The following is a 57671-nucleotide window of genomic DNA, read 5'->3' as shown; positions in this document are numbered from 1 at the left end:
TGGGTGGCGAATGGAGTACCACAACGAATACATTCGAACGGGGCCTCCTCATTCAGGGTTTGACGGCTCTGACGGGCCGCCGCATCGAAATTAATCTGTGGTGTCAGGCTGATCACCTTCTCCGGACAGGCCGACTCACACAGGCCGCACTGCACACAGGCTTGCTCGACAAAATAGAGCGCCGGCTTCTCACCACCGTCGGTCAGCGCCTGGGTAGGACAGGTCGACACACAGGAGAGACACAGGGTGCAGTTGTCGGTATTAACACTCACCTTGCCGTAAGGAATATTGCTCTTGCTCAGACAGGCATCGGTAGAGGCCGCCTGGCTGTTGAGGTGATCGATCGCCGCGTAGAGGGTCTCACGCTTGGTGGTGGCGGCAAATTCGCCCGGCACAATCATGGGCCAGCTGGCGCTAGGTTCGATCAGTGCGGCCAGCTCGGCAATCTGACTGGCCTCAATCACGCTCACACGCTGGGGCTGACCCATCTCGTCGAGGATCTCGTTGGCCAGCTTGAGCTCGCCGTTGAGCATCTGGGTCAGGGTCGGCGCCGTGGCCTCTGTGTTGAGCACCAAGATCTGGCGTGCGCCCCAGGCCAGGGCCGCCATCCAGTGATCCATGCTGGCGACCGTGATCTCCTCCAGCTCCACCGGCAATATGGTACCCGGCAGCTCATCGGTGATAAGTGAGGCACCCAGGCTGGCATCGTGGAACAGGATCACAGGGGCGGTCTGCGCCGCGCTGCGAAAACGTGTGACCAGCTTGTTCAGGTAAGAGTGCAGCGCCTGTGGCGTTGGCAGGTCATAGCTGATGGCACCGGTTGGACAGGCATTGGTACAGCTGCCCGCACCATGACAGAGGTAAGGGTCGATCTCTATCTTATGGTCAACACTGGCGATGGCATCGGCGGGACAGAAGTTGAGGCAGCGGTTACAGCCATCGATGCCGTTTCTGTGGTGGGCACAGATGTCGCTGTTCACCTTGACGTAGCGCGGCTTGTCGAACTCGCCGATCAGCTCGGGCAGCTGGGCGATCGCATCCATCAACTTGGCCTCATCCTGGCCCACGTAGAAGTAACCCGGTGGCAGCATCTCGAGGTTGATACAGGGAGACTGGCTCAGGTCGAGGATCAGGTCGAAATGGGCCTTGCGAATGGCCACCAGGCTGAGATCGGCGGTGCCGTCGTCATGCTCAACCTTCACCTGGAACTGACCCAGGAAACCTTTGATCTCGATGAGCTTGTTATAGTAGCTCTCGACATCTTCGGCGGCGTTCATCACCTTCTCCAGGTGATCTTCATCCTGGCTGGTGATCGACTCGTTGGCCAGAATGGCGCGTTGACCCATGTTAGCCAGCTTGTCGGCCGCCAGGCGTGCCAAGTCTTCCGGGCCAATGATCAACACATTGCCCTCTGTGGTGTAACTCACTGTGGGTGGGATCAGGTTTTGCAGAATTTGTGTCTGTCCCAACACTTGCTGGCGCACCTGTTTCAGGTGGGCCAAATTGTCGCTCGTCTCTAAATGCATGCTCACATTGCGTTCCTAAGCAGTATTTGGCTGCTGTATCAGCCGGGTGGCTGTTGTGCTCTAACGGCATGCGCTTGTTGCGCCAGCTTCACCCTGAGTTCAACGATTATCTAACTCGTTGTTAATTGTCGTTAATACAGCAATTCACGTACCAAATTTATGGATTTAAAAGCACTCTAAACTTACCTTAAACAACAGGTGGCTTGGTTGATGCCTGTAATTCTGGTTCATTTTGGGACACCTCCTCGGATGCCCTGTCCAAATTGTCCTCGACCTGTGGCGCGGCGTTTTTCTGCTGGGCCAACTGGGTTTCCACCGTCTCGACGTCGGCCTCGGCCGCCTCCTCCTCCTTGGTCAGATGCCTGAAGACCTTCTTGGCTAACTCGGCCGATACCTCGGCGGTCAACTTGGGCTGATCTGTGTAGTCCAGGGCGTATTCCAGCAGGCCATCGATCTCGTTGTAGTGTGGCTGCTTCCACAGCGCCCTCAGGGCCGCCGTCTTGGCCTCTGGATCGACATTGTCGGCCATGAAACTGGCGAAGCTGCCGCCCACCTCAATCTTTTCGGGATCCGGCAGGTCCTCGGCGGTCAGAACCTTCGTCTCTTCTGGGGCAACCTGGGCCGTGGACTCGGCAGCATCCGCACCTTCGGCCTCAGCCGAGTGTTCTACTGGCGTTTCCTGGGCCTGTTCGGCCAGACGCGCCGCCTCTTCCTCGGCCTGCACCTGTTGGCGACGCTGAGTCCAGCGTGCGAAGAGTCCGCTTGGCTTATCACTCATCAGGACACCAGCCCTCGATCCGGATTGGTACTCGGCCCCTCGTTCTTACGACGATTGACATGCTTGCGCCTATGGGCACAGATCTCCACCTCGCCGTGACGGGTGATGAAGGCCTCGATCCAACAGGCGATCGCCTTGGGCATGGGGAAATTCAACACAGGGGTATCCCCCTCAAGACAGCCGGCTGCGACATTTTGGTCGGCCGAGATATAGGCTGGCACCCAGGTGCCATCTTCCAATTCGTCACACACCACGTAGAGCATGGCGTTGTCCATATCCAGATTGATGCGATAGCTGCCGCGCTCATCTTTGTAGAGCTCTAGCATCACTATGTGGGCCCCGGCAGGCGCGGGCTGAGTGGCGGGAACTATCTGATCTAACTCCCAGCTTTCAGCGGTCCAGCGCCCCATCTGTTTCTCCACCTTTTTCAGTGAGACATACATGGGCCATTGACTTTCGGTATGTTGCATTGCGTCTCCGTTTTGCCTAGCAGGCCGGCGTATTGCAGATTCGCCGGGCATTGGGTTAGCGATATACAGTCCGAAGCAATTTACATGCCATCGCTTGAGCGGGAATTGTTTGAACTGGATCATCAAATCCCTAACAAGCGTAGGACAATTTGTCCTAAAAGCCATTTTGGTCGGGACATAAAAGGGCGACCGCAAACAAAGTCGGCGCCTGGATCACGCATTTACACTCAAAATCCTTGTATGGGAACGATAATTGCTATGCTGAATGGGCCCCAACGCAATAAGACGAGAGCAATGACAAGTTACAGACACCCCACACTGGTCAAGACCCAGGCCGATGCCCCCCTCACCATGGCCGTCAAAGCCATCAACGAGCAGGGCGAAGTGGTCGACAAATATATCGCCTGTGAACGTCCCCTCACCCTCTACCTAAACTGGCGTCCCATAGTGACCCTGATGACACTCGGTGCCCGTCCCGAGGCGTTGGCACTGGGCTACCTGAAGAATCAGGGCTTTATCAGCGACGTCAAGCAACTCGAGTCTGTGATCGTGGATTGGGGGGTTAACTCGGCGGCGGTGATCACCAAGGAGTCGACCGCGCATCTGGAGGAGAAGCTGGCCGAGAAGACGGTCACCACGGGCTGTGGCCAGGGCACAGTCTATGGCGGCTTCATGGATGGCGTGGAGGATATTCGCCTGCCGACACCGCGGCTGAAGCAGAGCATGCTCTACAGCCTGCTGAACAACATCAGCGCCTACAACGAGACCTACAAGAATGCCGGAGCCGTGCATGGCTGCGGCCTGTGTGAGGGCGAGCAGATCATCGGCTTCGTCGAAGATGTCGGTCGTCACAACGCGGTAGACACACTCGCCGGTGAGATGTGGCTCAATCAACAGGGCGGTGGCAACAAGCTGTTCTACACCACGGGACGCCTCACCTCGGAGATGGTGATCAAGGTGGCCAAGATGGGCATTCCCGTACTGCTCTCTCGTAGTGGCGCCACCCAGATGGGGCTGGAGCTGGCCCAGAAGCTGGGGATCACCATGATCGCCCGCGCCAAGGGTCGCCACTTCCTCGTCTACCATGGCGCGGAGAATATCGAATTCGATGCCACGCCCCCCAAACGCAACCTAGGATAACGGCAGAAGTTTAAAGGACTATCCATGACTGAACCCAGCGAACTCGTCTACATGAGCGCCAAACAGGTCGCGGAGTATCTCGATCTCAACGAGAAGAAGGTCTACTCCATGGCCAACGACCGCATATTGCCCGCCACCAAGGTGACGGGTAAATGGTTGTTCCCCAAGATCTTGATCGACCGTTGGGTCATGGACTCCTGCCATAGCGGCATGCTGTCTGATCGCATGCATATCACGGGCAGCGACGATCCCCTGCTCTCCATGTTAGTGGCCCGCCTCATGTCTAAGATAGGCAAGAGCGACCTGATCAGCTATAGCTCAACCGGCTCTCGCATGGGGTTGGATCTCCTGTCGCGCGGCTACGCCGACGTCTGCACCCTGCACTGGGGCAATGTGGAAGAGCGCAACATTCGCCACCCCGCGCTGCTCAAGGGCTATCCCAATCACCAGCAGTGGGTAATGGTACACGGCTACACCCGCCAACAGGGGTTGATGATGCGCAGCGAGATGCACCACAGGTGCCAGGAAGAGGATAAGGTGGTCGGCCTCCCCTGGCGCTGGGTGGGACGCCAGGCCGGCGCCGGTAGTCAGCAACATCTGGAACATTGGCTGATCAAGCAGGGCGCCAGCATAGAGCAGCTCAATCCCCAGATCACCGCCTACAGCGAACGGGAGCTGGCGGGCTTCATCGCCCGTAACGAGGCCGATATCGGCTTCGGTTGCCAGTCTGTGGCACTGGAGAGCGGCCTGAGCTTCGTTCCCCTGGTCACCGAGTCCTTCGACTTCGTAATGCCTCAGGGGATCTACTTCCGCCGTCAGCTCCAGGCGCTGTTCGAAATGCTCGCAAGCACCCAGACTCGCCAGTTGGCGGCACAGCTTGGCGGCTATGATCTCAGCCAGTGTGGCCAGATGCTGTGGACGGCCCACTAAGGTGAAATCTTTTAGCTTCATTGCCTTACAAAGCCGGACCTATGGGGTAGTATGTAAATAATCCCCAATTTCAAATAACCGACAGGCAAGCAGATGGAAGCAGAGTTAAACGAGATCCAAAACTTCTTAGCCCAATATCCCCCGTTTAACGCCCTGCCCGACGAGGTGGTTTCCATGGTGTGTCATCATGTGGAGATCGCCTACTATCGCAAAGACACGCCCATCATCCACTTCGGCGACCAGATCCACGATCTCTACATGGTCCGCAGCGGCGTGGTGGAGGTCTATCGCCGCAAGGGGGAACTCTATAACCGCCTGGACAGCGGCGATCTCTTCGGCCAGATGGGGCTATTGACCAACAACAAGGTACGCTTTCCGGTCAAGGCGATTGAGGACACCTTGGTCTACTGCATCCCTGAGGCAATCTTCCAAGAACTCTATGATCAACACGATACCTTTGCCGACTTCGTCGAGGTGGAAGACAGCGCCCGTCTGCGCCAGACGGTATCGAACTCCAGCGACCAGAATGACCTCACCACCTCAAAGGTAAAGACCCTGCTCACTCGCGACGCCCCGGTTATTCATAAGAATGAAAGCATACAGCAGGCCGCTATCATGATGGCTCAGGAGAATGTCTCTTCCCTGCTAGTGATCGACCCCGACGTCTTGGACGATGATGAATCCGATAGTTCCCCGCTGATGGGCATCATCACAGACAGGGATCTCTGCACCCGGGTCGTCGCCGAGGGCATAGATCCCGCCACAGAACTATCAAGCATAGTTAGCGCCGAGGTGGTCACCCTAGATCATAACGCCTATGTCTACGAGGCCATGCTGACTATGCTGCGCTACAACGTGCATCACCTGCCGGTGTTCAAGGGACGCAAACCCATAGGCATCATAGAAGCCACAGATATCGTCCGCTACGAGTCGCAAAACTCCCTGCTGTTGGTCAGCAGCATCTTCCAGCAGCAAACCCTGGAGGATCTGGCCACCCTTTCCGCTCAGGTCAAAGACAGCTTCGTACGCCTGGTGAACGAAGATGCTAACTCCCACATGGTCGGCAGTGCCATGTCGGTGATCGGCCGCAGCTTCAAGCAGCGTATTCTCGAACTGGCAGAAGAAAAACTGGGGCCTCCGCCCATCCCCTACTGCTTCCTGGCACTGGGCTCCATGGGGCGCGACGAGCAGCTTATCGTCACGGATCAGGACAACGCCATTATTCTGGATGATAGCTTCGATAAGGCAAAACACGATGAGTACTTCAGCCAGCTGGCCAGCTTCGTCTGCGACGGCTTAGATCTCTGCGGATACAGCTACTGCACGGGAGATATCATGGCCACCAATCCAATGTGGCGCATGACGCGCAAGGAGTGGGAGGAGTGCTTCGCCGACTGGATAGACGACCCCAATCCCAAAGCCTTGCTCAACGCCTCCATATTCTTCGATCTCGATGGCGTCTATGGCCGACTCAAGTGGGCCGAGCAGCTCAACGGTTTCATCGTCCGTCGGGCGCGTAAGAACAACCGTTTCCTGGCATGTCTCGCCCGCAATGCCCTGAATCGCACCCCACCGCTGGGGTTCTTCAAAGACTTTGTGATGGAGAAAGATGGTCGCCACAACAATTCTATCAACCTCAAACGCCGTGGCACGGCGCCCCTGGCGGATCTCATCAGGGTACACGCCTTGGCGGTTGGCTCCCGAGCCCGCAACTCCTTCGAGCGCCTGGATGACATCATTGATGCCAACATATTGCCCAAGGGGCGTGCCCAGGATCTGCGCGATGCCATGGAGTTCATCTCCATGGTACGCATACGTCATCAGGCCTTCGACGTAGAACAGGGCATAGACCCAGACAACAACATAGAGCCCGAGCATCTATCGGATTTCGAGCGCCGTAACCTCAAGGATGCGTTTCAGATCTTGAGTAATGCCCAGAACTTCCTCAAGTTCCGCTACAACGCCAGTAACCAGTTTAAGTGAGCCTAAGATGCTGAAGAAGCTACTGTCACCGCCGAGCATCGACTGGCCGGGTAAATTCGACCAGAGGCTCAAGACCACCGAGAACCAAGGTTTACGCCAGTACTACCTGGGCGGCCTGCCAGATCCCGACACGCCGCTGGCGGAGGTCGAGCTGCTGGCCATGGACTTCGAGACCACGGGCCTGAATGTCGACAAGGACGATATCGTCAGCATAGGCACAGTGCCCTTCAATCTAAACCGCATCTTTCTCAACCGTGCCCAGCACTGGACGGTCAGACCCAGAGAACAGCTGGCCGAAGAGTCAGTGATCATTCACGGCATCACACACAGTGACATACTGGACGCGCCGGACCTTTCTGCCATCTTCGAGCAGGTGCTACAACAGATGGCAGGCAAGATCATTGTGGTGCACTATCAGCACATAGAGCGGCAGTTCCTGGAACGTGCATTGATCCGCCGTATCCATCAGGGCATAGAGTTCCCCGTCATAGACACTATGGCACTGGAATCTGAGATACAGAGGCAGCAGTACGGCGGTCTATTGCAACGTCTCAAGGGAAAGAAGCCCAGTTCGGTGCGATTGGGTCAGAGTCGCTCAAGATATGGCCTGCCCAGCTATCCCCCCCACAACGCACTGACCGACGCCATCGCCACCGCCGAGCTGCTACAGGCACAGATCGCCCATCACTTCGACCCAAGCCGTCCGATAAAAGAATTCTGGTGTTAGTACTTATGCCAGCGCCCATATTAACGCTGACAATAAAAAAGGAGGCCTATGGCCTCCTTTTTTCTTAACTATCGCCGCATTAGAAGCGCTCGGTACGCATCCCCTTCAGCAGGCTGACACACATCAGCAGCAGTATCACGGTAAAGGGCAGCGCGGTCGATATGGCACCGGCCTGCAATGCCTGAATCGCCTCGGTACCACCAATCCACAGCAATGCCATGGCTATCGCGCCTTCAAGCAGCGCCCAGAACACCCTTTGCGGTACAGGCGCGTCTATCTTGCCACCGGCTGTGATGCTGTCGATCACCAGAGAGCCAGAGTCTGACGAGGTGATGAAGAACACCAAAACCAGTATCACGGCGATGATTGAGAGCAGAGTACCCATAGGCAGCACGTCAAACATCTGGAACATGGCCAGCGGCACATCGGTCAAGCCTTTCTCGCCCAACTCACCCACCTTGTTGACCACCTGATCGATCGCCATGCCACCAAATACCGACATCCAGATCAGGGTGACGGCAGTCGGCACCAGCAGCACTGCGGTGATGAACTCACGTACCGTACGGCCCTTAGAAACCCTGGCGATAAACATGCCCACGAATGGCGACCAGGAGATCCACCAGGCCCAATAGAATACGGTCCAACCCTGGAACCAGGCCTCATCGCCTCGGCCATGGGGGTTACTCAAGGGAATAATGTTCTCCACATAGGCCATCAGGGTAGTTGGAACGCTGCCCAGGCTGACGGCGTAGCCGATCATAGCCACCAAGATCAGCAGCAGGAAGGCGACGATCATGTTGACATTACTGATCACCTTAACACCACCGTCTATACCGCGCACCACAGACACTACGGCCAGCAGGGTCACACCGACAATCACTATCATCTGCAGTCCCAGGCCGGCATCGATACCAAACACATGGTGGATACCACTAGCGGCCTGCTGAGCCCCGAGCCCTAACGAGGTCGCCAGACCAAACAGGGTCGCCAACACGGCCAGGATATCGACAATATGTCCAGCCCAACCCCAGGCTCTGTCACCCAACAAGGGGTAGAAGATGGAGCGGATAGAGAGGGGCATTCCCTTGTTATATGCAAAGAAGGCCAAGGATAGGGCCACTACACCATAGATGGCCCAGGGATGTAGGCCCCAGTGGAACATGGTGGCACCTAACGCCAACTTGGCCGCCTCCGGCGTGTTAGGCTCGACCCCTAGAGGCGTCTCATACCAGCCAGTAAAGTAGGCCACCGGCTCGGCCACGCTCCAGAACATCAGGCCAATCCCCATACCTGCGGCAAATAGCATGGAAAGCCAAGAAAGGAAGGAATAATCCGCCGTCGCCTCGTTGCCCCCCAAGCGTATCTTACCGTAGGGCGACAGGATCAGACCCAGGCAGAAAATCACGAAAATATTCCCCGACCAGATAAACAACCAGTCGAAGGCGCCAATAATCTTCCACTTGATACCGTCGAGCACAGACTTGGCCGTCTCGGCATCGGTCAACAGGGTCGCCAACAAAAAGGCCGCAATTAGCCCGGCACTCACCCCAAACACGGGGTTATGTACATCGAACCCCCACTTCTGCACATTGTCCTGACCGATTGTATAGTCGGTGCTTTCAATGCTGTATTTATCAATACCTTTCGTCATCGATTCTCTCCGTAAAGACTCAAAGAATCGCCACCAGGCAATCATTTAGATTTGATTAAAATGATTTGAACTCATAGCAATACAATAAAAATATCCGCCCCTATTGTAACGCCATCGACGCCTACGTCCAATATTTAACCCAATTTTAACCATTTAGCGACTTTTTAACCCTAAAAATCCCGTTATAAATGGATGCCATGGGGATTTTTACCAACGGCAATATAATTTGAACACAAACAATAAATGAATAAAGCGAGTGGAAATAATTCCAGTCGCCTAGATTCCCAAAAAGCCAACAGGCTCCCCTCTGTCCCTAAAAGCACTTGAATCCGCCGAGTCGCGAAAGCTACTATCGACATCATCAGGACGCCATAAGAAGATTAGATGCAAAAAAACATACTCATCACGGGCGTAGGCAAACGCATCGGCCTCTATCTGGCAGAGGCCTTTCTCGCCCGCGGACACAAGGTTATCGGCACCTATCGCAGCCACTACCCCAGCATAGAGGCATTAAAGGCGCTGGGCGCCGATCTCTATCCCTGTGACTTTAACGCGCCAACCCAACTGCAGAAGCTGATTCAAACCCTAGTACAGAATTACCAGCACCTGGATGCGGTGATCCACAATGCCTCACTCTGGCTGAGTGATGACAGCCCTCTAGGACCAGAGCAGCTAATGACGCAGATGATGCAGGTACATGTCTCTGCCCCCTACCAACTTAATCTTGCCCTGGCCCCGCTGCTGCAACGCCAGGAAACCATGACAGACATAATCCATCTCACCGACTATGTGGCACACAGGGGCAGCAAGAAACATATCGCCTATGCCGCCAGCAAGGCCGCGCTGGAAAACATGACCCTCTCCTTCGCCGCCAAGCTGGCCCCACAGGTGAAGGTCAACGCCATCGCGCCGGCGCTGATCTGCTTCAACGAGCATGACGATGCGGCCTATCGCGAGAAGGCCATGGCCAAGTCGGTACTTGCCAGAGAGGGCGGCGAAACAGAGGTGCTAGAGGCGATCGACTACCTGATGCAGAGCCAGTATGTAACGGGGCGTTCCCTGGCGCTGGATGGCGGCAGACACCTGAAATAAGTCCGAGACCAGACACCTATTGCCGGTCGGCATCATAAGGGGAACTGTGGGGGCACAAAAAAGCGAGGCATTTGCCTCGCTTCTTACGTTCACGACTGAGTATTCAGCGGCTTTGGTAGTAAACACTCACACACCGCAGACCGGGCATGAACTCTGCTTAGGTAGCTTCATCTCTCGAAATTCCATGGTCATGGCATCTATCATCAGGATGCGGCCGCTGAGAGTCTTGCCCATCTTGGCCAGCACCTTGATCGCCTCCACCGCCTGCAGGCAACCTATCATACCCACCACGGGTGCCAGAATGCCCGACTCGACACAGGTTAGCTGTTGGTCGCCAAACAGCTTGCTGTAGCAGTGATAACAGGGGCTCTGCTCGCCATAGTCGAATACGGTAACCGTGCCCTCCATGCGGATAGCGGCGGCCGACACCAGCGGCACCTTATGCGTGAAACAGGCCTGGTTGAGCTGTTCACGCACCACTATGTTGTCGGTACAGTCCATCACCAGATCATGCTCTGCCACCAGCGCCAGGATCTGCTCGTCATCGAGCACGGCATTGATGGTCTCGACCCTGAGGTGGGGATTGAGCTGCATCAGCGATGCCTTAGCCGACTCCACCTTGGGCTGGCCGATAGTGGCATCATGGTGCAGCACCTGCCGCTGCAGGTTAGACAGCTCGACGGTATCGAAATCCACCAGGGTCAGCTGACCCACTCCGGCAACCGCCAGATATTGGGTGGAGGCGCAGCCTAGGCCGCCGGCACCTATTACCAGCACCTTGGCCTGCTTGAGTCGCTCCTGGCCTTCGAAATCCATCGCCTTGATGGAGATATGGCGGCTATAGCGCAATATCTCGGCGTCAGAGAGGATCTCCTCTTGGGTATTATGCTCCATCCAACGCCCCTAGAGTGCCAACACTGAGTTGAAGGGCTCCACTGTCACCAGGCTACCGTCCGGCGTATCTCCCTGCTCCTGAGCCAGTATGATGAAGCAGTTGGCCAGACTCATGGAAGTGAGCATACCAGAGCCCTGACCGCCGGTGACACTCACCTCGGTCTCACCCTGGGCATTTTGACTCAGCACGCCACGTTGATACTCGACGCGACCAGGGAACTTGCGCAGGTTGCCCTTTAGCTTGGCCCGCAACAGGAGCGGCTTCACCTGTGGCAACCCTTGCATCTTGTTGAGCAGCGGCCACACCAACTTGTAGAAGGTCACCATGGAGGAAACGGGATTACCCGGCAGGCCACAGAAGACGGCATCGCCGATACGGCCGAAGGCGAAGGGCTTGCCCGGCTTGATAGCAAGCTTCCAGAAGGTGATCTCACCCTCCTCGTCGAGGATCTGCTTGGTAAAGTCGGCATCACCCACAGAGACGCCACCCGAGGTGATCACCATATCGGCATTGGCCGACGCATTGCGAAACGCGGCGCGGATCGCCTCAGGGTCGTCTTCAATCACCCCAAGGTCTATCCACTCGACGTTGGCGCGACTCAACAGGCCCTGAATACTGTAGCGATTAGAGTCATAGATCTGACCCGGTGCCAGCTCGCTGCCCACTGGGCGTAGCTCGTCACCGGTAGAAAAGAAGGCCACCTTCACCTGACGAGTCACCCGCACCTGGCTGGCACCTATGGTGGCCAAAACGCCCATCTCGGCGGCGCCAATCTGAGTGCCGGCGCAGAGCACCTTGCCCCCCATCTTCACCTCTTCACCGCGACGACGCACGTTGGCGCCTAACGCCTTGGGCGCCTCGATCACTATGTTGTCGCCGTCGACCTCGACCTTCTCCTGCATCTGCACTGTGTCATAACCCGGCGGCACTGGCGCCCCCGTCATGATACGCACACAGGTATTGGCACCGGCCTCGCCCTCGAAGGGATGCCCGGCAAAGGACTGACCTATGAGGGTGAAACGATTGCCCTGGGTCAGGTCCTCGAAACGGAAGGCGTAGCCGTCCATCGCCGAGTTATCGAAGGGAGGCAGGTCTATGCTCGACGCCAGATCCTCGGCCAGCACGCGTCCCAAGGCATGGGGCAGCTGCACCATTTCCGACTCATCCAGTGGACGAACTTGTTCCAATAGCTTGATGATGGCTTCATCGGGATGCATTAGGCTGGGTTTTGCACAGGGATCGGCTTGCATAGACATAGAGTACCTTAGCGTTAACTGTAGGATATGAGTAAAAGCGAATATTGCCGCTCATTATGCCATGTTGAAACCAGAAGACTATGATCTCGACGGCAGTTTTTGGCCGCAATCCACCGAGATTCAACCAAAAAGCCGACACCCACTGAGTGGATGCCGGCGAGGCTATCTCCAAAGATATAGATTAACCGACGCTCTGCTCCAAGGTATTGGTCTGCACCTTCACCTGTTGACCATCTTGCAGCGTCTCGGCGCCGCGAATCACTACCCGGTCGCTGTCGCTGAGCTCACCCTTGACGGCTATCCACTCCCCTTCGCCATCGCCCAGCTCTACGGCTACCTTAACCGCCTTGTTACTCTCGTCTACCTTGAACACGAAGGCACCGGCGGAGCGCAGCACCACGGCGTCCCGGGGCACTAAGGTAGTCAGCTGTTTAGGGGCAATCGGCAGCGCCAGGGAGACCAGCTCGCCGACGTTTAGCATATCCTGCGTCTCCAGCGGCAGATCGATGCGGGCCTCGAAGGTCTGGGAGCGCACGTCGGACACTGGGATCAGGCTGCGGATCTTGGCGGAAAACTCACCCAGGCTGTGATAGACCCGCAGTTCGTCTCCCACCCGCACCCGGCGGCTATGCTTGAGCGGTGCATGCAGGCGGATCTCCAGGTTGTCCGGGTCTGTGATGGCGACGATAGACTCGGCACGGCTGATATCTTCACCCGCCTGTCGTTGACGTGCGGTGATGATACCGGCAAAGGGCGCCTTCACCTGGGTACGGGCGATATCGTCGAGTATCATCTCGAGTTTAATCTGTGCCAGCTTGAGGTTGGCGGCGGCAAGGTCACGATCCGAGCGCGCCTTGTCCAACTCGGTTTCCGAGGCGTTCTTGTTGGCGATCAGCTTCTGCAGCCGCTTCAATTCTCGGTTCAGCCTAGATAGGCCCACCGTCTCATACTCTATCTGCGCCTCCTGCTGAGCCTTCTGTAGCTCCAGGCGAGTCTTCTCGATACGGGCAACCACCTCCCCCGCCTTCACCTGGGTGCCAGCCTCGATCACCCACTCGAGCTTACCCTCGATACCCGCCGTCAGCTCGGCATAGTTACGGGAATGGACTGAGCCTATCACCATTATCTTGGGCGACAGGGCACGGTTCTCAACCTGAACCACCTGCACCAGACGCTCGGGCGCCTCGCCCTGGGCCCAGCTCATGGGGCCGATTAGAGAGAGCGCCAGCACCGCGGCAATTAAGGATCTCATGACTTCACTCCTGTGGTGGATGCGAGGACGGGCTCATCGGCCATCCTGTTAGTAACTGGGCTCAGCCTATGGGTCAGGCGCAATAGACTGGGCATCAAAATAAGGGTAAACAAGGCGCTAAAGGTCATGCCTCCGACGATGACCGCCGCCAGGCCGCGATAGATCTCGCTACCGACCCCCGGCACCAGCATCAGGGGCAGCATGCCGAAGATCGACGTCAGGGTGCTCATATATACCGGACGGGCACGGGTCGCAACGGCCTGGGCGATGGCCTGATCGATATCCTGCGTCTCGCGATAACTCTGACGGGTCTGATCCACCAGCAAGATAGCATTATTGACCACCAGCCCCAGCAAGATGATGAAGCCTATCATGGTCAGCAGATCCAGGCTCTGGAAGCTAAACAAGTTTAGCAGTCGCAGGCTGACCACGCCGCCACAGATCGCCAGCGGCATAGAGAGCAAGACCAGCAGGCTGTCCTTGGTCGACTTGAACATGGCCGCCATCAGCAGGAAGAGGATCACCACCGCCAGGGCGAAGTTGGCGCCCATATCCTTGATGGTGCTGTCTAGCTTGTCGGCGCTGCCACGATACCCGAGCGAGCTGTTTTCCGGCAGGCTGGCTCTCAGGGCCGGCACCGCAGACTCGTTGAGCTTCTCCAGCGCCTCGTCCAATGACATATCCGCCGGCGGGAAGATCAACAGGCTGACACTGCGTTTGCCGTTGACTCGCTGCAACTGGGTCGGTCCTACGGTGCGCTTGAGGGTGGCCAGCTCACCTATGGTCTGAATGCCGGCGGCCTGAGTATAAACAGGAGTCGCCGACAACTGCTCGGGCACCTGCCACTTGGGTCCCTTTAGCAGCACATCCATGCGCTCGTTGCCGTCGAAATACTCACCCACAAACAAGCCAGAGGTATAGGCACGGATGGCATTGGCTATCTGTATCCGGTCGACACCGGCCTGGGCCAGACGGCGCTCGTTAGGGATCAGCTGCAGCTCCGGCTGTGCCATGGAGAGTCCTGGAATAGGCCGAACCACGGCGCCGGGCAGCGCCTCCTGAATGAGCCCCATTCCCTTGCTTGCGCTCTCCATCAGCGCCTCCATGTCGGGCCCCTGAAGGTCGATATTAATCGCCCGTCCGCCGTTAAAGCCGAACTGCAGCAGAGAGCCGCGGTTGGTAAAGGCCTGGGTATCGGGTAGCCCCACCAAGATCTCCTTGTTAAGCAGCTCTATCATGGCATCGGCCTGCGACGGATCCTCTGGGTAGACAAACAAGACGTTGAAGGCGCTGTACATGGAGAAGTTATATCCCTTGATGTAGGGCTGCTTCTCCTTGTCGTAGTGAGGCTTGAGACGCTCGATGATCACATCGCCCACCTCCTTTTCCAGCGTCTTTATGTTGGCACCCGGCGGCAGGGCAAAGAAGGCAAATATGCCATCCGAGCGCGCCTGGGGCAGGAAGTCGGGGCGGGGCATCAGCACGACCGTTAGCAAGGCGGCCCCCAGTATCAGGGTAAGACACCAGAAGCCAGCGCGTTTGGTATCGCCGGTGAGGCGCTGCACCGTCATAGATATCCACTGCCACAGGCGGCCGGTCTGCTGCGCATCCTCTCGTGAGGAGAGCTTGAGCCAGAGCAGGCTAAACACAGGGATCAGTGTGATGGCGCTGATAAAGGAGGAGACCACGGCCACCGACAGGGTGAGTGCCAGGTCAGAAAACAACTGGCCCTCCACACCCGGCATAAACAGGATAGGCAGGAAGATGGCTACCGTCGTGGCGGTCGAGGCCAGCAGGGCCCCCTTCACCTGATCTGTGCCCTTGGCGATGGCCTCGCGGACAGGTGTCCCCTGCTGCAGGATACGCACAATATTTTCCTGCACTATGATGGCTGCATCCAACACCAGCCCCACCGCAAAGGCGAGGCCCGCCAGGGAGATCACATTCAGGGTGCGGCCCATCATCTCCAGGAAGAAGAAGGCGATCAGCAGGGCAACGGGAATGGTCGAGGCGATCATCAGGGTCGCGCGGAAACTGCGCAGGAAGGCATAGAGGATCACCAGTGCCAGCACCACCCCGATCGCCAGGTTGCCCTTCACCAGCCAGATGGCACGCTTGATATGTACTGAGGCATCGAAGGAGAGATCCAACACCAGCCCCGCCTCCTTGAGCGGCCCCTGGTTAAGCTCGACAATTGCCTCGTTGACCCCATCGAGCACCTTCACCGTATTGGCGTCGAAGGTACCCTCGATGGTCATATAGTAGGCGGGATAACCGTTGCGCTTGGTAAAGCCCTGCACCTCTGAGGTGGAAACTGCCACATCTGCCAGCTCGTTGAGGTAGATGGGGCGCCCCTCGTTATAGGTGACGATGAGATTGCCCAGATTTTCCGGCGTGTACTGACCAATGAAACGCACCGTATATTGGCGACGCCCCACATTGGCGGTACCGCCCGAGATATCCGCCGCCCGCGAGAGAGTGCTGCGCAGCTGATCTAGGGTTATCCCCAACGCCGCGGCGCGGTAGGGGTCGAACTCGATATGTAGCTCTTTCGGCAGGCGGCTTTGCAGTCGCACCGAACCGACACCGGAGATCAGCCTCAACCGAGGCTCCACCACATCGTCGATCAGCTTCTGGTACTGGGCAAAATCGGTAGCCGGATTGCCCGGCGCCATGCGGATCAGCAGGGAGGCCAGATTCGGCGCACCGTTGCCGCCACCGACATTGATAAAGGGCTCGTTGGCATCCAGCGGCCTAGGTGGCGTCTGATTGAGGGCGTTGATCACATTGATCATTCCCGCCTGCATGTCGCTGCCCACCTCGAAGGTCAGTGTGATGCCGCCAAAGCCCTGGGAGATATTGGAGGTCATCTCCACCACACCTGGCACCTGACGCAACACATTCTCCTGTGGTTCGATGATGTTCGACTCCATCTCCTGGGGCGCCGCCGAGCGCCAATTGTTAAACACGGAGATCTGCGGGCGCTGAATGTCAGGCAGCAGCTGTATCGGCAACTTGCCTATGGCCAACACGCCAAAGATAGCGATGAGCAACAGAGCCACCAGGGTGCCGGCTGGATTTGAGGTACTTATCTTGGTGAGGTTCATCGATTGTCCCGTCCCTGGCTCATCGGGTGCGGCCTGGGTTAAGAGATTAAATTCTTGACCCTAAAGCCTAGAGACAAAGTGTTAACAAATCCGCCCGATTTGGTTAGCAAATGTAACAAGCGGACATTGTGGGAGCACTTCGCGTGATAAACGATAATTATTTGTATTTAAAAACATTAGGTTAAGTAAAGATGGTTGCAATTCACTGGGGGGTTAAACACAATGTGAAGGAATGACTTAATTAAAGGAAGTAACTATGCTGGCACAAACGATGATAGATCAGTTGAACGCGCAAATTAATGTGGAGTTCTTCTCCTCTAACCTCTACCTACAGATGAGCGCCTGGTGCGAAGACAAGGGCTTTGAGGGTGCCGCAAAATTTATGCGTGCTCACGCCGAAGAGGAGATGCAACACATGCATCGTCTGTTTACCTATGTGAGCGAGACAGGTGGCATGCCGCTGCTGGGGGCGATCGAAGCGCCTCAGTCACAGTTTGACTCTCTGCTGGCCCTGTTCGAATACACCTATGAACATGAGCAGATGATCACCAGTAAGATCAACGCCCTGGCTCACACAGCCTTTACCAACCAGGACTACTCGACCTTTAACTTCCTGCAGTGGTATGTGTCTGAGCAGCATGAAGAAGAGAAGTTGTTCAAGTCTATCGTCGATAAGATCCGTCTGGTAGGCGAAGATGGCAAGGCCCTCTTCTTCGTCGATAAGGATCTGGCACAGATGGCACTGGAAGAATCTGCCAGTGTGATGACGTCCGGCGAATAGACCAGATGCGGGGTTCCAGGCCCCGCCTTATTCCACCCGGGAGACCGGCTAACCTAAGTCAGGGTGGCCGGTTTCACCTTGACGATGCGACGCAACAAGGGCGCGAGTTCGTTCGAGGGCAAGGGTTTTGAGATCAAGTATCCCTGCACAAAATCACAGCCTAACCCCTGCAGGAAGCTGCGTTGGGGCTCGGTTTCCACCCCTTCGGCCACCAGGCGCATATCCAGACTCTGACCCATGTTGATGATCGCCTTGATCAGATTGGCATCCGCCCTGTCTTCCAGCATGTTGTCGACGAAGCTCTTATCTATCTTAATCACGGAAATCGGGAACTGCTTCAGGTAGCTGAGGGAGGAGTAGCCGGTGCCAAAATCATCCAGATAGATCTCGACCCCCAGGTGGCGAATCGCCGTCAACGCCTTGAGGGACAACTCGGTATCCGCCATCAAGATGGACTCGGTGATCTCTATGTGGACATATTGGGGCGCGACATCAAACTTCTGTAGTAAGCCGTTGAGCATGCAGGCGAACTGAGTAGGATCCCCGTGAGATAGCTGGCGGCTGGAGACATTAATCGCCATGTTGATCATCATCCCCTGACGATGCCAGTCGCTCAGATCCCGCAGCGCCTGCTGTATTACCCACTCCCCTATGGGTTCGATCAGCCCGGTTTCCTCGGCAATGGGGATAAACTCGTCGGGCGGCACCAGTCCCTTCTGGGGATGACGCCATCGCAACAGGGCCTCGAGAGCTAGCCCCTCGCCGCTACTGGTATCGACAATCGGCTGATAGTGCAGGCAGAACTCGTGTTGCAACACAGCGCTACGCAGCGACTGTTCCAGGGTGATGCGCGCCAGCATGTTGTTGTTCATGTCGGCAGAGAAATATCCGAAGCAGTTGCGACCATCCTGTTTCGCCTGATACATAGCGGTCTCTGCGTTGCGGGTCAGCACCTCGACGCTGGTACCGTTGCTAGGGTAGCAACTGATCCCCACACTGGCTGAGATCAGCAACTCGTTGCGATTGATGCCAAAAGGCGACGACAGGTGCTGCAATATCAGCTTGGCCCTCTGCTCTATCTCGCCCTGATGCTTGGTATGCCCCATGACCACCACGAACTCATCACCACTGAGGCGCGCCACAAAATCATGCTGTTCCAGCAAGGCTTCCAGCCTGGCGGCCGCCACCTGCAACAGCTCGTCACCCACCGCATGGCCATAGATATCGTTGATGTACTTAAACCTGTCCAGATCGATAAAGAGTACGGCCACAGAGCAGCATCTCTGCTCCGCCAGCTGCAACATCTGCGACAGGCGAGCGTTATAGAGCTGACGATTGGGCAAATTGGTCAGGGCATCATAGTTGGACTTATACCAGATATCCTGCTCGTACTTCTTACGGTTGCTGATATCCAGGAAGAGGCCGATATGTTGTACCACTCGCCCCTTGTCATCCTTCACCACGGTAATGGCCAGATATTCGGGATAGATCTGACCATTCTTACGCTTGTTCCAGATCTCCCCTTGCCACTTGCCGTACTGCTTGAGCGACTGCCACATCTGTTCATAGAAATGGTGCGGCTGCTGATGAGAGTTAAGGATTGCCGGGCTACGCCCCTTGACCTCCTCCAGGGTATAGCCGGTGATCTGGGTAAAGGCGGGGTTGACCGCCTCGATCAGGTTATCCTTGTCGGTAACCACTATCCCCTCGGTACAGTATTCGAATACCGCCGAAGCCAAAGAGAGTTCACGATTGGCCTTCTGACGCTCACTCAACATGGCATTGAGGGCCATAGCCATCTTGGCCACCTCGTCTCGCCCATCCACCGGCACCGACAGCTGCAGCTGGGTATTCTGGGCCATGCGTTGCATCAGGGAGGCGATGGTACCAATACGACTCACCAGGTTGTTGACGATGAGACGCCCTGTAACGATCAAAAATAGGAAGTTACACAGAGCCAACACTATGCCTAACACCAGATAGCCGAGCGCCTCACGTCCCTGCCGCTCCACCAGGGCGGCAATATTATCGGTCAGGATCAGGCTGGCCTGATTCATCTGCCCCAGCGCCTCACTCGCCAGTGCCCACCAGGCCTCGCTAGCCACGGCTGGGTGTTGATGCTGCAGCACAAACAAGGCGGCCAGCATGGGTCGATCCCCTAAGCCAGAACCATCTCCTTGCGGCAGGGGACCGGCATTACCCGACAGCCTATGCCGACGCTGGTCCTCCATCACCTGACGATATTGCGCCACGGCGCCGTCAATCTGATCTAAGGCCTGGCGCTGGGCCGAGGTCACATAGGGTAACCCCTGCGCCTGTCGCAACAGGGTCTGTATCGCCTGGCGATCCTCCTCGAACAGGAGAACATTATCCTCCCCACCCGAGAGCAAGTAGTCCTGATAATGATCGATCAGGCCGCCATATCCCAACTTTTCCCTGAGGCGATTAGCCAGCAGGATCAGATTCACCTGCCCCCTCACCCGCTCTCTCATCTGCAACAGCTCCTGGGTCGCCTCGTTGTCTAATGTCTCCTGAATGAGGGCGAGATCGGCCGGAGAGGTGGTAGAGAGCAACTCGTGAAAAGCATCGAGCAGATCGCCCTGCATCGAATACAGAGAGAGATAAGCCTGATGATCTAGGCTGTCGGCGGCCAACAGGCGATTCATCAGGTCACGGTCCTTGCCCGCCAACTCCTGCAGCTTGAGCATATGGATAAGGTCGTTGTAGCCCTTGGCGAGCAGGGTGTTTTGTACCTGAGACTGAATCTGCGAGATGAGCACCAATAGGTGCTGAGTAAACTCGCTATAGAAACTGAAACTCGTCCCCTCCTTGCGCCTATCGATATCCTGACGCACCTCATCGAGTCGCGCCGCCAAGGCATGAATGGTATCGACACTCTGTTGCAGGTTGACGCTGGGCCTGTCTATATCGTCAAGAGAGAGATGCAAGTTGGCGATGTTGGGGGCGTCGAGTAGCTCCTGAAACGCCTTATCCGTCTGGCGTCGCTGAGTTTGCAGGCGACGTTGAAAACGCTCTCCCTCGCTGGCGACAAAGCCTGCCGATAGGCCTCGCTCGTTCTGCAGGGCATAGATGAGCTTCTGAGTCTGTTCGGTGATCACCACGCCGAGGGCATTGCGCTGCGCCGTATGCTGGCGTTCGACAAGATCGAACATACGCATGCTACCGAAGATCAGCAGCAACAACATGGGGATAGTCGCCAGTAAGATCAATTTCTGGCTCAGACTATACCGATTCAGCATAGACGACATCTAAAGCGCTCCTTGCTTGATAATCACAAAAACAGACGCTAAGAAAATAAGGTCTGAGAGTAGTAACATAGCCTATCCCTCGACGTCACACCTATTTCACTAAAGTCTAATCTAGGTCACGAAATTAGCCTTTCCATGACTAACAATCAGGTAAGCCTTTATTTTTAATTAACATTTAAACTAACTAAAAAATTTTCGCTGAAGAGATACGGCATGAAAATACCGCGACAGACAGGGAGGCAGAGCAAAGAAAAGGCCGAATAGATCGGCCTTATACCGCTTTTATAGTAAACAAAGTATCAAATTTAGACTCTTTGTTTAGCTTTGATTAACTTACTTTTTCGAGCAAGGACTTTCGATAGCAGACGATATCTTCGATGGTCAGGACTGGCATCTTATGCTGCTCACCGAAGGCGATGATCTCGGGTAGACGCGCCATGGTACCGTCAACATTGGTCACTTCGCACAACACACCCACAGGCTTAAGCCCCGCCAGCTTCATCAGATCTATGGTGCCCTCGGTATGACCACGACGGGTCAGCACGCCGCCGGGTTGTGCCCGCAGCGGATAGACATGGCCGGGACGGGCCAGGTCGCTCGGCTTAGCGTCATCGGCGATGGCCGCCTTGATGGTGGTCACGCGGTCGGCGGCCGACACACCTGTGGTCACACCTACCTTGGCTTCGATACTCACGGTAAAGGCTGTGCCGTACTGACTGGAGTTGTCTTCCACCATAGGGGGGAGTTCCAGCTGTTTCACGCGCTCGTCGGTGAGGCAGAGACAGACGATACCACTGCATTCGCGGATCAGCAGCGCCATCTGCGCCTGGGTCAGGTGCTCTGCGCTATAGATAAGATCCCCTTCGTTTTCGCGATCTTCATCGTCGACCACCAGCACACCTTGCCCGGCTCTAAGCGCGGTAAGGGCGGCTTCGACTCGAGTAATGGCATCGCCAAAGGGAGAAAGTAGAGACTGATTCATGGTTAAATCCTTAGTAATACTAATAAAATGGTTTTTCCAGAATCAGGGCATGCAGAAAATGACGCGCCTTGGATTCTCTTTTAAAAAGGAATCCCGGCTCGCCGAATAAGAGGTGTGCAGGCGCAAGAAAAGCCGAGGGCTAGCCTCATCTTCTCGCGGTCACGCTATCTTATATTCTCTTTCATCCGGACTTAGTGCACTAGGTGCTCATTACCGTCGGCTCTGGAATAGATGGCTTGGCGCGCATTTCACCAGATCTGCTGACCCTAGCTGCAATCTAATATCTAGACAGATGCAAATAGGCGCTCGCGGGCTGACATCCCAATAGGATGATTACCGCCGGTGGGGAGTCTCACCCCGCCCTGAGAATGTACTCTCCTTTGATGGAAAGCGCCGCTATGTTGCGCCTAAATCCATCAAAGTACAAGCGCTAGGGGTGACAAATATAAGCTAGATCACCTAAGCTCTTGCTCCAGCAACCGCTCACTTTCGTTTCAGAATAAGGTCACTCCAATGTCAGGGATCAAGCCCCCGATCGCGCGCAAGCAATCTCACCCGCTGAGGCATCATGGCATCGAACGGATCGATGACTACTACTGGTTGAGAGACGATGAGCGTCAGTCGCCCGAGGTGCTTGCCCATCTGCAGGCAGAGAATGCCTACCATAAGGCCTGCTTTGCCCCCTTCGAGCCTCTGCAACAGACACTGTTTCAGGAGCTAATTGGCCGTGTGGACAGGGATGAGTCGAGTGTCCCCTATCGCTGGCATGGGCATTGGTACTATAAGCGCTACCGGGGAGACGACGAGTACCCCCTGTTTGGCCGTAAGCGAGAGTTAGAGGGCGAGGAACAGCTGCTGCTCGATGCCAACCAGCGCGCCCATGGCAAGGAGTTTTATAGCCTGGGCAGTCTGAGCCTCAGTCCAGATGAGACCCTACTGGCCATCAGCGAAGACACCCTGAGTCGCCGCATCTATACCATCAGTATCAAACGACTCGACCAAGAGAATTGGCTCGAGGACAGCCTAACCGACACTGATGGCGAAATCGTCTGGGCCAACGATAATCGACACCTCTTCTATATCGCCAAGGATCCCCAGACATTATTGGGTAACCGCGTCTTTTGCCACCGATTAGGCGACCCCCAAGCCAATGACCGTCTGGTTTATCAGGAACCGGACGACAGCTTCTACCTGTCGATCGGCAAGAGCCTGGATGAGTCGCGCATCCTGCTCACCCACGAGAGCACGCTCACTAGCGAGGTGTCGATTCTAGATGCCAACCGGCCTGAGACATACTTTAAGCCGCTGCTACCGCGGGAGGCGGGGCACGAATACTCAGTAGCTAAACGGGGCGAGGAATATTACATAATCACCAACTGGCAGGCGGTGAACTTCCGCCTGATGAAGGCCACAGAGTCGAGCTTTGCCGATAAACGCAGCTGGCAGGAGATCATCCCCGCAGATGAGTCGTGCCGCCTGGAAGACCTGCTGGTGTTAAAAGACTATCTGGTGGTGCAATATCGCGAGCAGGGACTGAGCCAGATCCGTATTATGCCCCTCAACGGCGCCCCGGCCTATGAACTCGACTTCGACGATGCCGCCTACGTGGTAGGTCTGGATGTTAACCCGACTCAAGACAGCCATCATCTGCGCATCTACTACGCCAGCCCATCGACGCCCGAGTCCATCTACCAGGTGGATCTCACCCAGGCCAATTCGAGACGCCTGCTGAAACAGGAGCGCGTGCTCGGCGGCTTCGATAGCCAACACTACCAGACCGAGCGACTCTTCATCGACGCCAGAGATGGCGCCAAGGTGCCCGTGACTCTGGTGTATCGCAAGGACAAGTTCCGCCAGGACGGCAGCAACCCCTTATATCAATATGGCTATGGCGCCTACGGCTACACCATAGAGCCCGATTTCGACAGCGCGATCCTCAGCCTACTGGATCGCGGCGTCGTCTACGCCGTCGCCCACATTCGGGGAGGCGAGATGCTGGGACGCCCCTGGTACGACGCCGGTCGACTGATGCACAAACAGAACAGTTTCAACGATTTTATCGACGTCACCCTGGCCCTGGTGAAGCTAGGTTACTGCGCCCGGGATAAGGTGGTTGCCAGCGGCGGCAGCGCAGGCGGCCTCTTGATGGGGGCTATGATCAATCAGGCGCCGCAGCATTATCTCGCCGTTGCGGCCCACGTACCCTTCGTCGATGTGGTCACCACCATGCTCGACGAATCGCTGCCGCTAACCACCAACGAATATGACGAATGGGGCAACCCGAATCAGGCCTATGCCTACCGCTATATGTTGAGCTATTCGCCATACGACAACGTCAGCCGTCAGGCCTATCCACACCTGCTGATCACCACTGGCCTACACGACTCTCAGGTGCAGTATTTCGAGCCCGCCAAGTGGGTGGCAAAGCTCAGAGAGTACAAACAAGACGAACATCTGCTGCTGTTTCATATCGACATGGAGGCGGGTCACGGCGGCAAGAGCGGCCGCTACCGCCACTATGAGGACACGGCCGAAGAGTATGCCTTCTTCCTCGGTCTGTTGGGGCTCACCTAAGATGACGCAAGAAGCGATGAACATAGGGCCTTGGAGCCTCTACATGATCCGCTGTGCCAACGGTCACCTCTATACGGGGATCACCACAGATATCGATCGCCGCTTCAAGGAGCATAGCGACAACGGCCCCAAGACAGCCAAGTACCTCAGGGGCAAGGGACCGCTCACCCTGGTCTATCGAGAGCGGGTTGGCAGCCGCTCAGATGCCCTGAAGCGGGAGATCGCCGTGAAAAGGCTCACAAAAGCGCAAAAAGTTGCCCTAATACACTTTGATGCAAATAGCGAAAGCCCCTAGGAAAAGCCAGTGAAAGCAGCCGCAAATCATAGGCTAAGGCCAAAACAAACCAGAGCGACTCGGCACAACAAGATGTAAACCCAAGATTTACCTCGAGTTAAACGCCTTTACTTACCCATAACAAACCACTATCTTAGGCGGGCGCGTTTATGTGGAAAGACTATGAACTTACAACGACAAGCAAAGGCGATGGGAATGCCTGCGCAAGACAGTTACCAGGGACGCGGCTTTATAGGGTTACTCTTGATTCTGCTCTGTCTACACCTCTTGGTGTTAGACACCGCGAACAACCTATCCCTCTTCAGATTCTTTAACGGCATTGCAGCCTATGCTCCTGCCGATCTCCTCCTGCTGATCACAGATCTCGGCGATGGCATCACCCTAGGGGTGATCACCCTCTGCTGCCTAGTGAAACGCCCAGAGCTGCTGTTAAGAGTGATCATCGCCAGCGTGCTGTCGCTGATCTTGGTGCCCCTGCTTAAGCAGACCTTCGACGCTCCGCGCCCGGCCGTGCTGTTGGAAACGCTGAACATAGTTGGCGAGATCCGCCTGAAACACAGTTTCCCCTCCGGCCATACCGCAACTGCCTTCCTGTTTGCCGGCACCCTCTTCTTCGCCTTTAGGCAGACACAAATAAAATGTCTGGCAATCGCTTTCGCCAGCCTGGTAGGCCTGTCTCGCATAGTCGTCGGCGCGCACTGGCCACAGGATGTGATCATGGGGGCCTTCGTCGGCCTCTTCTGCGCCTACGCCGCGGCCCATTGCCCCCTAGTTAAACTGTCACAGTTCCACAAGGCACTGATCATGGCCTTCCTCTGGTGTGTGTTGGTGGTGAGCGAGCTGGATAAGAGTTTCGACAAAGATCTCATCTGGCCGGTTCTGCTACTCAGATGGGGCCTGCTAGCCACGGCGGCCTTTTTGATTTGGCGCGAATATGGCGCCATGCACAGGGTAAGACGTTGGCTGGCATTTCAAGGCTAACGGCCCAAAGCGGTAAGACTTTTCACGGACATTCACGCTTTCTTCACACTTAGCGGCCTAAAATGAAGGTCATTAAGTTGAAGAGGTGTGCCATGCTCCGTCTAGAACAGGTTCAGACCACAGGGGAAACCGCCCCGACGATGACCACAGATCGCAGCCGATATGGCGCCCTGTTACTCCTAGTCAGCATGCTTGCACTGTTCTGCCTGAACCAAGACCTCGACCAAGCACTCTTCTCAGCCATCAATAACCTCTCCCCTAGCCTGCCCCAGTGGCTGCAACTGGGAATAACCGATCTGGGCCACGGCAGCACCTTGGGCACTGTCATGCTCATCTGTCTGCTGCCTCGCCCCGAGCTGATGCCCAGAGTGATGACCGCCAGCCTGCTATCAATGCTCTTGGTTCCCCTGCTGAAACAGTATTTCGATGTCCCCAGACCGGCGGCGACCCTGGATTTTCTCTATATCGTCGGTGAGACACGTCTGCATCATAGCTTTCCTTCGGGCCACAGCACCAGCGCCTTCCTGTTCGCCGGCACCTTGCTGATGGTCATCCAGGATATGAAGAGCAAGGCAGCCCTGCTAGCGGGGGCTGCCTTGGTGGCATGCTCGCGTATCTTGGTGGGCGCCCATTGGCCGGTAGATGTGCTGGCTGGCACCCTGCTGGGACTTAGCTGTGCCTATCTCGCCTCCTATGTTCCCTTGATACGCCTGTCGATAAGACACTGGAAAATAGTGGTGGGCATCTTGCTGCTCACCCTGGTGGTATGCCAGTACAAGGAGACCTCTTCGCAGATGGCCTGGCAGATCATAGGCCTGCGCTGGGGACTCCTGCTGCTGGCCAGCATGCTGGTGATACGCCAATACCTACAATCTCGTCAGCCACTCGCCCCGCGTAAATGGGTCAGAGCCTAACTTTTCTAGGATGTTAATGGGGTGGGCAGCGGCTAATCCCTAGGCTCCATCACCAGGGAGCCTGAGATTAGCCTCCGCGCCGGGAAGTACTGATCTAGTCTATGCTGACCTGACCCTGAATATTGTCGAAACTGAGGCTGCCAGAACCCGCTTCTATGATGTGTAGCCCCTGAGTGTCCACGACACTAATTCCACCAGAGCCGTCATCTATGGAGACCTTACCCTTAACGCCTCTAACTTCGATGGCACCGGAACCATCTTCAATTTCCACGTCTCCTTGCACGGCAGCTATAGTCAGGCTGCCAGAGCCGTCATTGACCTGGATATCGCCGGAGATATTGGTGAGGGTTATGCTCCCCGAGCCATCGTCTATGGTGAGCCTGTTGCCGCCATCGACCTCGATACTGCCGGAGCCATCTTCAATCTCCATATCCGCCTGTACGCCACGGATGATGATGCTGCCGGATCCGTCATGGATATCCAGCTTCATCCCAGCCGGTACCTTCACCAGCAGATCGATATAGGGAGAGTGGCCATTGCTGCGATAGGCATCGAAGTTGGCAACCAACTTGGCCTTGCTGCCGCTACGGGTGAGTGTCAGCTCGGGCTCGACGCCATCATAGCCATAGATATCGGCCTCCAGGGTAATGCTTTCAACCGCGGCATCGCCCACTATCTTCAGGCTACCGGCACCGGTATCCGCCACTAGCGTGTCTAACGCCTGCGCTTCCAGTGTCAGTTGCGTCTGCTTGTGGTAGTCGAAATCCACTCTTCCCGCGCTATTCACATTCAGAATGCATCCGGTAAGTCCCAACACCAGAGCCGTAACCATAGTCAATGAATGAACCAACATAAAAACCTTCCTTAATCTCTATTAAAGTTATTTTTACCGCCTCGATGCGGCGTCTTAGATAGCTCAACTAAGCAGATAGCATGCCAACAAGTTATCCATATGTTTTTGTTGTGTTATTATCTTGTTTGCTCGAGTTGGAAATGGCGATGCCGCCACCCGATTCGTGGAATTAGTTACTAATTAGTGAAATACTTCATCAACTTATGAGGCGAAGCATGGACTACTTAACCCTCAACCAAACGGCTTGGAATCACAGAACCCTAGAACACCTGGACTCCAGCTTCTACGATGTCGACGGCTTTCTCGCGGGCAACAGCTCGCTGCAGGAGATAGAGCTGGCTGACCTGGAGGTGAAGGGAAAAAGCCTGCTGCACCTGCAGTGTCACTTCGGCCTGGATAGCCTCTCCTTTGCGCGCATGGGGGCCAAGGTCACAGGAGTCGATCTGTCCGACACCGCCATTCATCATGCCCGGCGGCTGGCAGAAGCCTGTCACCTGGAAGCCAACTTTATCTGCAGCGATCTCTATCAGGCCGGTGAAAAGCTGCAACAGAAGTTCGATATTGTCTATACCTCCTATGGCGTCCTGTGCTGGCTGCCCGATCTACGCCGCTGGGCCGAGTTGATTGCCGAATCGCTACAGCCAGGTGGGCAGTTCTACATGGTGGAGTTTCATCCCGTGCAGGCGCTGATGGAGGGCTATAGCTACTTTGCCCAGCAGACACCCGATGTGGAGGAGGAAGGCACCTACACGGAAAACGCCAGCGACACCAAGCACACCATGGTGACCTGGCCTCACTCCCTGGCCGATGTGGTAAATGCACTGATCGGAGTCGGACTCAAGATAGACGCGATTCAGGAGTTTCCCTTCAGCCCTTATGACGCCTTCGACAATCTGGTGAGCGGGGAGAGCCTAGGACTCTCAAGCGACAGACCCAGATATTATCAGCTGCATCAGGGTAAGCCGATCCCCATGGTCTACAGCCTGTCGGCGACTAAGCCCAGGTAGTTCGCCCTCCCCTCGTATAAACAGACTGATATAAAAAAGCAGGCCTTGGCCTGCTTTTTTCTGTTTAATCTCTCAATACGGGATAGACCCTGTACTGCTCATCAAAGTAGGAGCTACGCTCGTAGAACCAGCGCAGCCTCGCCTCGGCATCCTTGGCAAATTCAGGGTCCTTGAGCGCCGCCTCAAACTCGGTGGCCAGGGCCGCGTCCTCCTTGAGCATCTTGGCCGCCAGCGGCTCCACCGCGTAGTGCTCGATATATTCGGTGCGGGTAAAGATGGGATTAAAGAAGCCCCACTGCAGCAGCGAGTCGGGTGACTGCGGCTCCAGCAAGAGGATAGCCAGATCGCCCAGGGGCTGCTGGGTGCTGATCTTCACAGTCCCCGCCGGCAGCTCCACCTTAGCCTTATGACTCGACACTGGGGCAGATACCCGCTGACGCCCCTCGTAATCCTTGGCATCAAAGGCCGGCTCGCCGAATCGATACTGAGTCAGGGTAAGTGTCTTTGCATGCTCCAGGCGCGTCATGCGGATACCGTGAATACTCAGGCGCTCGATCACTGCCTGCCACTGGGGCGGAATATAGTAAGCCTTGGGGCGATTCACCTTGATGTCGGCACGTGTCTTACCCTTCACGGGCAGGTTCTCGTACAGCTTGGGCTCGCCGGTCCAGCGCACTACTGTCTCGCCGCTGATGGGGCTCTGCTCCAAGCGATAGTCTATCCCCTTGAAGTCCCACCCCTTAGGCTGGGTCTCGGACTCCCAGGTCAACGTAATGCGATCGCTATAACGGTAGCTGTCCTGCTTGATGGCGCTGCGCAGCGCCGTGCCCTGCTCACCCAACACCTCCAGAGTCGAGGCCAGCATCACATAGGTGCCGAGCACCCGCTGCTTGAAGGGCTTGAGGCTGTGATTCTCGATCAGTATGGTAGGCAGATGGCGGGCATCGCCATAACCGTTTGAGTAACGCGGGCTGGCGTTCCACAGAGAGAGCCCCTGGCTCAGGTCGCGATTGTCGATGGCGAACACCAGGGGGCCGGGCACATGTCCCTGGGCGCTGAGCGCCTGCTCGATTTTGGGACGATACTTGTCGTTGAGCCAGCGATAGCTGGCGGGGCTCAGCCCCTGGGCTAGGTTATAGCCGAAGGTGACATCATACTGATAATCTATGCCGTCGGTGACATGCACGTCGATATAGAGATCCGGCTGCCAGCGGTTAATCGCCGCCAACATATGCTGCATTTCCAGGGTATCGGCTTTAGCATAGTCGCGGTTAAGGTTGAGGTTGTTGGCCGTGGTGCGCCAGCCCATCTCCACCGGGCCCCTCTGGTTGACCCGGTTAAACTGGCCGCTGCGCTCGTGGGCATCGACGCTGAAGATAGGCACGAAGAGTAGATTAGCGCCCTTTAGCAGCCCCTGCTTGTCTCCCATGACCATGTCACGCAGCAACATCATGCCTGCATCCTTGCCATCTATCTCGCCCGAGTGGATCCCCGCCTGCACCAAGAGCGTTGGCTTGCCATTGTCCTGCAGGGCCTCTGGTGTCTCGGCGCCCTCCTGGCTCGCCACTATCATCCAGATATCTCGCCCCTGAGGGCTCTTCCCCAAGGAAACCTTGTGCAGCTTGTCGCTGGTGGCCAGCAGCTTATCCAGCCAAGCTAAGGTATCGTCATAGCTGGGACTGGACTTGAGACCGCCCTGCTCGAAGGGCGTCGCCCAGGGATCATCTGCCGGGCGCAGCAAGGCTTCACTGGCGCCGTGCCAGGTGATGCTCGGCGGCAAGATGGCATCATTGATATAAGTCTTATGTAACGAGACTTGGGCCTGTTGAGGGCCGCTGGTCGTCGCCATGGCGGAAGCGCCGAAGGCGGCGAGACAGAGGAGCGTAGCGCGAGAATATAGGGACATCTTTAAGTTACCTAACGGCTTATTATTAGCCGATTATCTTTCAACAAATAGCCAGCAAGTGCAATACGTTAGGGACCTATTTGCACAGAATAACTATGCGACACAACACGTGCCTCGAGCAAAACGCATTTAGATTGAACAAAAATTAAACCTGAACGGTCAACAGCCCCTAAGGCAATAAAAAGCCCGGCTTAAACCGGGCTTTTTGACATAGTAGCTAATGCCTATTCTTGTGGTGTCGACTCGGCAGCCTGAGCTGCGGCGCCCTTCTTCTCACGCTTGCTGAAGATGCGCTCGACGATCACGAAGAAGATAGGGATAAAGAAGATCCCCAGGAAGGTCGAACTCATCATGCCGCCCAACACGCCGGTACCGATGGCGTTCTGGCTGCCTGAGCCTACGCCCGAGCTGATGGCCAGTGGCACAACCCCCAGACCGAAGGCCAGCGAGGTCATCAAAATAGGACGCAGACGCACACGCACCGCGTGCAGGGTCGCTTCCACCAGACCCGCACCCTTCTCATAGAACTCTTTGGCGAATTCGACGATCAGGATGGCGTTCTTGGTCGCCAGACCTACGGTAGTCAACAGACCCACCTGGAAGAACACGTCGTTCGGCAGGCCGCGACCATTCATGGCCAGCAAGGCGCCGATGATCCCCAGTGGAACGACCAAGATCACCGCGAACGGCACAGACCAGCTCTCATACAGGGCCGCCAATACCAGGAAGACCACCATGATAGACAGGGCATACAGTGCCGGAGCCTGGTTACCCGAGAGACGTTCCTCGTATGACAGGCCGTTCCACTCGACACCGAATCCTGGCGGTAGCTTGGCCACCATAGCCTCGATGTCGGCCATGGCCGCCCCCGTACTATAGCCTTGGGCCGTACCGCCCTGGATGTTCATCGCAGGCAGACCATTGAAACGCTCCAGACGCGGCGAACCATATTCCCAGGTTCCGGTAGCAAAGGCCGAGAACGGCACCATCTCACCCTGGCTGTTACGCACATACCAGGTATCGAGATCTTCAGGCTGCATACGGTACTGGGCATCGCCCTGCACATAGACCTTCTTCACACGACCACGGTCGATGAAGTCGTTCACATAGCTACCCCCCCAGGCAGTACCCAGCACGCTGTTGACCGCATCGATATCGATACTCAGGGCGCGAAGCTTGGCGTGGTCGATATGGATGCGATACATAGGCGCATCTTCCTGACCGTTTGGACGCACGCCCACCAGGTTAGGATTCTGCGACGCCATGCCCAGCAGCATGTTACGGGCCTCGAGCAACTTCTCATGACCTTGACCATTTCTGTCTTGTAGATAGAAATCGAAACCGTTTGCCGTACCCAACTCGATCACCGCTGGCGGTACGAAGGCAAACACGAAGGCCTCCTTCATCTGCATGAACATGCCCATGGCACGTCCGGCGACCGACTTAACGTCTTGACCCGGGCCAGTACGCTCAGACCAGTCTTTCATGCCCACGAAGGCCAGACCCATGTTTTGACCACTACCGGCGAAGCTGAAGCCAGACACGCTAAATACCGACTTAACGCTGTCACCCGTCTCGTTGAGATAGAAGTCGGAGATCTTGCTCATCACCTTCTTGGTACTCTCTTGAGTCGAGTTGGTCGGCAGAATAGCCTGGGTAAACAAGATACCCTGGTCTTCATCCGGTAAGAAGGCGGTCGGCATACGCATGAAGATCCAACCCACGGCTACCGTCAGGGCCACATAGATCAACATGACGCGACCGGCACGCTTGATCATCGCCGCCACGCTGGCCTCGTAACGCGAGGTCATCTTGTCGAAGCTACGGTTAAACCAACCGAAGAAGCCGGTTTCCACCGCATGATGCCCCTTGGCAATCGGTTTCAGCATGGTGGCACACAGAGCCGGTGTCAGGATGATCGCCACCAGCACAGAGAGCGCCATGGCCGATACGATAGTCACGGAGAACTGACGATAGATCACACCGGTCGAACCCGACATAAACGCCATAGGCACGAACACCGCCGACAGCGTCAGACCGATACCCACCAGGGCGCCGGTGATCTGATCCATCGACTTCTTGGTGGCCTCAATCGGACTCAAGCCTTCTTCGGACATCACACGCTCGACGTTCTCCACCACAACGATGGCGTCATCCACCAGCAGACCGATGGCCAAAACCATGGCGAACATGGTCAGCGTGTTAATCGAGAAACCTGTGGCCGACAGTATGGCGAAGGTACCCAGCAGTACCACAGGTACCGCAATGGTCGGGATCAGAGTCGCACGGAAGTTCTGCAGGAAGAGATACATGATGACAAACACCAGTACCACGGCTTCCAGCAGGGTATGCACTACGCCCTCGATCGATTTCTCGACGAAGGGGGTGGTGTCATAGGGATAAACCACTTCCAGCCCTTGGGGGAAGAAGGGCTGCATCTCGTCGACCTTCTCACGCACGCGTTCGGCGGTTGCTAGGGCATTAGCGCCGGTAGCCAGCTTGATCGCCAGACCGGCTGCCGGACGGCCGTTATAGAAGGACTCTACCGAATAGCTTTCCGAACCCAGTTCGACCCGAGCCACATCTTCCAGAAAGACCTTGGCGCCTGACGGATCGGACTTAATGATGATCTTCTTAAACTCATCGGCGGTCTGCAAGCGACTCTGGGCCGTTACCGTGGCGTTGAGTTCCTGACCCGCGACAGAGGGCGCACCGCCCAACTGACCGGCTGATACCTGAGCATTCTGCTCACGAATCGAGGCCATGATGTCCAAGCTGGTAAGGTTGTACTGGGTCAGCTTAAGCGGGTCTAGCCAGATACGCATAGCATACTGGGCGCCAAACAGCTGGATCTCACCCACACCGGATACACGACTCATGGGGTCTAAGATGTTAGAGCCCACATAGTCGGAGATATCGTTCTTATCCAGCGAACCATCCTGAGACACGAAGCCCAATACCATCAAGAAACCCGAACTGGATTTATTGACCTTAACCCCCTGAGCCTGCACCTCTTGCGGTAGCAGAGGCATCGCCAGCTGCAGCTTGTTCTGCACCTGAACCTGGGCAATATCGGGATCGGCCTCGGCGTTGAACGTCAGGGTGATCTGCGCGTTACCGAAGCTGTCACTGGTGGAAGAGATATAACGCAGATGGTCGATACCCGTCATGCGCTGCTCGATCACCTGAGTCACTGTGTCTTCCATGGTCTTGGCAGACGCACCTGGATAGACGGCATTAATCACCACGGTCGGCGGCGCAATACTCGGGTACTGCGACACGGGAAGCTTCATGATAGAGAGCACCCCGGCCAACATAACAATAATTGCAATCACCCAGGCAAAGATAGGGCGATCGATGAAAAAACGAGCCATAACTTTACCTTACTTCTGTTGTTGCTTGTCTGATTGCATCTCGCTAAGTGGCTTACCCACCACAGGGGCGCCCGGACGTATCTTCTGTAACCCCTCGACAATCAGCTGATCGCCGGCCTTCAGGCCACTGGTGATGCGCCACTGATGATCGATCACCTCGGCAGTGGTCACGACTCTAGGCTCAACCTTGTTCTCGGCACCTATCACCATGGCGACGGCCTGACCCTTGGTATTACGAGTAACCGCCTTCTGAGGCACCAGAATCGCCTTAGGATCTGTGCCCGCATTCAACACCGCGCGCACATACATGCCAGGCAGCAAGACACCATCCGGGTTAGGGAATTCGGCCCTTAGGGTTACCGAGCCAGTGTTCTCATCCACGCTCACCTCGGCGAATCTGAGAGAACCCATATGCTCGTATACCGTGCCGTCTTCAAGGATCAGACGCACATCGGCGTTATCTGCCGCCTGCAGTTGTCCCTGCTTTAGCTTGGCCTTGAGGCGCAGCAGCTGAGCGCTGGATTGGGCGATATCTACGTTGATGGGATCAAGCTGTTGAATCGTCGCCAGTGCGGCGCTCTGATTCGCGGTCACCAGGGCACCGGCGGTCACGGAAGACTTACCGATACGGCCCGAGATAGGCGCCTTCACCTGAGTGTATTCCAGGTTGATCTTAGCGGTATTGATCGCCGCCTTAGCCACGGTCACGTTAGCCAGCGCCTCTTTGTAGAGGGCATCGGCCTCGTCGAAATCCTGTTGGCTGATGGCATCCGTCTTAATCAAGGCCTTATATCTGGCGGCCTTGGCCTTGGCAGACACCAGGCTGGCATTGGCACGGGCCAGATCGGCCTCGGCACTGACCAGCGCTGCCTTGTAGGTCGACGAATCGATCTGGTACAGAGACTGGCCTTCGGTGACCTCTCCCCCCTCGACGAAGCCACGCTCTGTGACGATACCCGATACCTGAGGACGAACCTCGGCCTCGAGATATGCCTTGCTGCGACCCGGTAGCTCAACCTGAATAGCCTGGGGTTGTTCGGCAACCTGAACCACCCCAACTTCCATGCTTCTTGGGGCTGCTGCCGAATGACCTTGGTTCTCGTCCTGGCCACAACCTGTTATCCATAACGCCACACTAACTAACGAGGCAATTTTTACTATTTGCCGCATGAGAACTCCTAATCAAAGCCGCAACAAAAAACACCCATGCACGGGTAAGGCGCTATGGGGTATCTTGAGGAAGCAAAATTAAAAAAAGATTTAGAAACTATTTATCTCACACCTAGCCAAGGTCAACAAGAAGCTGTGGACGGAGATATTGTAAGTTAATGCAAATTTTTATTTTTAATCATGTTTTCTTGTTAAAAAACAGTTAAAGATTGCGTGTTTTCACCCTATTTTAGCGTTTTTTGTGTCTAAAATGTGATCACTGTCGTCTAGGCATGATGAAAACTAACACCATATGAAACATGGGGTTAAATCAAGCCTATTCATAATTGTTCATATCTTTATTTGATCAGTTCATCTGTGCCGACAAGGCCATTCACAACTTGTTCCTATAGTCGCCTCATCAGCCAAACAACAGCTAGATGAGATGAAGATGATGAAGACCTTAACCCAGTTAAAATGCTCGATACTCCTTGGCAGCCTGTTAATCGCAGGCGGCGTCATGGCCGAACCACAAGACACCCAAGTCTTAGGTGGAAACATCACTGGCAAGCTGACCTTTGCCTCAGATTATGTCTTTCGTGGTGAATCAGAGACCATGGATGGCGATGTTCCCGTCGTGCAAGGCACGTTGGGATGGGGCAACGATCAGGGTTGGTACGGCGGTGTGTATGCCTCCAACATAAAGTTCGCCGATCCTAACCTGGAAATTGTCACCGCCCCCTACATAGGTAAGGCTGGCACCTTCGGCGACTCAGGCATCACCTATGATGTGATGCTCTTCTCCTACCTCTACCCAGGCGCCTCATACTCTAATTACACGGAATTATGGCTAAAAGTAGGTAAACAGTTTGGCCGCGCCAACTTTCAACTGGAAGTAACGCCAACCGTCGACGACTGGTTTGGTGTCGATGGCTGGCAAGGCGTTAACTACGCCATCCATCCAAGCTACCTGTTCGACAATGGCATTAATCTATCAGGTAGCGTCGGCTATCAGGATTTAGACGGTAACGGCGCCGAGGGCTGGGGCCACTGGAACCTGGGAGTAAGCAAGATTTTCGCCGGCCTGAGTTTCGATCTCAGATATCACGGCAGCACAGTGGACGAGAGCCATAAGGTATACGGTACACAGACCAAGATTTTTGATGACCGAGTCGTTATCGGCGTCAGCAAGAGTTTCTAAATACAGCAGTTTCCAATCTCTGCACGTCTTTGCCAGCCCTCGGGCTGGCTTTTTTGTATATGGCCAAAAATGTTCCCGACATTTTTTGGCATTCCCCCCATCCATGGGGGTCAGAATACTTATCCCCGGTGTCCATGGCCTTTGATGTTCCCGATATCAAATGGCATTTCCTTCATCCGTGAAGGTCAGTGGACAAAGAGGGGATTTGTACTGGGCCAAAAATATCCCCGATACTCTGGGGTGAGCACTTGGGTTATATCCTGTTATCTCCCACCCCGCAGGCGAGGATGCGGCTGATCTCCGCCAGCGAACGGCCCGACTGCGCCTGCCATTCATTGAATACCGCCTGCACCTGGGTCAGGCCACGCTTGGAGGTAAAACCGGCATCTATCAGTTTATGGGCTTGAAAATATCCCTTATTATCCTCGGTCAACAGAAAGGTATCTTTGCCTATACTGCGCAGAAAATAGGGACCGGTATTACCACCCAGACGGCTGCCCAGGCGTTTCAACTCGGCCCAGAGCCCCACAATATTCTCACTAGGCCACTGGGCGATAAACTTGGCAAAACTACCATGGGAAACCCTAATGTCATGCACCATCAGGGCGTTATCGTATATCGCCATGGTCTTCTTAAGATGACGGATTAGCTCTGGGTCACCGGCCCTCTGCTGTATCTGCTCCGGCGACAACATCAAGACCTTTTGTGGCTCGAAGTTGAAGAAGGCAGCCTCATAGGCGGGCCACTTGTTATCGACAACGCGCCACACAAATCCAGATTGAAATACCTTCTTACTCAGCTCTGACAACAGCTCTGCATCCGAGTATTGGGCTATCTTCGCCTCAGGCAGCACCTCTGGCAGGCGTGTTGCCAACCCCTGTTCCCCGCCCTTGCGCTCATAGGCACGCTGATAAATACTGTCGAACGATTCTAATCGTGCCATAGCTCTAGATGCTCCTTACTGGATTGTTGAATACAGATTACGCGCTTACGATCGGTTCAGATCACCCACCTCAAGATCCGCAATCAGCCATATGGCTTTGACTTATTGGTTAACATGAACAATAAATAAGCTCTATATTGGTTTATTTTTACAGTATTAATAAACAATAACCAGAGATGATTGTCATCGAGCCCTCAGGCCCGTGAGGTTAATTATGGACGCATCACAACTCTATCGTATGGTAGTCTTCGCCTGTGTGGTCGAACAAGGCTCCCTGACACGCGCCGCCGAATCTCTCAATATTAGTCGTTCTATGGTGAGTCAGCATCTCAAGAAGCTAGAACATAGTTGTCAGTCACGACTATTAAACCGAACCACTCGTAGCCTATCGCTCACCCAGGAAGGTCAAGCCTTTTACCGCTACTGTGCGGAGCTTCTCAAACTCGCCAAACAAGCTGAGGCCTCGCTACAACCTAGTAATGCGGAGCTGCAAGGAAGTGTCACACTCGCCGTCCCCCAGGCCTTAGGAGATAGGGTGATAGCCCCCATCATCAAGGCCTTTCATCAGCATTATCCTCAGGTGCACCTCTCTTTGGTGATCCAGGACAGACAGCTGGATCTCACCGATCACCAGATAGATGTAGCGATTCAGATAGGCCCAGCCAGTCAGCCAAACGTCAGCGAGACCAAGCTAGGCAGCTTAGACGATCTACTAGTCGCCAGCCCAGACTACATCGCCCGCCATGGTGCGCCCTTACACCCGGATAACCTGAGTCACCACCACTGGATCGGCCTGTCGGGTAACAGACTCCCCAGACACTGGCAGTTGGAGAATAGCGAGGGTGAACGCGTCCGCCTACAGCTCACCCCCTTCATCAATTGCAGCAGCCTACAGGGCACCCTGAGCCTGGTTTGTCAGGGGCTGGGCGTTGCCCTGCTGCCCTCCCCCTTGATAAGCCAGCAACTTGCCAATGGAGAGCTGGTACACCTGCTACCCGACTATCACCTGGGGCGTGGCGCCCTCTATCTGGTACATCCCTACCTTGAGGTGATCCCGCCAAGAGTCAGGGCGCTGATCGATCTACTGACCGAACGTCTCACACAGGATATAAAGGCGTAACATAAGCTAAAAATGCAGGCCAGATGCCGCATTTAGGACTAAGATTAGCTTATCGGTTCTGGGCAAACGGGAGGTGCATTTGATGGAACTGTTTTACCATCCCCTGTCACGATATTCCCAAAAAGTTTTGATCGCCCTATACGAGAAACAAGCCAACTTCTATCCCAGGGTGATAGAGCTGAGCGATCCCTTTTCCCGCAACGAATTTAAACAGCAGTATCCCTTAGGAAAGTTACCTTTACTCAAGACGCGCACCGGCGAGCTCTTGCCCGAATCCAGCATCATCATCGACTACATAGACCACGAATTTGCCACAGGCACCCGGCTGCTGCCACAGGATTACTCTCAGCGCCTGCAGGTACGCCTGTATGATCGTCTCATTGATAACGACCTGAATAATCCTCTCTATCTGCTGGAGCAGATGGACGCACGTGAAGAGGAGAATCCGGTCAAAGAAAAGCAGTTAGAGAAGGAGATCATGCTGTTGCTGGAGGAGATTAATGACAGACTTAAACAGCATCATTGGCTTTGTGGCGATGCCTTTACCATGGCAGATTGCGCCCTTATCCCTTGCCTTATTCATGCCAGGGAGCGCTTCAAGCTTTATCAGTTAGATCCTATCGACAGATACCTGAATCAGGCCAACACCCGAGGCGCCTGGATCCAGGTACAAGAAGAGATAGAACTCACCCGCGCCGCGGTGCAGGCAGGATTCCGCCCCATTCCTTAGTTTGTAGGTAAATTACGCTCTTTCTTCAGCGTGAGGAAGGCTTTCCACTTCTCGACTTCCGGCGGCAAGCTCGGTGCCGGGCCATCGAAGCCCGCCTCTTTTAGCATATCCGGAATCGGCACCTGTCTGCGGTTATTCACGAACACGCCACGCACATGCACGATACAATGGAGCGTGTCGTCGCTGACGAAGCGCTGCTCGATATAGAAATATTTCTCATCCCAGCCCACCAGGCGGCTCTCGATGTCGAAACGACGCAGCGGTTTGATGTCGCGGATATAGGTAAACTCGGCGGCGTTGACTATAGGTAGCCACTTGAGTTTCAGGAAGCGTTTCAGCAGCCCCATCTCGGCCAGCATATAGGTGCGAGCCAGATCCATCAGGGCGGGATAACGTGAGTTGGTCAGATGTAGGTTAATGTCGCAATCCATCGGCAAGGCGCGGTAACTGATCTTACTCGTACCCAGAAAATCGATACTACGACAATGGCGCACCCGCCAAAACATCAACCAAAACAAACGAAAATAGAGGTTCATCTCACCTGGCTCCCTTAAATGAAGGGCAAAGGCTACCAGAGGTCTGACCAGGTGACAAGCAAGATCGCGCCGAGACAAGGGCTGTTGCCAGGGCGCGATGAATCGAGAGTCGTGGCTAATTCTTGAGGGTCAGCAGGTGCTCGGCGTATACCTTAACGTCTTCCCAATCCGTGTAATCGATCACCGCCTTAGGATCGGTCGGGCCATCGGTGATCTTCATGATCAGCTGAATCATCCATCTGTCATACCAACGCCAGGAGGGGTAGTCCACCTTACCGGCAATCACCTTGACGTCCTTCGGCTTCCAGGGCGAGAGCTCGATAAACTTCTGCAGATATTTGTTGTTCTCTGGGATCCGTTTCTCAGGATTACGGGCCACCACGTTGACGCTGAAGAAGCTGTTGGGCTTGGCCGCCAGCTCGGTCTGGTAGCGGGTGACAAATTCAAACACAGACTTATGGTAGCTGCCATAGAGCACACAGGCGCCCACGGCGACATAGTCATACTTTTCCCAATCGACATGGTCAAACTCACCAATGCGCAGGGCGTCGCAGCTGTGTCCCTGACTGTTAAGGTGCGCCGCCATCGCCTGGGCTATCTTGGCCGTATGGCCACCGCGAGAATAGTAAACAATCAGTATTGAGGCCATAAGCGACTCATCTATATCGGAAAACAGAGTCACATTGTTGCAGCAAAGCGCGGGAGAAACCCCAAATTGGATCACAATTTAGTTAAGGTTTTTGTGAAATACACCACCAATTGGATATTTAACTCGGGGTAAAATAACTACAAAATTATGAGCAATCCTAAAAGGACACAGGTCGGCTCCCATTGAGTAACCCAGGCTGGCTGAGTATCATTGCTTTCACTTCCCCATTCAATTAGAATAATCTAATTAACAGAGTACAAGAGAGTTGCCGTATGCAAAAAGATATTGATGTAGATGCAATGGTCACCAATGCCCAGAGCGCAGCCAAGTGGCTTAAGGCAATAGCTAACCCCTATAGACTGATGATCTTGTGCCAACTACTCGACAATGAACTGAGCGTGACACAGCTCAATGAAAACGTGCCTCTGAGCCAGTCGGCACTGTCACAACACCTCGCGGTGCTACGCGCCGAAGATCTGGTGGCAACCCGTAAGAGTTCACAGATCGTCTACTACACACTGAAGAACGAACAGGTCACCGAGGTGATCTCGATTCTCTACAAGCGTTACTGCGCCTAATTCCTGCGAAGATGAAAGCCTTTAACGCTCGCTAAAGGCTTTCGCAAACTCCTGCACCTTATCCCAGTCGGTAAACTCGAACGTGCCCGAGGTATCTGTGGGGCCCTTAGTGATCCACATGATGAATCGGATCATAAACTTATCGAAGAAACGATACTTAGGATAATCGATCTTACCGGCAAAGACCCCCAGCTGTTGAGGCTGCCACAGAGATAGCTGCAGAAACTTCTTCATGTAGGGGTTGGTTTCCGGGGTATTCTTCTCCGGCTTTCTCGCCACCACGTTCACGGTAAAGAAGGCGTTCTTCTTACTGTTTAACACGGCTCTGTGACGGTTCACATACTGGAACAACTCGGGTCTGTGTTTACCATAACGAATGCTCGCCCCAATGATGACCTTGTCAAAATAGGACAAGTTGACCGACTGAGCCTCTTCCAGGCTGACCATGGTCACCAGCTGGGTATCCGACTTACACTGCTCGGCAATCTGATCGCAGATGGCTTTCGTCTGACCGTCTACGGTCGAATAGATAATTAGGGTACGACTCATTAATTCTTCCAAAACGTAGGTGTAAACAACACCAATAGGGTAAACACTTCCAGTCGGCCGAATAGCATGGCCACCACCAACACCCACTTCTCGCCATCGCCTATGCTGGCGTAGTTACTGGCCACCTCACCTAGCCCGGGCCCCAGGTTATTCAAGCAGGCCGCGGTCGCACTGAAGGCGGTGATATTATCCATGCCCAGCGCCATCAGGATCAACATGCAAACCACAAAAACGAGGGCATAAGCAGAGAAGAAGCCCCATACCGCGTCTATGATGCGATCCGGCAGCGCCTTGCCATTGATACGGATAGAGAACATGCCCCTGGGATGTACCAGGCGTTTCAATTCGCGGGAGCCCTGCAGCAACAACAAGATCATCCGCATCACCTTAATGCCACCGGCGGTCGAGCCGCCACAGCCGCCGATGAAGCTGGAAAATATCAGCAGCATGGGCAAGAACAGCGGCCACATATGGAAGCTTTCGGTACCGAAGCCGGCCGTGGTAGAGATAGAGACCGCCTGGAACAGGGCGAAGTCGAAGGTTTCTTCGGCGCTTTCATAGATGCCGGTATGGTACAGGGTCGCGAAACAGATCAGCGTCAGCGCCAGCTGGATCACGATAAGCGCCTTAAACTCGGCGTCTCTCAGGTAGACCTTGAGGTTGATGCCGCGGCGGGTAAAGGCCGCAAAATGTAGGCTAAAGTTCAATGCCGCGATCAACAGGAAGACCACACACACCATGTTAATCGCCGTGCTGTCGAAATAGCCCATGCTGGCATCATGGGTCGAGAAGCCACCGATGGCGATGGTGGAGAAGGAATGGCAGATGGCATCGAACACATCCATGCCGGCGATCCAATAGGCTATGGCACAGGCGATGGTGAGCGCCAGATAGATATACCAGAGCGCCTTGGCCGTCTCGGCTATTCGCGGCGTCATCTTGCTGTCTTTCACCGGCCCGGGGATCTCGGCCCGATAGAGCTGCATCCCCCCGATCCCAAGCACGGGCAGTATGGCCACGGCCAACACGATGATCCCCATGCCACCCAGCCACTGCAATAGGTGACGATAGAAGAGGATCGCCTTCGGCAAGCTGTCCAGCCCCACCAGCACTGTCGCCCCCGTGGTGGTGAGCGCCGAGAAAGACTCGAAGAAACTGTCGGTGAGCGAAAGGTCTGGCTGACTGGAGAAGATAAAGGGAACGGCACCTATGGAGCCCAAAACGCCCCAGAAGAGCACCACCAGCATGAAGCCCTCTCGGGTGCGTAGGTCCTTCTTGTGGCGTCTGTTGGGATACCAGAGCACGAAGCCAAGCAATAAGCTGAGGAAGAAGGCCTGCAGGAAGGCGGTGCCCCCGCCATCCTTGTAGATCACGGCAACCAGCGCAGGCGGCAGAAGCGACAAAGAAAACAGCCCCATGAGCAGGCCTGTAATTCTTATTATGGTTCTATATTGCATTAGGGCGTTTTTATTATTCCGTTAGCGACGACGCACAAGCGCATTCTCGCATAGTTTATCCCGGCTGTTGTATAAAATTTATTGGCACTTTGAGACCCAAGGCAAAAAGCCCTTTACGAACATGTTAGCCCGCTCTCGCGTCTGCTTATGAATCAATCGGCAAACTCCGCCTTGAGGCGTCCCTGACTCAGGGTGGCCAACTCCTGATTGAAGCGACTCTGTGTCGCCTTGGGCATCTCGAAGCTCAGGCTCACCCTGTCGGTAAATACCTTATCGACAACCAGCCCCTCACAGAGCTCGAGAAAATGCTCCACATCTTTGAGTTGATGATATTCACACGCCAGCCACCCCGGGTAACGTATCTGTTTTATCTCAGTCTCCAGCTGCACCAACCCCTGCTTGACCCCTGAGCTGTAGGCACGCACCAGGCCGCCCACACCTAACTTGGAGCCGCCAAAATAGCGCACCACGATGGCACCTATCTCGCCTATCTCGGCACCTTGCAAACTGGCCAGCATGGGACGCCCTGCACTGCCGGACGGCTCCCCATCGTCACTGCTACCCATGGCCACATTATTGTCCGGTGCACCGGCGATAAAGGCATAACAATAGTGATTCGCCCCCGGATACTCGGTCTTGATGTTAGTGAGTGCACACTTCAGAGACTCTTCAGATGAGCAGTGAAATAGAAAAGAGATAAAGCGGCTATGCTTTATCTCTTCTTCTATGGTGATCGGCTTAGCCGGAATGGGATAACTCTCGCTCAAAAACGCCTTACCTGTTAACCGTGCAGACCCAGATCACGAGTCATGTTCTCGTTATGATCGCTATGGACGATCACGTTATCTTCTATACGAATGCCGCCGAAGGGTCGCACCTTATCCACCATCTGCCAGTTGACCAAATCGGCGCGCCCATCCTGTTTCAGCTCGTTCAGCAGGCTGTCGATGATGTAAAGCCCAGGCTCTATGGTCAGCACCTGGTTAGCCGCCAGGGTGCGAGTGCAGCGCAGGAAGGGATGCGCCTGCGGCGGCGCGATATGTGTGCCACGCTCGTCGTGGAGGAAACCTCCCATATCATGCACCTGTAGGCCCAGCATATGCCCAAGACCATGGGGGAAGAAGACGCTGGTGATTCCCTGCTCTATCAAACTTTGAGGATCGCCCTGCACCAGCTTGAAGTCCAACAGTAGCTGCGCCAGCTTCTCGTGCGTCGCCAGATGCAGATCCACATACTTAACGCCCGGACGCATCATGTCGATGATAGCAAGCTGTAGCTTGTCCATGGCGGCAATCAGGTCGCCGAACAGGTTCTTCTCGAAGGCATAGGTTCGGGTGATATCGGAGGCATAACCATGAAAGCTACCACCGGCATCGATAAGGAAGGAGAGTCGCTGCCTTGGCGACACATGCTCCAGCGCCGTGTAGTGCAAGATAGAGGCATTTTGATTCAGTGCGATGATGTTGCCGTAGGGCACATCATTCTCGCCCATATCGGTAGCGCCTAGGTAGGCTTGTTGGATCTCAAACTCGCTGGCCCCCGCATAGAAGGCGCTCTTGGCTGCTACATGACCGCGCACGCCTATCTCGCTTGCCCGGCGCATGCAGGCCAGCTCATAGGCTGTCTTGCTGGCTCTGTGATAATGCAGGTAGCTCATCACCGCCTCGGGGTTACGGCTACCAAAGCCCAGCACATCGGCGACATCCAGGTGCTCGCCAATATAGGCCCACTCCTGCAACTTGCCCGGCAGCAGATCTGCCACCTTGTCGGCCTTGGTTAGCACCTTAATCTCTATCTCTGTGGTCCAAAAATCCTCGGGCAATTCGGCGACCTTATGCCAGAAATCCACCGGACGATAGAAGATGAGTTGTGGCTTGTCGCGGCCGTTTACAATCAGCCAGCAGTGGGGATTATCGATAACCGGAAGCCAGGCCTTGAAGTGTGGATTGACCTTAAACGGGTAATCCAGGTCATCGAGAAACTGGCGATGGGGTTGTCCCGAATGAATCACTAAGCCGGCCAACTGCTCTCTTGCGGTGATCTCGGCGACGCGCCGGTTCATTTCGACAATATGGGCGGGATAGAGGGTGGCTAAGTTTTCCATAATAAGCTTCCTGTTATTCTTTTGCGGCCCCTGGCTGCACCCCATTCTTTTGGATGAAATGCGCAATCCCGAGGCCCTATTTTTAGCACAGAGACTATGATCTAGTGAGTCTAACATAAGGGCAAAAATCCCCCTAATCGAACAAAATTAAACAGTCGTTTAAATTGGGTGTTGAAATTTATCTGATTTAGACGCACACTGAGCAGCAACTGGTCAAATGATGGCCTGCTGTAAGATAGAGATTTTTACCTACACTAAAAGATTCTAATAGTGGGTGGCGCTCTTTAAGCAATAAGGAAGCAAGCAATGATCTACCAAAGTCCTACGATTCAAGTGGAATTACTTGAAGATAATATCGCCCGGCTCTGTTTTAACGCCGAGGGCTCGGTCAATAAGTTTGATCGAGAGACTCTCAACTCCCTTAACGACGCACTCGATGCCCTAGCACAAACCCAAGGGGTGAAGGGCCTTATGCTCACCTCGGGCAAAGATGCCTTTATCGTAGGCGCCGACATCACAGAATTCCTGGGACTTTTTGCACAAGACGACAGTGTGCTACAGGGCTGGCTGGAAGACGCCAACAAGGTGTTCAACAAGCTCGAAGATCTGCCCTTCCCAACCCTGTCGGCCATCAAGGGCTTCGCCCTGGGCGGCGGCTGTGAAACTATCCTAGCCACCGACTTACGTATCGCCGACACCACTGCTCGCATCGGCCTGCCAGAAACTAAGCTGGGCATCATTCCTGGCTTCGGCGGTACAGTTCGTCTGCCTCGGGTGATAGGTGCCGACAACGCACTAGAGTGGATCACCACAGGTAAAGATCAACGCCCAGAAGCCGCCCTCAAGGTTGGCGCCATCGACGCCGTGGCAGCCCCCGAGGCATTGGAAACGGCGGCGCTCCAGATGCTGCAAGATGCCATCAGCGAGAAGATAGACTGGCAAGCCCGTCGCCAGCGTAAGCTATCGCCGCTCACCCTGCCTAAGCTGGAAGCCATGATGTCATTCGCCACCGCCAAGGGCATGGTGTTCAAGGTTGCAGGTAAACATTATCCAGCGCCTATGGCTGCCGTCGACGTGATCGAGAAGGCCGCCTTGAGTGAGCGCGCCGAGGCACTGCAGGTAGAACATCAGGCCTTCGTCAAGCTGGCCAAGACAGACGTGGCCAAGGCGCTTATCGGCATCTTCCTCAATGACCAGCTGGTTAAGGGCAAGGCCAAGAAGGCCTCCAAGCAGGCACAAGCGGTTAATTCCGCCGCCGTACTGGGCGCAGGCATCATGGGTGGCGGTATCGCCTACCAGAGCGCCAGCAAGGGTACACCTATCGTGATGAAGGATATCAACCAGGCGGCATTGGATCTTGGCCTCAACGAGGCAGCTAAGCTGCTCACGGCACAGATCAATCGTGGTCGCTCGACGCCGGCCAAGATGGCGGGCGTACTCAACAACATCACATCAACCCTGGACTACAACGCGCTCAAGCAGGCCGATGTCGTCGTAGAAGCCGTGGTGGAACATCCTAAGGTGAAATCGACCGTACTGGCAGAAGTCGAACAGGTCGTGGGCGAAGAGGCCATCATCACCTCTAACACCTCAACCATCTCAATCAATTTGCTAGCCAAGAGTCTGCAGAAGCCTGGGCGTTTCTGTGGCATGCACTTCTTCAACCCGGTACACAAGATGCCACTGGTTGAGGTGATCCGCGGCGAGCACAGCTCAGAAGAGACTATTGCCTCTGTCGTGGCCTACGCGGCCAAGATGGGCAAGACACCTATCGTGGTCAACGACTGCCCAGGCTTCTTCGTTAACCGCGTACTCTTCCCCTACTTCGCCGGCTTTAGTGGTCTGCTGGAAGATGGCGCCGACTTTGCTGCCATCGACAAGGTAATGGAGAAACAGTTCGGTTGGCCAATGGGCCCCGCCTACCTGCTTGACGTAGTCGGTCTGGACACGGGTCATCACGCTCAGGCCGTTATGGCCGAAGGTTTCCCAGACAGAATGGCAAAACAAGGCAAAGACGCCATCGACGTCATGTTCGAGGCCGAGCGTTTCGGTCAGAAGAATGGCAAAGGCTTCTACCAATATTCGGTGGATCGTCGCGGCAAGCCTAAGAAAGAGGTCGACCCGCTCAGCTATGAACTACTGGGCAATGCCTTCGGTGAGCAGAAGGAGTTCAGCAGCGACGAGATCATCGCCCGCACCATGATCCCTATGATCATCGAGACGGTTCGTTGTCTGGAAGAAGGCATCATAGCCACGCCAGCCGAAGCCGATATGGGACTCGTTTATGGACTCGGTTTCCCTCCATTCAGAGGAGGTGTGTTCCGCTACCTGGACACCTTAGGTGTCGCTAACTTTGTCGCCCTTGCCGATCAGTATGCCCACCTGGGTGGCCTGTATCAGGTAACCGACAAGATGCGTGAACTGGCTGCCACCAACGGCAGTTACTACCCAGCCTAATCACCCGGAAGGAATAGAATAATGAAACAAGCAGTTATTGTAGATTGCATCCGTACTCCCATGGGCCGCTCTAAGGCTGGGGTATTCAGAAACGTGCGCGCCGAGTCGCTCTCTGCCGAGCTGATGAAGGCCCTCTTGGTTCGCAATCCTCAACTCGATCCTAACACCATAGAAGACGTGATCTGGGGTTGTGTACAGCAGACGCTGGAACAGGGCTTCAACATCGCACGTAACTCGGCGCTACTGGCGGGCATCCCGAAACAGGCCGGTGCGGTGACGGTAAACCGTCTGTGTGGTTCTTCCATGGAAGCCATTCATCAGGCCGCTCGCGCCATCATGACGGGCATGGGTGATACCTTTATTGTCGGCGGCGTCGAGCACATGGGCCACGTGCCGATGAACCATGGTGTCGACTTCCACCCGGGCCTGGCAACCAATGTCGCTAAGGCTTCTGGCATGATGGGCCTCACCGCCGAGATGCTGGGTAAGATGCACGGCATCTCGCGTCAGCAGCAGGATGAGTTTGCGGTACGTTCACACCAGCGTGCCCACGCGGCAACGGTCGAAGGCCGCTTCGCCAACGAGATCCATGCTATCGAGGGTCATGACGCCAACGGCGCACTGATCAAGGTAATGCATGACGAGGTGATTCGTCCTGAGACCTCACTTGAGTCGCTGGCGACTCTGCGTCCGGTATTCGACCCGGCCAACGGTACGGTCACCGCTGGCACCTCTTCGGCGCTGTCTGACGGCGCCTCGGCCATGTTGGTGATGGAAGAAGAGAAAGCCAAGGCCTTAGGGCTGCCGATCCGCGCACGTATCCGCTCTATGGCGGTTGCAGGCTGTGACGCGGCCATCATGGGCTATGGTCCTGTTCCTGCTACCCAGAAGGCGTTGCAACGCGCAGGTCTCACCATGAACGATATCGACCTTATCGAACTCAACGAAGCCTTCGCCGCGCAGTCACTGCCTTGTGTGAAAGATCTTGGCCTGATGGAGCTGGTCGATGAGAAGGTGAACCTCAACGGCGGCGCCATCGCCCTGGGCCACCCACTAGGCTGCTCGGGCGCACGTATCTCGACCACGCTGATCAACCTGATGGAAAGCAAAGATGCGACCCTAGGTCTAGCGACCATGTGTATCGGTCTGGGCCAAGGCATAGCAACCGTATTCGAACGCGCCTAACGCGTCCCTTACCGTTATGCCTAAGAAAAGGAGTGACCTAGTCGCTCCTTTTTTTGTTTCACGTGAAACACCGAGGCTAAGACCTAGGACCAAGCTCCCCTCACCAAAGCTTTTCTGCCTAACGCGATTAAGACACTTTCTGGCTTTATCTTCACAACCACTGCTGTAATATCGTCAACATGAGTATCTGCTCAGATAGAGGCATATGGAGATCATTCGGTTATTAGACAAGCCAGAGGCCATAGCGCAAGTCGCTGCCTGGTATCACGAGGAGTGGGGACACTTAGGTGCCAATCGCACTCAGGCCGAATTGACTCATACGCTAAACCAATATCTACAACTTTCGGGGATCCCGCAACTCTGGCTCACCTTAGTGAACGGCCTTCCCGTAGGCGCCATCCAGCTCAGGTATCAGGAAAACCCTCAATACCCTGCCGATAGCGTCTGGCTCGGCGGCATCTATGTAAGCCCATCTCATCGAGGGCAAGGCATAGCCAAAGGGTTAATCGCGGTTGCCGAAGAATATGCCTTAGCCTTTAACGCAGACAGCCTCTATCTGCAAACGGAAGCCAAAAACCTCGGCCTCTATCACAGCCTAGGCTGGCGGCTTGTCGCTACACTTCCCTACTCAGACCTAACGGTCAGCGTGATGCGTAAATCCCTAGAAAGAGAGAGTCATGACACCCGCAACTAAGATGCTCGATAAGGCCAAGATCCCCTACCGTCTCCATGAATATCAACACGACGCCAATGCCGGTGCCTATGGCCTGGAGGCGGCGGCAAAACTCCAACTCCCGACGGAGTGGGTATTTAAGACCCTGGTCGCCGAACTCGATAATGGCAATCTGGTAGTCGCCATCATCCCGGTAGACAAGAAGCTCAACCTGAAGCAACTGGCGAAGGCGGCAAAAGCCAAGAAAGCCGCCATGGCCGCACCTGAAAAGGTGCAGCGCAGCACGGGATATGTACTCGGCGGCGTTAGCCCTATTGGGCAGAAGAAACGCCTGGCGACCTTTATCGATGAGAGTGCCGAGCCTTTGCCGCAAATCTATGTCAGTGGCGGACGCCGCGGCCTGGATATAGAACTCATGCCCACGGATCTTAAAGAAGTTACCCAGGCGCGTTTCGTCTCTCTGGTATAATCCAGAGTGTTTCACGTGAAACGCCCTTTAGAGGATCACAAATCCACGGGGCACGACTTGGCTTAAATGCCCGGCTAGAGTAATATTAGCTCCCTCAATTTTATCCGGTCTCACTTCAATTAAGGTTTACGATATGAGCGACCCTTTTGCACAAGCACAACACCAACTCGACGCCCTAGGGCTACGTTGTCCCGAGCCTGTGATGATGGTGAGAAAGTCAGTGCGCAAAATGAACGAGGGAGAGACCCTGCTGATCATCGCCGACGATCCGGCGACCACACGCGATATTCCCAGCTTCTGCGAATTTATGGATCACACCCTAATCGCCAGCCAGACAGAGTCCATGCCTTTCCAATATCTAATCAAGAAAGGGCTCTAATCAAACTAGAGTTCTAACGATTAAGAGAGCAAGTCTTTCCCTGCTGCCTTAATCCGCAAGCGCACTTCCCTCGCCTAAAAAGCTTACCCGGCACATAGCCGATTCCCCTTGCCAGCGGTTTGAGTCAAGGTTTACACTGAGATTCGGCATTCAAAAGGATTGATAGAAATGGCAAGTTTACAAGGCATTAGCTACAAGGTAGTCAAAGGTGGATCCATGCTGGAAACCTCGGCGGCACTCGTCACCACCAGCACAGGGGTTGCACAAGATGTATTTGGAAAGCCAGGTAAACGTCAGGTCACCCTACTGTCGGCGCAGCAATGGCAAGATGCCTGCCAGACACTCGATACTGAACTCCCCTGGACAACCCGCAGAGCCAACCTTCTCATAGATGGCATCAGCTTCAGCGAACAAGACCTTGGCAAGGTGATTCAAATAGGCGCCTTACAACTGGAGATCACAGGCGAAACCGATCCCTGTAAGAAGATGGAAATGGCCTATGCGGGGCTCGAGGCGGCTCTGCAACCAGACTGGCGCGGCGGAGTCACCTGCCGGGTACTCAACGATGCAGAGATCAGTATCGGCGATAGCGTACACTTGGTCGAATAGCTAAGTTTATTCTCCCCCGATCGCAGCCAACCAGGCTGCCAATCTTAGACTCCTGACGCTTACGCAGCGCAAATTACAACTCGGGTCCTGCCCTTGTGATATCTAACAAGGCTTTCAGCTTATCTGACTTAAGCCCAATTTAAGCCGTCCAGGCTATGCTCATCATTCACCAAATGTCACAGAAATTAGGTTTTACTGTTATCGAATTTATGCGATAACTAGATTGTATACAACACCCTCTATGTAGCCACACTAAGGCGCCCAACCAAGGATAATAATGAAACTGGGAACTCCTATGCTAAAACAAAAATTAACGCCCCTCTGCGCGGCGATCGCCCTCAGCCTTTCCCTGCCCAGCTTGGCGGCGGACAAAGATACCGACTCAGCCTGGCAGGTGAATGCCCCAACCAAGGCTCCGCTGGAACAGGTTAAGATAGATGTCACCGAAGGCACCTGGATGAACGTCAGTGTCAGCCCAGACGGTAAACATATCGTATTTGACCTGCTGGGTGACATCTATCAGATGCCTATCGAAGGCGGCGAAGCCAAGCCACTGGCTCAAGGCATCGCCTGGCAGATGCAACCCGTCTATAGTCCGGATGGTAAGCACATCGCCTTCACCTCGGATGAAGATGGCGGCGACAATATTTGGGTGATGAATGCCGACGGCACAGATCCCCGCCCGGTCACCAAGGAAACCTTTCGCCTGCTCAACAGCCCAGCATGGAGCCCGGATTCTCAATACCTCATCGGCCGTAAACACTTTACCGGTAGTCGCAGCCTGGGTGCCGGCGAAGTCTGGCTCTATCACGTTGCCGGCGGTACCGGGGTTAAGTTAACCGAGCGCCCGAACGAACAGAAAGACCTGGGCGAACCCGCCTATTCGCCCGATGGTCGCTATGTCTATTTCAGTCAGGATGCCACCCCGGGTAAGACCTTCCACTACTCCAAGGATTCGGTTAAAGGCATCTACAAGATCAAACGCTATGACACCCAGACTGGCGACATAGAGGTACTGATTGAAGGTACAGGCGGCGCGATTCGCCCAACCCCTAGCCCAGACGGCACTAAACTCGCCTACATCAAGCGTGATGGTTTCCAGTCGACGCTTTATTTGTTGGATCTTAAGTCGGGCAAACAGACCAGGCTCTATGACAAGCTAGATCGTGACATGCAGGAAACCTGGGCCATCCACGGCGTCTATCCAAGCATGAGCTGGACGGCAGATAATGAAGAACTGGTCTTCTGGGCCGGTGGTAAGATCAACCGCCTGGACGTGGAGAGCAAGTCGGTTAAAGAGATCCCCTTCAAGGTGAAAACTGAGCTCGCGGTGCAACCCTCGGTGCGCTTCAAGCAGAATATCGATCAAGACAGCTTCGACGTGAAGATGCTGCGCATGGCGCAGGTATCACCGGACGGTGATAAGGTGGTTTATGAGGCTCTGGGTAAGCTTTGGATCAAGCGTCTTCCTGAAGGCAAGATTAGCCGCCTGACCAATTTAGACAATGAGGTAAGAGAGCTCTATCCTCAATGGTCTCGTGACGGTAAGAAGATAGTCTTCACCACTTGGGACGACGACAAGCAAGGTAGCGTCCGTATCATTAATGCTCGTGGCGGTCGCAGCAAGACACTGACCCAAGAGCCAGGCAAGTATGTTGAACCCACCTTCTCTCCCTATGGCGATCTCGTGGTTTACCGTAAGATTAAGGGCGGTTATATCACGCCGCGCACCTGGTCACAGGAACCCGGCCTCTATGTCGTCGACATCAAGGGCAAAGAGAACCGCAAGATCACACCCGATGGCTTTCAACCCCAGTTTGGTGCCGACAGTGATCGCGTCTTCTTCATGGATCATGGAGAGACACCTCAGCTAGCCTCGATCAACCTACATGGTTTCCAGAAGCGAGTGCACTACACCAGCAAGCATGCCACCGAATTCAGGGTCTCTCCAGACGGCGAGCAGCTAGCCTTTGCCGAGCGTTTCAAGGTATGGGTCACCCCATTTGCCAAGCATGGCGAGACCATAGAGATAGGTCCTAAGGCCGATAACCTACCTGTCACTCAGCTCAGCGTTCGCGCCGGTGAAAGCATCAGTTGGAACGGCGACAGCTCGCAACTCTACTGGACACTTGGCCCGGAGTTGTACCAGATGGATGTCGACACCGACTATCAGGCCGACGAAAAAGCGCCGACTATCGAACCCAAGATCACTCAGATTGGCTTCGAGAAGAAGGCCGATGTTCCACGTGGAACCATAGCCTTCGTCGGTGGACGCGTGATCACCATGGAGGATGACAAGGTGATCGAAAACGGCGTGGTGATCATCGAGAACAACAAGATCATCAAGGTCGGCGACGCCAACACTCAGGTGCCTAATGGCACCCAGGTTATCGACATCAAGGGCAAGAGCATCATGCCCGGCCTGTTCGACGCCCACGCCCATGGTGCTCAAGGAGAGAATGAGATCATTCCTCAGCAAAACTGGGAGCTGTATGCCAACCTGGCATTGGGTGTGACCAGCATTCACGACCCCTCTAACGACACTACTGAGATCTTCGCCGCCTCTGAGCAGCAGAAGGCGGGTAATATCGTCGGGCCGAGAATCTTCTCAACCGGCACTATTCTCTATGGCGCTAACTTACCCGGCTATACCTCGCACATCGACTCGGTAGACGACGCCAAGTTCCATCTGGAGCGCCTCAAGAAGGTTGGCGCCTTCAGCGTGAAGAGCTATAACCAGCCAAGGCGCAATCAGCGTCAGCAGGTGATCGCGGCGGCGAGAGAACTTGAGATGATGGTGGTACCAGAAGGCGGCAGCCTGCTGCAGCATAACCTGACCATGATCGCCGACGGCCATACCACGGTAGAGCATTCTCTGCCGGCGGCCGCCATCTACAGCGATATCAAACAGTTCTGGAGCCAGACAGAGGTTCACTATACGCCAACCCTAGTGGTGGCCTATGGTGGTATCTCGGGAGAAAACTATTGGTACGATAAGACAGATGTCTGGTCTCACCCTCGCCTGTCTAAGTATGTGCCGAGCGATCTGCTAGAGGCACGCTCCATGCGTCGCCCTACCGCACCGGACGGACACTATAACCACTTCAATGTCGCCAGAGTCGCAAACGAACTCAACGACCTTGGCGTGAAACCAAACATAGGTGCCCATGGCCAGCGAGAAGGTTTAGCCGCACACTGGGAGATGTGGATGTTTGCCCAAGGTGGTATGGATAACATGGAGGTGTTAAAGACGGCCACCATCAATCCGGCGGAAACCTTCGGCATGGATCATCAACTCGGTTCGATCAAGACGGGCAAGCTGGCCGACCTGATCGTTATCGATGGCAATCCGCTGGAAGATATCCGAGTAACAGACAAGGTGAGTTACACCATGGTCAACGGTAAACTGTTCGACGCCGAGTCGATGAATCAGCTCAATGGTGACAAGAGCAAACGTAAGCCATTTTTCTTCGAAAATTAAACGTTTTGAATTTTAAAATCTGGCCAATATCTGCCACGAATTTTAATTTCAGAAAAATTTAAAAACAGATCAAAAATGGCCTAAAAGGCAGAAAGGGTGTTTCACGTGGAACACCTTTTTTATATCTTGTATTTACACTCGCCAGCAAATTAGCCTAAGCTAATCGACCACGGCTCAATCAGGAAGAGCGCAACTCAAAAGGACGCTGGAAATGAAATCCCTAAAACTTCCCTTACTCATATTATTATCCATCTCGGCCATCGCCTATTTGATGCTAGAGGCAGACCATGCTCAATCAAGAGATGAGCCAAAAGCTCCCATCGCCCAAGTTAACCAAGACAAGAGTGATCAAAATCAGTCTCCGGCCCAGACTCATACTAGCAGCAAGGTAGAAACAGTAAGCCTTATAAGTGAGAACACCGACAGCGGGAATAAGGTCGATGCCGATACAAACGAATCGATTGAACACCAGGACGACAATCAGACCTCAGCCAAGCAACTGGTGGCACAGATCATAGATGCTAACGGCGTTATCGATGCTGGGCAGATAGAAAGAATACTTGGTAAAGACCTGGAAGCCTATGTCGATCTCATCGAGTCCCTCGACAACTATGATGCCATCGGCCAGCAGCGCCAATCGGCACTGGCCGACAGACTCACCCGTTTGCCGGAGACCATATACAGTGAAAAATATGCCTGCGGAGACAGAATCTGCGTTCTAAGCCTTACAACAGACACTATCAGCCAACAAAGTATTGATAAATTAAGTGAATTTGATAAGAACTACGCATTTATCAAGCAGGCTCAACTCGACACGGGTGAGACACAATTTCAGGCCATCTATCTACAGACAGATGACCCTTCCACCATGCGCTTTAAGGGTTACTAAGCACCTTAGTTAGACTTATCTTGGTAACAGAAACAGTCGGCGGTGTGGTCGTTGACCATGCCTACCGCCTGCATAAAAGCATAGCAGATGGTCGGGCCGACAAAATTAAACCCAAGCTTTTTCAATGCCTTCGACATGGCTTCCGACTCGGAGGTCTGTGCCGGCAGCTGCTCCAGCCGTTGAAAGTGATTCAGCTTGGGCTGGCCGCCAACGAAACTCCAGAGAAATTCGGAGAAGTCGTTGCCCTGCTCCACGAAGGCGATATACCCCTTGGCATTCTTGATGATGGAGTTCACCTTGAGCCGGTTACGAATAATGCCGGGATTTTGTAGTAATTCCTCTACCTTTTGCTCATCAAACTTAGCAATAACGTAAGGGTCAAAATCCGCAAAGGCAGCCTCATAATTTTGCTGCTTCTTGAGTATGGTGATCCAGGAGAGTCCTGCCTGCTGCCCGTCCAGACAGAGCTTGGCAAACAGCTCTTGGCTGTCATACACGGGACGCCCCCAAACCTCGTCATGATACGCCTGATATAGTGGATCTTCGCCGACCCAGCCACAACGCTTAACATCCATGGTGTTTTTTCCTATTTTTCCGCCGTTAAGGTAAAAAATAACCTACATAAGCCTTTTTCAACAAGGTATAATCGAAACCATTTTCTATCACAAGCCGACAGTAGTAGACATGACGACGAAACATGACGTAAAAACATTCCAGGGTTTCATCTTAACCCTGCAGGAATACTGGGCGCAGCAAGGTTGCGCCATCGTTCAACCGCTGGACATGGAAGTAGGCGCGGGTACTTTCCACCCTATGACCTTCTTGCGTTCTCTTGGCCCTGAGCCGATGAGCAGCGCCTATGTTCAGCCATGTCGTCGTCCTACCGATGGTCGTTACGGTGAAAACCCTAACCGTCTGCAGCACTATTACCAGTTCCAGGTGGTACTCAAACCGTCACCAAGCAATATCCAGGAGCTCTACCTGGGTTCTCTCGAGGCCTTGGGCGTCGATATGAATATCCATGACGTACGCTTCGTGGAAGACAACTGGGAATCTCCAACCTTGGGTGCCTGGGGTCTGGGCTGGGAAGTCTGGCTCAACGGCATGGAAGTGTCTCAGTTTACCTACTTCCAGCAGGTGGGTGGCCTGGAATGTAGTCCGGTTACCGGTGAGATCACCTATGGTCTAGAGCGTCTGGCCATGTATATCCAGGAAGTCGACAGCGTCTATGATCTGGTATGGACCGACGGCCCTATGGGTAAGATCATGTATGGCGACGTGTTCCATCAAAACGAGGTTGAGCAATCGACCTACAACTTCGAACACGCCAACGTCGAAGTACTGTTCAAGCAGTTTGACGATTGCGAGAAGGCCTGTAACGAGCTGTTAGCCCTGGAAACGCCACTGCCCTTGCCTGCCTATGAGCAGGTAATGAAAGCCTCGCACGCCTTCAACCTACTCGATGCCCGTCATGCCATTTCGGTTACCGAGCGTCAGCGTTACATTCTGCGTGTGCGCACCATGGCCAAGGCAGTAGCAGAGTCCTATTATCAAGCCCGTGAAGCACTCGGCTTCCCAATGTGTAAGTAGAGGTATATTAAGATGAAATTTGAAAACTTACTCATTGAAGTAGGCACAGAAGAGTTACCGCCAAAGTCACTGCGCACCTTAGCCGAATCTTTCCTGGCTAACTTCGAAGAAGAGCTAAAGAAAGCGGAGCTAAGCTATGAGTCGGCCACCTGGTACGCTGCGCCGCGTCGTCTGGCTCTTAAGGTAAACGCCCTGGTGACCGCCCAGGCGGACAAAGTTGTCGAAAAGCGTGGCCCGGCCATCGCCCAGGCCTTCGACGCCGATGGAAACCCAACCAAGGCAGCCATGGGCTGGGCCCGTGGTAACGGCATCACGGTCGAGCAGGCAGAACGTCTCACCACTGACAAGGGCGAATGGTTGCTACACAAGGCCAAGGTCGTCGGCGTAGAGACTAAGTCACTGGTAGCCGACATGGCCCAGCGCGCCTTAGACAAGCTGCCTATTCCTAAGCCTATGCGTTGGGGCAGTAGCAAGACCCAATTTATCCGTCCGGTACACACAGTTACCATGTTGATGGGCGACGAGCTAATTGCTGGCGAGCTGCTGGGCATAAAATCGGCACGCACTATCCGCGGCCACCGCTTCATGGGTGTAGATACCCTGGAGCTGGATCATGCCGATAACTACCTCACCGCGCTGGAAACCCAGGGCAAGGTGATGGCCGACTATCAGGCGCGTATGGCCATCATCAAGGCCGACGCGCAGGCAGCTGCCGACACCATCGGCGGCGTCGCCGAGATCGACGAAGATCTGCTGGAAGAGGTGACTTCTCTGGTCGAGTGGCCGGTCGTACTCACCGCCAACTTCGAAGAGAAATTCCTCGACGTACCGGCCGAAGCCCTGGTTTACACCATGAAAGGCGATCAGAAATACTTCCCGGTATTCGACAAGGCGGGCACTCTGCTGCCTCACTTCATCTTCGTAACGAATATCGAGTCTAAGGATCCGGCACAGATCATCGCGGGTAACGAGAAGGTGGTTCGTCCACGTCTTGCCGACGCCGAATTCTTCTTCGAGACCGACAAGAAGCATAGCCTGGAATCTCGTCTCGCCAGCCTGGAAACCGTGGTATTCCAGAAGCAGCTTGGCACCATCAAAGACAGAGTCGAGCGCATCTCTGCCCTCGCCGCCTACATCGCCCAAGGTATCGGTGCCGACAGCGAGCAGGCGAGCCGTGCCG

Annotated in this window: 47 protein-coding genes and 1 riboswitch (2 of these 48 cut by a window edge); of the genes, 25 read left to right on the top strand and 22 right to left on the bottom strand. The window is 54.8% G+C overall.

Going from position 1 to position 57671, the window contains the following annotated elements:
• From GNT65_RS09650 to GNT65_RS09640, 3 genes are all read right to left on the bottom strand, one after another.
• Positions 1 to 1526, bottom strand: partial view of a 4Fe-4S binding protein gene (locus GNT65_RS09650; RefSeq protein ID WP_160795806.1) — the 5' portion only. It extends 145 nt beyond the left edge of the window; the window shows 1526 of its 1671 coding nt (coding positions 1-1526); it begins with the start codon at positions 1524 to 1526; the stop codon falls past the left edge of the window.
• A gap of 187 nt (positions 1527 to 1713) precedes the next feature.
• Positions 1714 to 2304: a DUF3306 domain-containing protein gene (locus tag GNT65_RS09645; protein WP_160795651.1), complete on the bottom strand. Its 591-nt coding sequence runs from the start codon at positions 2302 to 2304 to the stop codon at positions 1714 to 1716.
• The gene (locus GNT65_RS09640) at positions 2304 to 2774 is read right to left on the bottom strand and encodes a DUF3305 domain-containing protein (protein WP_144202355.1); all 471 of its coding nucleotides are present in this window, start codon (positions 2772 to 2774) and stop codon (positions 2304 to 2306) included. Before GNT65_RS09640 ends, GNT65_RS09645 begins: the two co-directional genes overlap by 1 nt.
• A gap of 294 nt (positions 2775 to 3068) precedes the next feature.
• Between GNT65_RS09640 and GNT65_RS09635 the strand changes: the two genes are divergently transcribed.
• From GNT65_RS09635 to GNT65_RS09620, 4 genes are all read left to right on the top strand, one after another.
• The gene (locus GNT65_RS09635) at positions 3069 to 3914 is read left to right on the top strand and encodes a formate dehydrogenase accessory sulfurtransferase FdhD (RefSeq protein ID WP_160795649.1); all 846 of its coding nucleotides are present in this window, start codon (positions 3069 to 3071) and stop codon (positions 3912 to 3914) included.
• 24 nt (positions 3915 to 3938) lie between these two features.
• Positions 3939 to 4844 carry a helix-turn-helix transcriptional regulator gene (locus tag GNT65_RS09630; RefSeq protein ID WP_160795647.1) on the top strand — a complete coding sequence of 302 codons (906 nt, stop codon included), beginning with the start codon at positions 3939 to 3941 and terminating at the stop codon, positions 4842 to 4844.
• A 93-nt stretch (positions 4845 to 4937) separates the two neighbouring features.
• Positions 4938 to 6827, top strand: a complete 1890-nt coding sequence (locus GNT65_RS09625; protein ID WP_160795645.1) for a putative nucleotidyltransferase substrate binding domain-containing protein — start codon at positions 4938 to 4940, stop codon at positions 6825 to 6827.
• Positions 6828 to 6834: 7 nt separating this feature from the next.
• Positions 6835 to 7554 carry a 3'-5' exonuclease gene (locus GNT65_RS09620; protein WP_160795643.1) on the top strand — a complete coding sequence of 240 codons (720 nt, stop codon included), beginning with the start codon at positions 6835 to 6837 and terminating at the stop codon, positions 7552 to 7554.
• A 79-nt stretch (positions 7555 to 7633) separates the two neighbouring features.
• On the opposite strand, the gene GNT65_RS09615 is transcribed toward GNT65_RS09620, so the two are convergent.
• Positions 7634 to 9205 carry a BCCT family transporter gene (locus tag GNT65_RS09615; RefSeq protein ID WP_160795641.1) on the bottom strand — a complete coding sequence of 524 codons (1572 nt, stop codon included), beginning with the start codon at positions 9203 to 9205 and terminating at the stop codon, positions 7634 to 7636.
• Positions 9206 to 9589: 384 nt separating this feature from the next.
• Between GNT65_RS09615 and folM the strand changes: the two genes are divergently transcribed.
• Complete coding sequence (folM, locus tag GNT65_RS09610) at positions 9590 to 10297, top strand: dihydromonapterin reductase (RefSeq protein WP_160795639.1); 708 nt, start codon at positions 9590 to 9592, stop codon at positions 10295 to 10297.
• A 126-nt stretch (positions 10298 to 10423) separates the two neighbouring features.
• On the opposite strand, the gene moeB is transcribed toward folM, so the two are convergent.
• From moeB to GNT65_RS09590, 4 genes are all read right to left on the bottom strand, one after another.
• Positions 10424 to 11191 carry a molybdopterin-synthase adenylyltransferase MoeB gene (gene moeB, locus GNT65_RS09605; RefSeq protein ID WP_160795637.1) on the bottom strand — a complete coding sequence of 256 codons (768 nt, stop codon included), beginning with the start codon at positions 11189 to 11191 and terminating at the stop codon, positions 10424 to 10426.
• Between the two features lie 9 nt (positions 11192 to 11200).
• A complete protein-coding gene (gene moeA, locus GNT65_RS09600; RefSeq protein ID WP_160795635.1) occupies positions 11201 to 12448 on the bottom strand; it encodes a molybdopterin molybdotransferase MoeA in 1248 nt (415 codons plus the stop codon).
• A gap of 181 nt (positions 12449 to 12629) precedes the next feature.
• Entirely contained in the window at positions 12630 to 13700 is a 1071-nt protein-coding gene (locus tag GNT65_RS09595; RefSeq protein ID WP_160795633.1) for an efflux RND transporter periplasmic adaptor subunit, read from the bottom strand.
• Positions 13697 to 16807 carry an efflux RND transporter permease subunit gene (locus GNT65_RS09590; RefSeq protein WP_160795631.1) on the bottom strand — a complete coding sequence of 1037 codons (3111 nt, stop codon included), beginning with the start codon at positions 16805 to 16807 and terminating at the stop codon, positions 13697 to 13699. The genes GNT65_RS09595 and GNT65_RS09590 overlap by 4 nt, the downstream gene beginning before the upstream one ends.
• 256 nt (positions 16808 to 17063) lie before the next feature.
• Here GNT65_RS09590 and ftnA point away from each other — a divergent pair, with 256 nt between their 5' ends.
• Positions 17064 to 17588 (top strand): non-heme ferritin, encoded by a 525-nt coding sequence (gene ftnA / locus GNT65_RS09585; RefSeq protein WP_160795629.1) that lies wholly within the window; start codon positions 17064 to 17066, stop codon positions 17586 to 17588.
• A gap of 53 nt (positions 17589 to 17641) precedes the next feature.
• Here ftnA and GNT65_RS09580 read toward each other — a convergent pair whose 3' ends face one another.
• On the bottom strand, positions 17642 to 20857 hold the full coding sequence (locus GNT65_RS09580; protein ID WP_160795627.1) for an EAL domain-containing protein: 3216 nt from the start codon (positions 20855 to 20857) through the stop codon (positions 17642 to 17644).
• A gap of 328 nt (positions 20858 to 21185) precedes the next feature.
• Entirely contained in the window at positions 21186 to 21839 is a 654-nt protein-coding gene (gene ribB, locus GNT65_RS09575) for a 3,4-dihydroxy-2-butanone-4-phosphate synthase (protein WP_160795625.1), read from the bottom strand.
• 169 nt (positions 21840 to 22008) lie between these two features.
• Positions 22009 to 22213: riboswitch (FMN riboswitch) on the bottom strand.
• Between the two features lie 139 nt (positions 22214 to 22352).
• On the opposite strand from ribB, the gene GNT65_RS09570 reads away from it, so the two are divergent.
• From GNT65_RS09570 to GNT65_RS09555, 4 genes are all read left to right on the top strand, one after another.
• A complete protein-coding gene (locus GNT65_RS09570; RefSeq protein WP_160795623.1) occupies positions 22353 to 24413 on the top strand; it encodes a S9 family peptidase in 2061 nt (686 codons plus the stop codon).
• Complete coding sequence (locus tag GNT65_RS09565) at positions 24358 to 24708, top strand: GIY-YIG nuclease family protein (RefSeq protein ID WP_244952145.1); 351 nt, start codon at positions 24358 to 24360, stop codon at positions 24706 to 24708. Before GNT65_RS09570 ends, GNT65_RS09565 begins: the two co-directional genes overlap by 56 nt.
• A gap of 162 nt (positions 24709 to 24870) precedes the next feature.
• Positions 24871 to 25689 carry a phosphatase PAP2 family protein gene (locus GNT65_RS09560; RefSeq protein WP_160795619.1) on the top strand — a complete coding sequence of 273 codons (819 nt, stop codon included), beginning with the start codon at positions 24871 to 24873 and terminating at the stop codon, positions 25687 to 25689.
• A gap of 92 nt (positions 25690 to 25781) precedes the next feature.
• Positions 25782 to 26603 carry a phosphatase PAP2 family protein gene (locus GNT65_RS09555; protein WP_160795617.1) on the top strand — a complete coding sequence of 274 codons (822 nt, stop codon included), beginning with the start codon at positions 25782 to 25784 and terminating at the stop codon, positions 26601 to 26603.
• A gap of 94 nt (positions 26604 to 26697) precedes the next feature.
• Here GNT65_RS09555 and GNT65_RS09550 read toward each other — a convergent pair whose 3' ends face one another.
• On the bottom strand, positions 26698 to 27456 hold the full coding sequence (locus GNT65_RS09550) for a DUF4097 family beta strand repeat-containing protein (RefSeq protein WP_160795615.1): 759 nt from the start codon (positions 27454 to 27456) through the stop codon (positions 26698 to 26700).
• A gap of 215 nt (positions 27457 to 27671) precedes the next feature.
• Here GNT65_RS09550 and GNT65_RS09545 point away from each other — a divergent pair, with 215 nt between their 5' ends.
• On the top strand, positions 27672 to 28463 hold the full coding sequence (locus GNT65_RS09545) for a class I SAM-dependent methyltransferase (protein ID WP_160795613.1): 792 nt from the start codon (positions 27672 to 27674) through the stop codon (positions 28461 to 28463).
• 64 nt (positions 28464 to 28527) lie between these two features.
• Here the strand turns inward: GNT65_RS09545 and GNT65_RS09540 are convergent, their stop codons facing one another.
• From GNT65_RS09540 to GNT65_RS09530, 3 genes are all read right to left on the bottom strand, one after another.
• On the bottom strand, positions 28528 to 30369 hold the full coding sequence (locus GNT65_RS09540; RefSeq protein WP_160795611.1) for a M14 family metallopeptidase: 1842 nt from the start codon (positions 30367 to 30369) through the stop codon (positions 28528 to 28530).
• Positions 30370 to 30593: 224 nt separating this feature from the next.
• Positions 30594 to 33743, bottom strand: coding sequence for an efflux RND transporter permease subunit (locus GNT65_RS09535; RefSeq protein ID WP_160795609.1), 3150 nt, complete (start codon positions 33741 to 33743; stop codon positions 30594 to 30596).
• Positions 33744 to 33752: 9 nt separating this feature from the next.
• Entirely contained in the window at positions 33753 to 34913 is a 1161-nt protein-coding gene (locus tag GNT65_RS09530) for an efflux RND transporter periplasmic adaptor subunit (protein ID WP_160795607.1), read from the bottom strand.
• A gap of 433 nt (positions 34914 to 35346) precedes the next feature.
• On the opposite strand from GNT65_RS09530, the gene GNT65_RS09525 reads away from it, so the two are divergent.
• Complete coding sequence (locus GNT65_RS09525; protein ID WP_420853514.1) at positions 35347 to 36093, top strand: TorF family putative porin; 747 nt, start codon at positions 35347 to 35349, stop codon at positions 36091 to 36093.
• A 253-nt stretch (positions 36094 to 36346) separates the two neighbouring features.
• On the opposite strand, the gene GNT65_RS09520 is transcribed toward GNT65_RS09525, so the two are convergent.
• Positions 36347 to 37036 carry a DNA-3-methyladenine glycosylase I gene (locus GNT65_RS09520; protein ID WP_160795603.1) on the bottom strand — a complete coding sequence of 230 codons (690 nt, stop codon included), beginning with the start codon at positions 37034 to 37036 and terminating at the stop codon, positions 36347 to 36349.
• A 214-nt stretch (positions 37037 to 37250) separates the two neighbouring features.
• Here GNT65_RS09520 and GNT65_RS09515 point away from each other — a divergent pair, with 214 nt between their 5' ends.
• Positions 37251 to 38156, top strand: coding sequence for a LysR family transcriptional regulator (locus tag GNT65_RS09515; RefSeq protein ID WP_160795601.1), 906 nt, complete (start codon positions 37251 to 37253; stop codon positions 38154 to 38156).
• An 82-nt stretch (positions 38157 to 38238) separates the two neighbouring features.
• Positions 38239 to 38886, top strand: coding sequence for a glutathione S-transferase family protein (locus GNT65_RS09510; protein WP_160795599.1), 648 nt, complete (start codon positions 38239 to 38241; stop codon positions 38884 to 38886).
• Here the strand turns inward: GNT65_RS09510 and GNT65_RS09505 are convergent.
• The gene (locus GNT65_RS09505) at positions 38883 to 39422 is read right to left on the bottom strand and encodes a thioesterase family protein (RefSeq protein ID WP_160795597.1); all 540 of its coding nucleotides are present in this window, start codon (positions 39420 to 39422) and stop codon (positions 38883 to 38885) included. The two genes, GNT65_RS09510 and GNT65_RS09505, sit on opposite strands and share 4 nt — an antisense overlap.
• Positions 39423 to 39537: 115 nt before the next feature.
• Entirely contained in the window at positions 39538 to 40071 is a 534-nt protein-coding gene (gene hemG, locus GNT65_RS09500) for a menaquinone-dependent protoporphyrinogen IX dehydrogenase (protein WP_160795595.1), read from the bottom strand.
• Between the two features lie 272 nt (positions 40072 to 40343).
• On the opposite strand from hemG (GNT65_RS09500), the gene GNT65_RS09495 reads away from it, so the two are divergent.
• Positions 40344 to 40649: an ArsR/SmtB family transcription factor gene (locus GNT65_RS09495; protein WP_041509627.1), complete on the top strand. Its 306-nt coding sequence runs from the start codon at positions 40344 to 40346 to the stop codon at positions 40647 to 40649.
• 21 nt (positions 40650 to 40670) lie between these two features.
• Here the strand turns inward: GNT65_RS09495 and hemG (GNT65_RS09490) are convergent, their stop codons facing one another.
• The 4 genes from hemG (GNT65_RS09490) to pepQ all read right to left on the bottom strand — a co-directional run bounded on the left by hemG (GNT65_RS09490) (position 40671) and on the right by pepQ (position 44759).
• Positions 40671 to 41198 (bottom strand): menaquinone-dependent protoporphyrinogen IX dehydrogenase, encoded by a 528-nt coding sequence (gene hemG / locus GNT65_RS09490; protein ID WP_160795593.1) that lies wholly within the window; start codon positions 41196 to 41198, stop codon positions 40671 to 40673.
• On the bottom strand, positions 41198 to 42655 hold the full coding sequence (locus GNT65_RS09485) for a TrkH family potassium uptake protein (RefSeq protein ID WP_160795591.1): 1458 nt from the start codon (positions 42653 to 42655) through the stop codon (positions 41198 to 41200). Before GNT65_RS09485 ends, hemG (GNT65_RS09490) begins: the two co-directional genes overlap by 1 nt.
• 152 nt (positions 42656 to 42807) lie before the next feature.
• Positions 42808 to 43422, bottom strand: a complete 615-nt coding sequence (locus GNT65_RS09480) for a YigZ family protein (protein ID WP_160795589.1) — start codon at positions 43420 to 43422, stop codon at positions 42808 to 42810.
• 14 nt (positions 43423 to 43436) lie between these two features.
• The gene (gene pepQ, locus GNT65_RS09475; RefSeq protein WP_160795587.1) at positions 43437 to 44759 is read right to left on the bottom strand and encodes a Xaa-Pro dipeptidase; all 1323 of its coding nucleotides are present in this window, start codon (positions 44757 to 44759) and stop codon (positions 43437 to 43439) included.
• Between the two features lie 306 nt (positions 44760 to 45065).
• Between pepQ and fadB the strand changes: the two genes are divergently transcribed.
• The 8 genes from fadB (at position 45066) to GNT65_RS09435 (ending at position 54901) form a co-directional block, all read left to right on the top strand.
• Positions 45066 to 47216, top strand: coding sequence for a fatty acid oxidation complex subunit alpha FadB (fadB, locus tag GNT65_RS09470; protein WP_160795585.1), 2151 nt, complete (start codon positions 45066 to 45068; stop codon positions 47214 to 47216).
• 21 nt (positions 47217 to 47237) lie between these two features.
• Positions 47238 to 48401 carry an acetyl-CoA C-acyltransferase FadA gene (gene fadA, locus GNT65_RS09465; protein WP_160795583.1) on the top strand — a complete coding sequence of 388 codons (1164 nt, stop codon included), beginning with the start codon at positions 47238 to 47240 and terminating at the stop codon, positions 48399 to 48401.
• 205 nt (positions 48402 to 48606) lie between these two features.
• Positions 48607 to 49095 (top strand): GNAT family N-acetyltransferase, encoded by a 489-nt coding sequence (locus tag GNT65_RS09460; protein ID WP_160795581.1) that lies wholly within the window; start codon positions 48607 to 48609, stop codon positions 49093 to 49095.
• Positions 49079 to 49543, top strand: coding sequence for a Cys-tRNA(Pro) deacylase (gene ybaK / locus GNT65_RS09455; RefSeq protein WP_160795579.1), 465 nt, complete (start codon positions 49079 to 49081; stop codon positions 49541 to 49543). Before GNT65_RS09460 ends, ybaK begins: the two co-directional genes overlap by 17 nt.
• A 133-nt stretch (positions 49544 to 49676) precedes the next feature.
• Complete coding sequence (tusA, locus tag GNT65_RS09450; RefSeq protein WP_160795577.1) at positions 49677 to 49922, top strand: sulfurtransferase TusA; 246 nt, start codon at positions 49677 to 49679, stop codon at positions 49920 to 49922.
• Between the two features lie 168 nt (positions 49923 to 50090).
• A complete protein-coding gene (locus GNT65_RS09445; protein ID WP_160795575.1) occupies positions 50091 to 50531 on the top strand; it encodes an MOSC domain-containing protein in 441 nt (146 codons plus the stop codon).
• A 295-nt stretch (positions 50532 to 50826) separates the two neighbouring features.
• Complete coding sequence (locus tag GNT65_RS09440) at positions 50827 to 54012, top strand: amidohydrolase family protein (protein WP_160795804.1); 3186 nt, start codon at positions 50827 to 50829, stop codon at positions 54010 to 54012.
• A gap of 211 nt (positions 54013 to 54223) precedes the next feature.
• Positions 54224 to 54901, top strand: coding sequence for a hypothetical protein (locus GNT65_RS09435; RefSeq protein ID WP_160795573.1), 678 nt, complete (start codon positions 54224 to 54226; stop codon positions 54899 to 54901).
• Between the two features lie 5 nt (positions 54902 to 54906).
• Here the strand turns inward: GNT65_RS09435 and GNT65_RS09430 are convergent, their stop codons facing one another.
• Entirely contained in the window at positions 54907 to 55476 is a 570-nt protein-coding gene (locus tag GNT65_RS09430; protein ID WP_160795571.1) for a DNA-3-methyladenine glycosylase I, read from the bottom strand.
• Between the two features lie 109 nt (positions 55477 to 55585).
• Here GNT65_RS09430 and glyQ point away from each other — a divergent pair, with 109 nt between their 5' ends.
• Both glyQ and glyS read left to right on the top strand, forming a co-directional pair.
• A complete protein-coding gene (gene glyQ / locus GNT65_RS09425; protein WP_160795569.1) occupies positions 55586 to 56491 on the top strand; it encodes a glycine--tRNA ligase subunit alpha in 906 nt (301 codons plus the stop codon).
• 12 nt (positions 56492 to 56503) lie between these two features.
• Positions 56504 to 57671, top strand: partial view of a glycine--tRNA ligase subunit beta gene (gene glyS, locus GNT65_RS09420; RefSeq protein WP_160795567.1) — the 5' portion only. Its footprint extends 902 nt past the window's final position; only the first 1168 of its 2070 coding nucleotides appear in the window; its start codon is at positions 56504 to 56506; the stop codon falls past the right edge of the window.

The organism is Shewanella insulae (assembly GCF_009831655.1).
Lineage (GTDB): Bacteria > Pseudomonadota > Gammaproteobacteria > Enterobacterales > Shewanellaceae > Shewanella > Shewanella insulae.
This window is presented reverse-complemented; position numbering and strand designations above follow the sequence as displayed.

Bases quoted from the DNA above. Each gene is read 5' to 3' on its own strand.
- GNT65_RS09525 (WP_420853514.1), top strand. From the start codon at position 35,347: ATGAAGACCTTAACCCAGTTAAAATGCTCGATACTCCTTGGCAGCCTG.
- folM (WP_160795639.1), top strand. From the start codon at position 9,590: ATGCAAAAAAACATACTCATCACGGGCGTAGGCAAACGCATCGGCCTC.
- GNT65_RS09570 (WP_160795623.1), top strand. From the start codon at position 22,353: ATGTCAGGGATCAAGCCCCCGATCGCGCGCAAGCAATCTCACCCGCTG.
- GNT65_RS09640 (WP_144202355.1), bottom strand. From the start codon at position 2,774: ATGCAACATACCGAAAGTCAATGGCCCATGTATGTCTCACTGAAAAAG.
- GNT65_RS09430 (WP_160795571.1), bottom strand. From the start codon at position 55,476: ATGGATGTTAAGCGTTGTGGCTGGGTCGGCGAAGATCCACTATATCAG.
- GNT65_RS09635 (WP_160795649.1), top strand. From the start codon at position 3,069: ATGACAAGTTACAGACACCCCACACTGGTCAAGACCCAGGCCGATGCC.
- GNT65_RS09530 (WP_160795607.1), bottom strand. From the start codon at position 34,913: ATGCGGCAAATAGTAAAAATTGCCTCGTTAGTTAGTGTGGCGTTATGG.
- GNT65_RS09560 (WP_160795619.1), top strand. From the start codon at position 24,871: ATGAACTTACAACGACAAGCAAAGGCGATGGGAATGCCTGCGCAAGAC.
- GNT65_RS09505 (WP_160795597.1), bottom strand. From the start codon at position 39,422: ATGAACCTCTATTTTCGTTTGTTTTGGTTGATGTTTTGGCGGGTGCGC.
- fadA (WP_160795583.1), top strand. From the start codon at position 47,238: ATGAAACAAGCAGTTATTGTAGATTGCATCCGTACTCCCATGGGCCGC.
- GNT65_RS09625 (WP_160795645.1), top strand. From the start codon at position 4,938: ATGGAAGCAGAGTTAAACGAGATCCAAAACTTCTTAGCCCAATATCCC.
- GNT65_RS09565 (WP_244952145.1), top strand. From the start codon at position 24,358: ATGAGGACACGGCCGAAGAGTATGCCTTCTTCCTCGGTCTGTTGGGGC.
- GNT65_RS09615 (WP_160795641.1), bottom strand. From the start codon at position 9,205: ATGACGAAAGGTATTGATAAATACAGCATTGAAAGCACCGACTATACA.
- tusA (WP_160795577.1), top strand. From the start codon at position 49,677: ATGAGCGACCCTTTTGCACAAGCACAACACCAACTCGACGCCCTAGGG.
- GNT65_RS09630 (WP_160795647.1), top strand. From the start codon at position 3,939: ATGACTGAACCCAGCGAACTCGTCTACATGAGCGCCAAACAGGTCGCG.
- GNT65_RS09510 (WP_160795599.1), top strand. From the start codon at position 38,239: ATGGAACTGTTTTACCATCCCCTGTCACGATATTCCCAAAAAGTTTTG.
- GNT65_RS09460 (WP_160795581.1), top strand. From the start codon at position 48,607: ATGGAGATCATTCGGTTATTAGACAAGCCAGAGGCCATAGCGCAAGTC.
- GNT65_RS09515 (WP_160795601.1), top strand. From the start codon at position 37,251: ATGGACGCATCACAACTCTATCGTATGGTAGTCTTCGCCTGTGTGGTC.
- GNT65_RS09535 (WP_160795609.1), bottom strand. From the start codon at position 33,743: ATGGCTCGTTTTTTCATCGATCGCCCTATCTTTGCCTGGGTGATTGCA.
- GNT65_RS09435 (WP_160795573.1), top strand. From the start codon at position 54,224: ATGAAATCCCTAAAACTTCCCTTACTCATATTATTATCCATCTCGGCC.
- GNT65_RS09545 (WP_160795613.1), top strand. From the start codon at position 27,672: ATGGACTACTTAACCCTCAACCAAACGGCTTGGAATCACAGAACCCTA.
- pepQ (WP_160795587.1), bottom strand. From the start codon at position 44,759: ATGGAAAACTTAGCCACCCTCTATCCCGCCCATATTGTCGAAATGAAC.
- fadB (WP_160795585.1), top strand. From the start codon at position 45,066: ATGATCTACCAAAGTCCTACGATTCAAGTGGAATTACTTGAAGATAAT.
- GNT65_RS09620 (WP_160795643.1), top strand. From the start codon at position 6,835: ATGCTGAAGAAGCTACTGTCACCGCCGAGCATCGACTGGCCGGGTAAA.
- hemG (WP_160795595.1), bottom strand. From the start codon at position 40,071: ATGGCCTCAATACTGATTGTTTACTATTCTCGCGGTGGCCATACGGCC.
- GNT65_RS09550 (WP_160795615.1), bottom strand. From the start codon at position 27,456: ATGTTGGTTCATTCATTGACTATGGTTACGGCTCTGGTGTTGGGACTT.
- ybaK (WP_160795579.1), top strand. From the start codon at position 49,079: ATGACACCCGCAACTAAGATGCTCGATAAGGCCAAGATCCCCTACCGT.
- GNT65_RS09520 (WP_160795603.1), bottom strand. From the start codon at position 37,036: ATGGCACGATTAGAATCGTTCGACAGTATTTATCAGCGTGCCTATGAG.
- GNT65_RS09485 (WP_160795591.1), bottom strand. From the start codon at position 42,655: ATGCAATATAGAACCATAATAAGAATTACAGGCCTGCTCATGGGGCTG.
- ftnA (WP_160795629.1), top strand. From the start codon at position 17,064: ATGCTGGCACAAACGATGATAGATCAGTTGAACGCGCAAATTAATGTG.
- moeA (WP_160795635.1), bottom strand. From the start codon at position 12,448: ATGTCTATGCAAGCCGATCCCTGTGCAAAACCCAGCCTAATGCATCCC.
- GNT65_RS09595 (WP_160795633.1), bottom strand. From the start codon at position 13,700: ATGAGATCCTTAATTGCCGCGGTGCTGGCGCTCTCTCTAATCGGCCCC.
- moeB (WP_160795637.1), bottom strand. From the start codon at position 11,191: ATGGAGCATAATACCCAAGAGGAGATCCTCTCTGACGCCGAGATATTG.
- ribB (WP_160795625.1), bottom strand. From the start codon at position 21,839: ATGAATCAGTCTCTACTTTCTCCCTTTGGCGATGCCATTACTCGAGTC.
- GNT65_RS09445 (WP_160795575.1), top strand. From the start codon at position 50,091: ATGGCAAGTTTACAAGGCATTAGCTACAAGGTAGTCAAAGGTGGATCC.
- GNT65_RS09645 (WP_160795651.1), bottom strand. From the start codon at position 2,304: ATGAGTGATAAGCCAAGCGGACTCTTCGCACGCTGGACTCAGCGTCGC.
- GNT65_RS09540 (WP_160795611.1), bottom strand. From the start codon at position 30,369: ATGTCCCTATATTCTCGCGCTACGCTCCTCTGTCTCGCCGCCTTCGGC.
- GNT65_RS09440 (WP_160795804.1), top strand. From the start codon at position 50,827: ATGCTAAAACAAAAATTAACGCCCCTCTGCGCGGCGATCGCCCTCAGC.
- hemG (WP_160795593.1), bottom strand. From the start codon at position 41,198: ATGAGTCGTACCCTAATTATCTATTCGACCGTAGACGGTCAGACGAAA.
- glyQ (WP_160795569.1), top strand. From the start codon at position 55,586: ATGACGACGAAACATGACGTAAAAACATTCCAGGGTTTCATCTTAACC.
- GNT65_RS09580 (WP_160795627.1), bottom strand. From the start codon at position 20,857: ATGTCGTCTATGCTGAATCGGTATAGTCTGAGCCAGAAATTGATCTTA.
- GNT65_RS09590 (WP_160795631.1), bottom strand. From the start codon at position 16,807: ATGAACCTCACCAAGATAAGTACCTCAAATCCAGCCGGCACCCTGGTG.
- GNT65_RS09555 (WP_160795617.1), top strand. From the start codon at position 25,782: ATGCTCCGTCTAGAACAGGTTCAGACCACAGGGGAAACCGCCCCGACG.
- GNT65_RS09495 (WP_041509627.1), top strand. From the start codon at position 40,344: ATGCAAAAAGATATTGATGTAGATGCAATGGTCACCAATGCCCAGAGC.